At 65.1% G+C, this 41,059-nt stretch carries 38 protein-coding genes (1 of these 38 only partly in view); 16 read left to right on the top strand and 22 right to left on the bottom strand.

Translation table 11 applies throughout. From position 1 onward, the window contains the following. The 3 genes from A3840_RS00755 to A3840_RS00745 form a co-directional block, all read right to left on the bottom strand. On the bottom strand, positions 1 to 1,025 hold a 1,025-nt coding region (locus A3840_RS00755; RefSeq protein ID WP_067450344.1), incomplete at its 3' end, for an MFS transporter. Positions 1,026 to 1,052: 27 nt separating this feature from the next. After that, positions 1,053 to 2,441 (bottom strand): MFS transporter, encoded by a 1,389-nt coding sequence (locus tag A3840_RS00750; protein ID WP_082903537.1) that lies wholly within the window; start codon positions 2,439 to 2,441, stop codon positions 1,053 to 1,055. A gap of 108 nt (positions 2,442 to 2,549) precedes the next feature. Beyond that, the gene (locus A3840_RS00745) at positions 2,550 to 3,065 is read right to left on the bottom strand and encodes a hypothetical protein (protein WP_131798199.1); all 516 of its coding nucleotides are present in this window, start codon (positions 3,063 to 3,065) and stop codon (positions 2,550 to 2,552) included. Between the two features lie 167 nt (positions 3,066 to 3,232). Here A3840_RS00745 and guaB point away from each other — a divergent pair, with 167 nt between their 5' ends. From guaB to guaA, 4 genes are all read left to right on the top strand, one after another. After that, positions 3,233 to 4,735 carry an IMP dehydrogenase gene (gene guaB, locus A3840_RS00740; protein ID WP_067450339.1) on the top strand — a complete coding sequence of 501 codons (1,503 nt, stop codon included), beginning with the start codon at positions 3,233 to 3,235 and terminating at the stop codon, positions 4,733 to 4,735. 1,217 nt (positions 4,736 to 5,952) lie between these two features. Then, positions 5,953 to 7,242 (top strand): RsmB/NOP family class I SAM-dependent RNA methyltransferase, encoded by a 1,290-nt coding sequence (locus tag A3840_RS00735; protein ID WP_067450336.1) that lies wholly within the window; start codon positions 5,953 to 5,955, stop codon positions 7,240 to 7,242. Between the two features lie 78 nt (positions 7,243 to 7,320). Then, the gene (locus A3840_RS00730; protein ID WP_067450405.1) at positions 7,321 to 7,812 is read left to right on the top strand and encodes a TspO/MBR family protein; all 492 of its coding nucleotides are present in this window, start codon (positions 7,321 to 7,323) and stop codon (positions 7,810 to 7,812) included. A 58-nt stretch (positions 7,813 to 7,870) separates the two neighbouring features. Beyond that, on the top strand, positions 7,871 to 9,442 hold the full coding sequence (gene guaA / locus A3840_RS00725; protein WP_067450333.1) for a glutamine-hydrolyzing GMP synthase: 1,572 nt from the start codon (positions 7,871 to 7,873) through the stop codon (positions 9,440 to 9,442). Between the two features lie 57 nt (positions 9,443 to 9,499). Here guaA and A3840_RS00720 read toward each other — a convergent pair whose 3' ends face one another. After that, positions 9,500 to 9,994 carry a GNAT family N-acetyltransferase gene (locus A3840_RS00720; RefSeq protein ID WP_067450329.1) on the bottom strand — a complete coding sequence of 165 codons (495 nt, stop codon included), beginning with the start codon at positions 9,992 to 9,994 and terminating at the stop codon, positions 9,500 to 9,502. Positions 9,995 to 10,269: 275 nt separating this feature from the next. Here A3840_RS00720 and A3840_RS00715 point away from each other — a divergent pair, with 275 nt between their 5' ends. Next, positions 10,270 to 10,860, top strand: coding sequence for a 2'-5' RNA ligase family protein (locus A3840_RS00715; RefSeq protein ID WP_165603096.1), 591 nt, complete (start codon positions 10,270 to 10,272; stop codon positions 10,858 to 10,860). Here the strand turns inward: A3840_RS00715 and A3840_RS00710 are convergent, their stop codons facing one another. Then, positions 10,861 to 11,985: an acyltransferase family protein gene (locus tag A3840_RS00710; protein WP_067450324.1), complete on the bottom strand. Its 1,125-nt coding sequence runs from the start codon at positions 11,983 to 11,985 to the stop codon at positions 10,861 to 10,863. 165 nt (positions 11,986 to 12,150) lie between these two features. On the opposite strand from A3840_RS00710, the gene A3840_RS00705 reads away from it, so the two are divergent. From A3840_RS00705 to A3840_RS00695, 3 genes are all read left to right on the top strand, one after another. Beyond that, a complete protein-coding gene (locus A3840_RS00705) occupies positions 12,151 to 12,873 on the top strand; it encodes a tetratricopeptide repeat protein (protein WP_067450320.1) in 723 nt (240 codons plus the stop codon). Positions 12,874 to 12,900: 27 nt separating this feature from the next. Continuing rightward, positions 12,901 to 14,355, top strand: coding sequence for a ribosome biogenesis GTPase Der (gene der / locus A3840_RS00700; protein ID WP_067450317.1), 1,455 nt, complete (start codon positions 12,901 to 12,903; stop codon positions 14,353 to 14,355). A gap of 138 nt (positions 14,356 to 14,493) precedes the next feature. Then, entirely contained in the window at positions 14,494 to 15,765 is a 1,272-nt protein-coding gene (locus A3840_RS00695) for a hemolysin family protein (RefSeq protein WP_067450402.1), read from the top strand. Positions 15,766 to 16,003: 238 nt separating this feature from the next. Here A3840_RS00695 and A3840_RS00690 read toward each other — a convergent pair whose 3' ends face one another. From A3840_RS00690 to A3840_RS00635, 12 genes are all read right to left on the bottom strand, one after another. After that, entirely contained in the window at positions 16,004 to 16,594 is a 591-nt protein-coding gene (locus tag A3840_RS00690; RefSeq protein ID WP_067450314.1) for a GNAT family N-acetyltransferase, read from the bottom strand. Positions 16,595 to 16,596: 2 nt separating this feature from the next. After that, on the bottom strand, positions 16,597 to 17,331 hold the full coding sequence (locus A3840_RS00685; protein WP_067450311.1) for an SDR family NAD(P)-dependent oxidoreductase: 735 nt from the start codon (positions 17,329 to 17,331) through the stop codon (positions 16,597 to 16,599). After that, on the bottom strand, positions 17,331 to 18,833 hold the full coding sequence (gene purF / locus A3840_RS00680) for an amidophosphoribosyltransferase (RefSeq protein ID WP_067450309.1): 1,503 nt from the start codon (positions 18,831 to 18,833) through the stop codon (positions 17,331 to 17,333). Before purF ends, A3840_RS00685 begins: the two co-directional genes overlap by 1 nt. 108 nt (positions 18,834 to 18,941) lie before the next feature. Further along, positions 18,942 to 19,565: a CvpA family protein gene (locus A3840_RS00675; RefSeq protein WP_067450306.1), complete on the bottom strand. Its 624-nt coding sequence runs from the start codon at positions 19,563 to 19,565 to the stop codon at positions 18,942 to 18,944. Positions 19,566 to 19,684: 119 nt separating this feature from the next. Continuing rightward, entirely contained in the window at positions 19,685 to 21,091 is a 1,407-nt protein-coding gene (gene radA / locus A3840_RS00670) for a DNA repair protein RadA (RefSeq protein ID WP_067450301.1), read from the bottom strand. Between the two features lie 165 nt (positions 21,092 to 21,256). Beyond that, positions 21,257 to 21,811: a DUF1697 domain-containing protein gene (locus A3840_RS00665; protein ID WP_067450296.1), complete on the bottom strand. Its 555-nt coding sequence runs from the start codon at positions 21,809 to 21,811 to the stop codon at positions 21,257 to 21,259. 78 nt (positions 21,812 to 21,889) lie between these two features. Next, a complete protein-coding gene (gene alr, locus A3840_RS00660; protein WP_067450293.1) occupies positions 21,890 to 23,017 on the bottom strand; it encodes an alanine racemase in 1,128 nt (375 codons plus the stop codon). Between the two features lie 2 nt (positions 23,018 to 23,019). Next, positions 23,020 to 24,504 carry a replicative DNA helicase gene (locus tag A3840_RS00655; RefSeq protein ID WP_067450290.1) on the bottom strand — a complete coding sequence of 495 codons (1,485 nt, stop codon included), beginning with the start codon at positions 24,502 to 24,504 and terminating at the stop codon, positions 23,020 to 23,022. Positions 24,505 to 24,747: 243 nt separating this feature from the next. Next, a complete protein-coding gene (rplI, locus tag A3840_RS00650) occupies positions 24,748 to 25,314 on the bottom strand; it encodes a 50S ribosomal protein L9 (protein ID WP_067450288.1) in 567 nt (188 codons plus the stop codon). Positions 25,315 to 25,501: 187 nt separating this feature from the next. Beyond that, complete coding sequence (gene rpsR / locus A3840_RS00645; RefSeq protein WP_067450285.1) at positions 25,502 to 25,756, bottom strand: 30S ribosomal protein S18; 255 nt, start codon at positions 25,754 to 25,756, stop codon at positions 25,502 to 25,504. 17 nt (positions 25,757 to 25,773) lie between these two features. Next, complete coding sequence (rpsF, locus tag A3840_RS00640) at positions 25,774 to 26,172, bottom strand: 30S ribosomal protein S6 (RefSeq protein ID WP_067450283.1); 399 nt, start codon at positions 26,170 to 26,172, stop codon at positions 25,774 to 25,776. Between the two features lie 385 nt (positions 26,173 to 26,557). Then, a complete protein-coding gene (locus A3840_RS00635; protein WP_067450399.1) occupies positions 26,558 to 28,444 on the bottom strand; it encodes a glucose/sorbosone family PQQ-dependent dehydrogenase in 1,887 nt (628 codons plus the stop codon). A gap of 224 nt (positions 28,445 to 28,668) precedes the next feature. On the opposite strand from A3840_RS00635, the gene fabD reads away from it, so the two are divergent. The 8 genes from fabD to A3840_RS00595 all read left to right on the top strand — a co-directional run bounded on the left by fabD (position 28,669) and on the right by A3840_RS00595 (position 36,450). Continuing rightward, positions 28,669 to 29,619, top strand: a complete 951-nt coding sequence (fabD, locus tag A3840_RS00630; protein WP_067450280.1) for an ACP S-malonyltransferase — start codon at positions 28,669 to 28,671, stop codon at positions 29,617 to 29,619. A 47-nt stretch (positions 29,620 to 29,666) separates the two neighbouring features. Further along, the gene (fabG, locus tag A3840_RS00625) at positions 29,667 to 30,404 is read left to right on the top strand and encodes a 3-oxoacyl-[acyl-carrier-protein] reductase (protein ID WP_067450276.1); all 738 of its coding nucleotides are present in this window, start codon (positions 29,667 to 29,669) and stop codon (positions 30,402 to 30,404) included. Positions 30,405 to 30,805: 401 nt separating this feature from the next. Continuing rightward, a complete protein-coding gene (locus A3840_RS00620; RefSeq protein WP_046103861.1) occupies positions 30,806 to 31,042 on the top strand; it encodes an acyl carrier protein in 237 nt (78 codons plus the stop codon). 27 nt (positions 31,043 to 31,069) lie between these two features. After that, complete coding sequence (gene fabF / locus A3840_RS00615) at positions 31,070 to 32,332, top strand: beta-ketoacyl-ACP synthase II (protein ID WP_067450397.1); 1,263 nt, start codon at positions 31,070 to 31,072, stop codon at positions 32,330 to 32,332. 168 nt (positions 32,333 to 32,500) lie between these two features. Continuing rightward, positions 32,501 to 33,616 (top strand): endolytic transglycosylase MltG, encoded by a 1,116-nt coding sequence (mltG, locus tag A3840_RS00610; protein WP_067450273.1) that lies wholly within the window; start codon positions 32,501 to 32,503, stop codon positions 33,614 to 33,616. 17 nt (positions 33,617 to 33,633) lie between these two features. Continuing rightward, on the top strand, positions 33,634 to 34,452 hold the full coding sequence (locus A3840_RS00605) for a YicC/YloC family endoribonuclease (RefSeq protein ID WP_082903540.1): 819 nt from the start codon (positions 33,634 to 33,636) through the stop codon (positions 34,450 to 34,452). Between the two features lie 9 nt (positions 34,453 to 34,461). Next, positions 34,462 to 35,100: a guanylate kinase gene (gene gmk, locus A3840_RS00600; RefSeq protein WP_067450267.1), complete on the top strand. Its 639-nt coding sequence runs from the start codon at positions 34,462 to 34,464 to the stop codon at positions 35,098 to 35,100. A 123-nt stretch (positions 35,101 to 35,223) separates the two neighbouring features. Further along, complete coding sequence (locus A3840_RS00595; RefSeq protein ID WP_067450264.1) at positions 35,224 to 36,450, top strand: MFS transporter; 1,227 nt, start codon at positions 35,224 to 35,226, stop codon at positions 36,448 to 36,450. Between the two features lie 128 nt (positions 36,451 to 36,578). Here the strand turns inward: A3840_RS00595 and rsmA are convergent, their stop codons facing one another. The 5 genes from rsmA to A3840_RS00570 form a co-directional block, all read right to left on the bottom strand. After that, positions 36,579 to 37,421: a 16S rRNA (adenine(1518)-N(6)/adenine(1519)-N(6))-dimethyltransferase RsmA gene (gene rsmA / locus A3840_RS00590; RefSeq protein ID WP_067450260.1), complete on the bottom strand. Its 843-nt coding sequence runs from the start codon at positions 37,419 to 37,421 to the stop codon at positions 36,579 to 36,581. Next, positions 37,418 to 38,419 (bottom strand): 4-hydroxythreonine-4-phosphate dehydrogenase PdxA, encoded by a 1,002-nt coding sequence (gene pdxA, locus A3840_RS00585; protein ID WP_067450257.1) that lies wholly within the window; start codon positions 38,417 to 38,419, stop codon positions 37,418 to 37,420. Before pdxA ends, rsmA begins: the two co-directional genes overlap by 4 nt. Positions 38,420 to 38,503: 84 nt before the next feature. Next, positions 38,504 to 39,394 carry a peptidylprolyl isomerase gene (locus A3840_RS00580; protein ID WP_067450254.1) on the bottom strand — a complete coding sequence of 297 codons (891 nt, stop codon included), beginning with the start codon at positions 39,392 to 39,394 and terminating at the stop codon, positions 38,504 to 38,506. A 271-nt stretch (positions 39,395 to 39,665) separates the two neighbouring features. Then, the gene (locus A3840_RS00575; RefSeq protein ID WP_082903535.1) at positions 39,666 to 40,739 is read right to left on the bottom strand and encodes an LptF/LptG family permease; all 1,074 of its coding nucleotides are present in this window, start codon (positions 40,737 to 40,739) and stop codon (positions 39,666 to 39,668) included. Further along, positions 40,736 to 41,059 carry the 3' portion of an LptF/LptG family permease gene (locus A3840_RS00570; RefSeq protein ID WP_067450249.1) on the bottom strand. Its footprint extends 747 nt past the window's final position, so the window shows 324 of its 1,071 coding nt (coding positions 748-1,071); its start codon lies beyond the right edge, outside the window; the stop codon is at positions 40,736 to 40,738. The genes A3840_RS00575 and A3840_RS00570 overlap by 4 nt, the downstream gene beginning before the upstream one ends.

Here is a 41,059-nt window from a genome sequence, read left to right as displayed (position 1 = left end):
TAAAAGCCCATGACCAGGATGCCCGCCGATGAAATGGCGGTGGAGATCACCAGCGGATATTTGAAGCCCCAATGGGCGAAAATCCAGTTGGCGACGAATTTGGCAGCCAGCGCCCCGACGGCGCCGGCAAAGGTCACCATGCCGCTTTCGAAGGGGCTGAGGCCGAAGGCCAGCTGCAGCATCAGCGGAAACAGGAACGGCGTCGCGCCCTGGCCCAGCCGGAAGAAGGTGCCGGCGACGATGGCGATGCGGAAATTGCGCACCTTGAGCAGCCGCAGGTCCAGCAGCGGATATTCGGTGCTCAGCGCATGGCGCATATAGACATAGCCCAGCCCGATGCCCAGCGCGGCGGCGATGACGCCATAGATCGGGGGCAGGGCGGGCAGGCTCACCACCGAGCAGCCGAAGGCGAAGAGCGCGAAGGCCAGGCCCGCCAGCACGAAGCCCTTGCCGTCGATCTTGCGCGGGCGGTTGCGCGCCTCGTTGGGCAGCGCGAAGCCCACCAGCACGATCCCCAGCACGCCGATGGGAATGTTGATGATGAAAATCCAGTGCCAGGAGAAATAGGTGGTGAGAAAGCCGCCGAAGGGCGGACCGACGATCGGGCCGATCAGGCCCGGAATGGTCAGCCAGGCCATGGCGTCCACCAATTGATGCCGCGGCGTCATCCGCACCAGCACCAGCCGCGCCACCGGCCCCATCATCGCCCCGCCCATGCCCTGCACGAAGCGCGCGATGACGAACTCGGCCAAGGATCCGGAAAAGGCGCAGCCCACCGAGCCGATCATGAAGACCAGCATGGCGATGCGGAACACGCGGCGCGCCCCGAAGCGGTCGGCCATCCAGCTCGAAATGGGGATGAAGATGGCCAGGGCCACGAGATAGGCGGTCAGCGCCAGCTTGAGGGAAATGGGATCGGTGCCGATATCGGCCGCGATGGCCGCCAGCGAGGTGGCGATGACCGTGGAATCCATGTTCTCCATGAACACGGCGGTCGCCAGGATCAGCGGGGTCGTCCGGGACAAGTCTCCTCCGGGGCCGTTGCCGGCCGTCTATTCTCTGTGGGCCACGCGATGGCCGGAAACATTGCTGCCCGCATCGGCCGGCAAGCGGAAAAAGATGAGGCCGGCCAGGGCGCTGAGGCCGCCGACCGCGAAAAAGGCGATCTGGAAATCCAATAGGGTCAGCACGCCGCCATTGAGCGCGCTGGAAATTTCGAGGATCGCCCCGGCCACCGCCACCCCGAAGGCGATGGACAATTGCTGGCTCACCGCCACGATGGCCGTGGCCTGGCTGGCTTCCTCGTCCGAAATGTCGGCATAGCCCAGGGCGTTGGTGCCGGTGAAGAAGATGGAGCGCAGCACGCCGCCGACGATCAGGATCAGCATCATCATCGGCACCGGCGTATCGGCGGTGAACAGGCCCTGCGCGGCGATCAGCAATCCTCCGAACAGGGCCGCGAAGCCCAGCACGCGCGGGAACCCGAGCCGCGCGAAGATCCGCTCGGCGATGAACTTGCTCATGATGGCGCCGATGGCCGACACGAAGGTGATGGCGCCCGATTCGAACGGATTGAGCCCGAAGCCGAGCTGCAGCATCAGCGGCAGCAGGAACGGCACGGCGCCCACGCCGATGCGGAACATCGAGCCGCCGCTGATCGAGGAGCGGAACAGCTTGTGCCGGAGCAGTTTCGGATCGAGCAGCGGATATTTGGCCTTGCGGGCATGCAGCAGGTAGAGCGCGCCCGCCGTCACCCCCACGGCCAGCGTCAGATAGCCATAAATGATCGGCAGCGCCGGCAGGCTGACCACCGAGAGCCCGAACACCATGCCCGAAAAGGCCACGGCGGCGATGAAGAAGCCGACCAGGTCCACCGGCCGCGGCGTGCGTTCATCGGGCACGTTGAGATAGATGCCCGCCAGGATGATCCCGGCAATGCCGATGGGAATGTTGATCCAGAAAATCCAGTGCCAGGAGAGATAGGTGGTGAGGAAGCCGCCGATCAGCGGCCCGGTCACCGGCGCCACCAGCGCCGGCACAGTGAGCCACGCCATGGCCGAAACCAGCTCGTTCCGCGGCGTCGAGCGCACCAGCAACAGCCGCCCCACCGGCGTCATCATGGATGAGCCGATGCCCTGGAAGAACCGCGAGAGCACGAAGGTTTCCAGCGAAAAGGAGAAGGCGCAGGCCAGCGAGCCCAGCATGAACACGAAGATCGCCAGCCGGAAGATGTTCTTGGCCCCGAACCGGTCGGCCATCCAGCCGCTGATCGGGATGAAGATGGCGAGCGCCACGAAATAGGCGGTCAGCGCCAGCTTCAGCGCAATGGGCTCGGTGCCGATATCGGCCGCGATCGCCGGCAGCGACGTGGCGATGACGGTTGAGTCCATCTGTTCCATGAACAGGGCAACCGCCAATATGAGCGGGGTGACGCGGATCAAGGCAGGAAACCCGATGAATCGGAGAAGGCCGCGAATGCGACCCGAACCACTATGGGCCGCCCCGCCGCCCGCGCCTAGTCCCAAAATGCGCCCATGCCGTTCCGGGCGCTACCAGTCGGGCATCAGCCCCCGGCACAGCTTGGCATCGGCCGCATGCAGCAGGAATTGCCGGTCATCCTTGCCGGGCGTCAGCTCGAAGGTTTCCTCGCCCTCTTCGGCGCCGCATCCGCCCGTCAGCACGATATAGCCCACGGCCTCGAGATCGACGAGCACGTCGCCATTGCCCCGCCGGGACACATCCACCCCGCCGCCGTCGCAATCCACGCTGCACCGCAGCACCGCGCCATAGGGATGGCAGGTGCTCTGCGCCATGCCGCGCCAGCCGTCGCGCAGGCTCGCTTCGAGCCCATAGGCATAATAGGGCAGCCCGTCGCCCCGGTCCCGGTAGACGATGGCCAGGGCCATCGCTGTCACTTGCTGGTCGGGATGGGCGGCGAGATGGGCGGGGTCGTAGTCGCGCCGCCAGCAGCCGCTCTCCCCGTCCCGGGCCGCCACGGCCGGTTCCTGCGCCGGCACCGCTGTGCAGGCCAATGTCGCCAGGATCGATAGCATCAGCCTTTTCATCGCCGTGCTCCATCGCCGCTATGGCCGCAGCTTACTGCGAAACCGGGCACTAGGCAAAGCCGCCCGCCGGTGCTATTGACCCTCGCCAACCTGAACCCGCGAATCCTCTCCGCCGGTTCACATTCCAATAGATCTGGTTTTTATCAGAAGGCAGGAAAGGTCTGGCCTTGGCGAAGATTATTACTACCATCACCGGCGATGCGGCACTGACCTTCGACGACGTGCTGCTCCAGCCGGCGCGCTCCGATATCCTGCCCACCGAGACCGATATTTCCACCTATGTCACCAAGGACATAGCGCTCAATCTTCCCATCCTGTCTTCGGCCATGGACACCGTCACCGAGGCCAATATGGCCATCGCCATGGCCCAGGCCGGCGGCATGGGCGTCATTCACAAAAACCTCACCGCCGCCGAACAGGCCGAGCAGGTGCGGATGGTCAAGTCCTTCGAATCCGGCATGGTGGTGAACCCCATCACCATCGGCCCGGACGCCACCCTGGCCGATGCCCATGCGCTCATGCAGAAGAGCCGCATTTCCGGCATTCCCGTGGTCGAGAACGGCGGCACGGGCGGCCGGGCCATCGGCAAGCTGGTCGGTATCCTCACCAATCGCGACGTGCGTTTCGCTTCCAATCCCAATCAGCCCATTTCCGAGCTGATGACGCACCAGAACCTCATCACCGTGCGCGAAGGCGTTTCCAAGGAAGAAGCCAAGGTGCTGCTCCATCGCCACCGTATCGAAAAGCTGCTGGTGGTCGACGAGGATTATCGCTGCATCGGCCTCATCACCGTCAAGGACATCGAAAAGGCCCAGCTCCATCCCAATGCCGTCAAGGACGAGCAGGGGCGCCTGCGCGTCGCCGCCGCCTCCACCGTCGGCGATAACGGCTTCGAGCGCTCGCTGGCGCTGATCGATGCCGGCGTCGATCTTCTCGTCATCGATACCGCCCATGGCCATTCCGTCCGCGTCGCCGAAGCGGTCGAGCGCGTCAAGCGCGAGAGCAATTCCACCCGCATCGTCGCCGGCAATGTCGCCACCGCCGAGGCCACCAGGGCGTTGATCGATGCCGGGGCCGACGCCGTCAAGGTCGGCATCGGCCCCGGCTCCATCTGCACCACCCGCATCGTCGCCGGCGTCGGCGTGCCGCAATTGGCCGCCGTCATGGCCTGCGCCGAAGAAGGCGCCAGATCCGGCGTCCCGGTCATCGCCGATGGCGGAATCAAGTTCTCAGGAGACATGGCTAAGGCCTTGGCCGGCGGCGCGTCCTGCGTCATGGTCGGCTCGCTCCTGGCCGGCACCGACGAAAGCCCCGGCGAGGTCTATCTCTACCAGGGCCGCTCCTACAAATCCTATCGCGGCATGGGTTCGGTGGGCGCCATGGGTGCCGGCTCGGCCGATCGCTATTTCCAGCAGGATGTGCGCGACCAGATGAAGCTCGTCCCCGAGGGCATCGAGGGCCAGGTGCCCTACAAGGGCTCGGCCGGCGCCGTGCTCCACCAGCTCGCCGGCGGCCTGCGCGCCTCCATGGGCTATACCGGCGCGCACAACCTCAAGGACTTCCGCGAAAATTCGGTCTTCGTGAAGATTTCCAGCGCCGCCCTGGGCGAAAGCCACGTCCACGACGTCACCATCACCCGCGAAGCCCCCAATTACCGCAGCGGCCGGTAACGGCACCGGCGCCTGATTTCGGCACCTTGCCGCCCCTCAACGCCCTCGGGTCAAGCCCGAGGGTGACGATCCGTGGGTGAGGTAAACGCCGAACCCCTACCTCCCCCTTGATGGGCTTCGAGCCGCCCCGCAGGGCAAATCTCTCCGGTGGAGAGATTTGAGGCGAGAAGGCCATGAGCGCTACGCGCGAATGGCGGGGCGCCGTCCCAAGCACCGGCCCGCACCTCCCCCTTGACGGGGGAGGTAGCGCAGCTTGGCCGAAGGGCCTAGCGAAGCTAGGAGGGGGTGCCGGCAGGCGCTGGCGTGGAAAACAAACACCCTGCCGCCCACCCCCTCACCCGTCTCGGCCTTCGGCCGATCCACCCTCTCCCCGAGGGGGAGAGGAATAAGAGGCGCTGTCCCAAACACCGGCCCCCACCTCCCCCTTGACGGGGGAGGTAGCGCAGCTTGGCCGAAAGGCCTAGCGAAGCTAGGAGGGGGTGCCGGCGGGCAATGGCGTTAGAAAACAAACACCCTGCCGCCCGTCCCCCCACCCCAGCCAGCCATTCGAGCATAGCTCTCATGGCCTTCCCGCTTAAATTCGCTCCACTGGAGCGAATTTGCCTGCGGCCAGCGGGAAGCCCGCAAGGGGGAGGGTGCTGCATCGCGTCTTCCCGGAAAACTTATCCCCGCCCCCTCCACCCCATATTACTCTCCCCCCATCAGCCGGATGGAGATGGGGTTGCAACGATCAACCGCCCGGCGACAGTCGGGAGGCCTCTGCATCGTTAACGGAGGCTGGGTCCGGGGATGGGAAATTCCGGTGAGAGCCGGCCCTAGGAAACCCCCTGCCGGACTTCGATCCGTCCCGCAGGGCAAATCTCTCCAGTGGAGAGATTTGAGGGGAGAAGGCCATGAGCGCTATGCGCGAATGGCAGGCGCCCCGAGGCGGATTGCGTCTCGTTTTTATATTCTGAGGCGGAATCCGCCTCGGGGCTTCCATCGACGTTTCAAACCCGGAGGTTTTTGAACCGGCCGGCACTTCGGCACGCGCGAGCGCTGCCGAAAACCGATTCCATTTCAGCGCCTTGCCGGCGCCACCGGATTCTTCAGCGGAACCTCATCATGCTCTCCATTGCACATTGCCCTTCTCCCGATCGCCCCGCCGGTCTTGCCGTTCCCGCCCGGTTCTGGCTATGGCTGGGCTCCTGCATTTTTCTTGCCCCGAGTGACTGACCATGCGTCTTCCCGGCCGTCTCGCCGCCGCCATCGATGTCTTGACCGATGTGGAGCAGCGCAAGCGCCCCGTTTCGGAGGCGCTCAAGGCCTGGGGGCTCAATAATCGCTTCGCCGGGGCAGGGGATCGTGCCGCCATCGGCAATCTGGTCTATGACGCCCTGCGCCGCCGCGCCTCCCATGCCTTCGCCATGGGAAGCGACAGCCCGCGCGCTTTGGTCCTGGCCGTGGCCCTGCGCGATTGGGGCGAGACCCCTGACAGCCTCGCCGAGGCCTTTGCCGGCGACAATCACGCGCCCGATCCGTTGAGCCCGCAGGAACAGGCCGGCGCCACGGCCGATCTCGCCGCCGCGCCGCCGGCAATCCGCGCCGATATTCCCGAATGGCTCGCGCCATCGCTGGAGCGCGCCTTCGGTTCCGACTGGGTCGCCGAAGGCCAGGCCATGGCCGGCCGTCCCTCGCTCGATCTGCGCGTCAATGCGCTCAAGGCGGCGCCGGAAAAGGTGCTGAAGTCACTGGCCCGTTTCTCGCCGCAGCCGACAGCCATCGCCCCCTTCGGCGTCACCATGCCGGCCGGCCCCCGCGATGCGCGCACGCCCAATGTCACGACCGACGAAGGCTATCTCAAGGGTTGGTTCGAGGTGCAGGACCAGGGCAGCCAGGTCGTCTCCGCCCTGGCCAATGCCCGCGAGGGCGAGCAGGTGCTCGATCTTTGCGCCGGGGCAGGGGGCAAGACCCTCGCCCTGGCCGCCAATATGGGCAATTCCGGCCAGATCTTCGCCTATGACAGCGATCGCGCGCGCCTGGCGCCCATCTATGATCGCCTCAAGCGCAACGGCGTGCGCAATGCCCAGGTCCGCGCGCCCCATCCGGGCGCCCTCGACGATCTCGCCGGCAAGATGGATCGCGTCGTCGTCGATGCGCCCTGCACCGGCACCGGCACCTGGCGCCGCCGGCCCGATACCAAGTGGAAGCTGACGCCGGACCTCGTGGCGCAGCGCCAGGCCGAACAGGCTGCCCTGTTGGTCGAGGCCGCTCATTATCTCAAGCCCGGCGGGACGCTGGCCTATATCACCTGTTCCATCCTTCCCGAGGAAAACGACGATCAGGTCGCCGCCTTCCTGGCAGCTCATCCGGATTTTTCCAGCCTCGACATGGCCGGTGCCTGGCGCAGCGCCCTGATCACCGATCTGCCCGAAGGCCTCGGCACGCCAGGCGGCGGCCTCTGCCTCACCCCGCGCCGCACCAATACCGACGGCTTCTATATCCATCTGCTGCGCAAGGGCGGCTAGGCGGGGAAGGGCCTATCGAATGAACCACCGGCGCTCCGGACACGTTCTCCAGTCGAACCCATGAGTCCGGAGATCGCCATGCCCGCCACCGCCACCGAATATCGTACGCCGCAATCCTGGATCGTGCTTGCCGTCTTCCTGGCTTTGGTCGTCGGCATCGGCGGCCTGATCGGCAGCCAGACCGCTCCCGGCCCCTGGTACGATCAATTGCAGAAGCCGCCTCTCAATCCGCCTAATTGGGTTTTTGGGCCGGTCTGGTTCACCCTCTATGTGCTGATCGCCATAGCCGGCTGGCGCGTCTGGATGGATGATCCGAAATCCACGGCCATGAAATTCTGGGGCGCCCAGATGCTGCTCAACTGGGCCTGGTCGCCGGTCTGGTTCGGGGCCAATCAGCCCTGGCTGGCCTTTGCCATCATCGTGGCCATGTGGCTCTGCATTGTCGGCTTTATCCTCGCCACCAGGTATCGCGATAAACTGGCGGCATGGCTTTTCGTCCCCTATCTGGCCTGGGTGAGTTTTGCGACCTATCTCAATCTCTCCATCGCCCTGCTCAATCCCCAGGCCTAGCGCCGGCGGGCGCAACGCGGCGCTTGCGAAAATCCCATGGCGGGGCTAAAGCCTCGCCATGCTGCACCCAGACAATGCCTCCCTCAACGACACCATTCTCATCGTCGATTTCGGCTCGCAGGTCACCCAGTTGATCGCCCGCCGCATTCGCGAAACCGGCGTCTATTGCGAAATCCATCCCTTCCAGTCGGCCGGCGCCGCCATGGTCGCGCTGCGGCCCAAGGGCGTGGTGCTCTCGGGCAGCCCCGCCTCGACGCTAGACGACAACGCGCCCACCATCGACCCCGCCATCCTCGCCGCCAATGTGCCGATCCTGGGCATTTGCTACGGCCAGCAGGCCTTGTGCATGGCGTTGGGCGGCAAGGTCGAGGCCGGTCACCATCGCGAATTCGGCCGTGCCGAACTCACGCTGCAAAAGGCCAATTCGCTCTCCGAAGGAATCTGGGATATCGGCACCGGCCACCAGGTCTGGATGAGCCACGGCGACCGCGTCGTGGCCCTGCCGGAGGGCTTCGAGGTCGTCGGCACCTCGCCCAATGCCCCCTTCGCCATGATCGCCAACGAGGCCCGGCGCATCTGGGCGGTGCAGTTCCATCCCGAAGTGGTGCATACCCCCGACGGGGCGAAGCTCTACGCCAATTTCGTACACCGGATTTGCGGCATCCAGTCCAATTGGACCATGTCCGCCTATCGCCAGAAGATGATCGACAAGATCCGCGAGCAGGTCGGCAGCGGTCGGGTCATCTGCGGGCTCTCCGGCGGCGTCGATTCTTCGGTGGCGGCGGTGCTGATCCACGAGGCGATCGGCGATCAGCTTACCTGCATCTATGTCGATCACGGCCTGATGCGCCTGAACGAGAGCGAACAGGTCGTCACCATGTTCCGCGACCAGTTCAACATTCCCCTGGTCCATGTCGATGCATCCAGGAAATTCCTCGGCGAGCTGGAAGGCCAGTCCGACCCCGAGACCAAGCGCAAGATCATCGGCCGGCTCTTCATCGAGGTGTTCGAGGAAGAAGCCAGGAAGCTCGGCGGCGCCGATTTCCTCGCCCAGGGCACGCTCTACCCCGACGTGATTGAATCGGTTTCCTTCACCGGCGGCCCCTCGGTCACCATCAAGTCCCACCACAATGTCGGCGGTCTGCCCGAGCGCATGAACATGCAGCTCGTCGAGCCGCTGCGCGAATTGTTCAAGGACGAGGTCCGCGCCCTGGGCCGCGAGCTTGGCATTCCCGACAGCTTCATCGGCCGCCACCCCTTCCCGGGGCCGGGCCTGGCCATTCGCTGTCCCGGCGGCATCACGCCCGAAAAGCTCGACATTCTCCGCCAGGCCGACGCCATCTATCTCGACGAAATCCGCAAGTCCGGCCAATACGACAAGATCTGGCAGGCCTTTGCCGTCCTGCTGCCGGTGCAGACGGTCGGCGTCATGGGCGATGGCCGCACCTACGAATTCGTCTGCGCCCTGCGCGCCGTCACCTCCGTCGATGGCATGACCGCCGATTTCTACCAGTTCGACATGAACTTCCTGGGCAAGACGGCGACCCGCATCATCAACGAAGTCCGCGGCATCAACCGCGTCGTCTACGACGTGACCTCGAAGCCGCCCGGCACCATCGAGTGGGAGTGACCTCCGGCGGCTTCTAGCGGCGGTGGCAGGCGGCCCGCATCGGACCACCTTCGTTCGCTAGGCCCCGAATGCGGGGTGATAGGTGACGTCGCCCTTGGCCGGTGGGCCGACGAGGATCAAACGCTGAAAATAGGGCGACGGCGCGCCGCCATAAGTCAGGTTCGGATCGCTCTCGAAACCGAAACGGCCATAATAACCGGGATCGCCCAACAGGACGCAGCCCGCGGCCCCCAGCGTCCGGAGCTGGTCGAGCCCGGCCCGCATGAGCAATGTGCCGATCCCCCGGCCCTGCCTGTCCGGACTGATCGAGATCGGCCCAAGGCCATGCCAGTCGCCCTCGGCACCGGGGATGCCCACGGGCGAAAATGCCACGTGACCGACAATGTCGTCCTGGTCGATGGCAACGAGAGACAGGGTCAGCGCCTGCGCTGCCCTCAGATTTTCGATGATGCGCGCTTCGGTCCCGCTGCTGTAGGGCGCAGTCTTGAACGCCGCGGTGGTGATCGCGCTGATGGTGGCGACGTCAGCCGGTCGCTCTGCTCTGATTTCCAATGTGGTGAACCTCTGTGAAAGCCAAAATGCAAGCCAGCGCCGCATCGCGGATCACGCAATACGGGCAGGCTGCGATCACGCGTCTCAAGCGAGACGGCTAGAAGATTCCCACAATCATGGCCGGACAATTAGGCGAGCTGCAGGCCATTGGCAATCCCGTCCCGAAGCTCTCCCTGACTGTTCTCTGGTCACAAATCGACGCCGCGTGCTGGCTGTGATTGACTCTCGATCCGCTCCTGTGTTTGAGTGAACAAAACAGGAACATGGTGGTGATCATGGAAGAACCCGATCTGTTTGGCACGACGCCAAGGCGCGTCGAGCACCGGACCTATTTCGCTCTTTATCCGCCGCCAGACATCGCGGTGCGGCTCGAACGCTATGCGCAGGACCTGACTCGGGGTCGTTTTGCGCGGCGCATCGTCTCCGCCTCCCGGCTGCATATTTCCCTCAATGGCCTGCAGCGGGGTGAACAATTGGCGCCCGAGCAGACTGAGGACGCGCTGCTGATCGGGGAGGCCATCCGCCGTCCGCCTTTCGATCTGGTTTTCGATCGGGTCCAGACCTGGGATGGCGGCCGCGAGCAGGCGCGGCGTGGCCCCGCGCCAACGGTGCTGTGCTGTTCCGAGCCGCCCCGCGAGGCCAAGGCGCTCTATGAAGATTTGCGGCGGCGGATGCAGGAGGCCGGCATGCGCTCGGGCCGCAGCGCCTTCAATCCGCATATCACGCTCTTTTACGCGCCGGGCCGGTTGCCGACGCGGACGCTGCCACGCCCGCTTCGCCTGCATGTCGACCGGTTCTGCCTGGTGCATACCGCGACCGGCGCGATGCGGCCCGATTATCTCGCGTCCTGGCCGCTCAAGCTCTGATCAGGGGGCGGGCTTGGGCAGGACAGGGGCCATCAGCCGCCGCAGCCGGCCGAGCAAGGCCATGGCCGCCGCCTCCACCGGCTTGCGGAAGCGCCATTCGAAGAGATTGGCGAAGACCACGGCCATGATGAAGGTGGACGCGATGACGATCCAGAGCGCGACCTGTGCCGGCAGGTAGCGATCCAGCGTCGCCAGCATGCTGATGCCGATATTCTCGTGGATCAGGTACCATGAAAAGCTCAAGAGCCCGATCTGCGCCACGCTCCAGGTCACGCCCGGAATGGCGGAGATGGCGCCGCCCCGGATGAAGCGGACAAAGAGCAGCGCCAGCCCGAGATAGACCAGGGCGCAGATGGTGGCGGGTGCCCAGCCCTGCGGGCCGAAGGGGGATGCCTCCACCCAGACGATCACGGTCGACAGGACCAGGTTGGCCGCCAGCAGCCGTCCGGTGCCGGGGCGCCCCTGTTCATATTGCCAGCCCAGCAGGCCCACGGCGAAGAAGGACAGGTAGGGGGCGATGGTGAGGAATTTCAGCAGCGATTGCGGTGTGATCGAGCCGCTGCCGCTCAGAAGGGTGGACCCGATCCACACCAGGCCCGTGACGATCGCCATGATGCCGAACAGCCGGCCGAACCGGCCCCGGTCCGGGAAGAACCCCGCCAATAGCGCCACCAGCGCATAGAATTTGACCTCGACGGCGATCGACCAGAAGGCGCCGTCCACCCATTCTCCCAGCTCGCCCACGAAAAACAGGTTCAGCACCACATCGAGCGGTCCTGGCTCCACCTCGTGGAAATTCGCTTCCGGTACCGAGGGGACGTGGAACACCACTCCGAACAGGAACAGCAGCAGCACCGCGGCGACGAAGGCCGGATAGATGCGGGAGAAGCGGCGGGCCAGGAACTGGCTGACGCTGGCCGAGCGCTCCAGCGTCATGAAGATGCAATAGCCCGAGATGATGAAGAAGAAATAGACCCCGACCCAGCCGAAAAACACCGGCAGGGGCGCGTCCTCGCTGATATTGAGAGCCGAGCTGGGCAGGCGCGCGGTGAAGTGGAACAACACCACCAGCAATATCGCCACACCCCTGAAGAAGTCGATCGTCTGATCCCGCGTGCCGCTCATGGAAACCTGCCTGTTTGCGCCGCAATCTATACTTCGCCGGTCGGCGCGGCACCTGCGGGCTCAAACCACGGTTAATGGCGTCAAACAGGCCACTGCATGCGGTTTGCAATCCGGGGGGCGCATGATAAAGCTGCCGCCAATTCCTGAACCCATCCACGGCCGGCCATGTCCAACGAGAACATCTTCCGCGAAATCGACGAAGAGCTGCGCTCCGACCGCATGCGCGCGATGTGGCGGCGCTTCGCGCCCTTCGTGATTGGTGGCGCCATCGCCATCGTGGTGCTCGTCGCCGCCAATGAGGGCTGGTCCTGGTACACCAAGAGCCAGTCGTCCCAGGCGTCGCAGGAGCTTTATGCGGCGCTGGACACGGCCGGACGCGGCGATCTGGCCGCGGCGCAGACCCAGCTTGATCAGCTCGCGGCCGATGGCTCGGGCGGCTATCCGGTCCTGGCCGAGTTCCGCAAGGCGGCACTCCTGGCCGAGCAGGGCGATGTACAAGGCGCTGTTGCGGCCTATGACGCCCTGGCCAACAGCCAGTCCAATATGCGCCTGCGCGAGCTGGCCCTGCTGCTGGCCGGCAATCTCCTGGTCGATGGCGGCACGCTCGCCGAGGTCGAAGCCAGGCTCGGCACCCTGGCCACCGACGATAGCGCGATGCGTCGCGTCGCGCGCGAATTGCTCGGCCTGGCCCAATACAAGGCTGGCGATTTCGCCGCCGCCGAAGCGAGCTTCCAGGCCGTGCTCGATGATCCGCTGGCCACTTCCAGCCTCCGGAACCGCATGGCCTATTACATGGCCCAGATGCTGTCCGAAGGCACGGTGAGCGCCACCTCCGAGGCCGAAGCCGCTCCGGCCGAGGACCAGGCCGCCGAGCCGGTTGCCGAATAAACCGGCTCCGCCGAAGGGAATACCGTCATGACGGTCACGCTAGCCATTGTCGGTCGTCCCAATGTGGGTAAATCCACTTTGTTCAACCGCCTGGTCGGTCGCAAGATCGCCCTGGTCGACGACACGCCCGGCGTCACCCGCGACCGCCGCGAGGCCGAAGGGCATATTGCCGATCTCACCTTCCGCGTGCTGGACACGGCGGGCTATGAGGACGTCAAGGACGGCTCCCTTGAAGACCGCATGCGTCAACAGACCGAGCTGGCCATCCGCGAAGCCGATATCATCCTGTTCATGATCGACGCCCGGGCCGGCGTCGTGCCGCTCGATCAGCGCTTTGCCCAGGTCCTGCGCAAGGCCGGCAAGTCCGTGCATCTGGTCGGCAACAAGGCCGAGAGCAAATCCGCCGAAGCGGGGCTGGTCGAAGCCTTCAAACTCGGTTTCGGCGAGCCCATCGCGCTTTCCGCCGAACACGGCCTGGGCCTTTCCGAACTCTATTCCATCGTCTCGGCGGCCATCGACAAGGCGGAAGCGATTCAGGCCGATGCGGTTGCGGCCGCCGGCGATCTCGATGTCATGCCCGATGTCGATGTCGATATCACCCCGGACATGCTGGAAGGCGAGGGCGAGGAGGCCACGCTCCGCTGGAACCCGCGCCGCCATCTCAACGTCGCCATTGTCGGCCGGCCCAATGCCGGCAAGTCCACCCTGGTCAACCGCATGGTGGGCGAAGATCGCGTCCTGGTCGGGCCCGAGGCCGGCATTACCCGCGATTCCATTCTCGTGCCCTGGGAATGGGAAGGGCGCACCATCAACCTTGTGGACACGGCCGGCATTCGCCGCCGCTCCCGCGTTCAGGAAAAGCTCGAAAAGCTGGCCGTGGGCGATAGCCTGCGCTCCATCCAATATGCCGAAGTCGTCGTGCTCCTGCTCGATGCCACCATTCCCTTCGAAAAGCAGGATCTGGCCCTGGCCGATCTGGTGGAGCGCGAGGGCCGGGCCATGGTCATCGCGCTGAACAAATGGGACCTGATCGAGGACAAGAACAAGGCCCTGGCCGAATTGCGGGAGGCCTGCGAGCGCCTGTTGCCGCAGCTGCGCGGCGTGCCGCTGGTCACGCTGTCGGGTCTGACCGGCCGCAATATCGACAAGCTGATGGATGCCATCTTCACCATCGAGCGCAGCTGGAATGCCCATGTGTCCACCGCACGCCTCAATCGCTGGCTGGCCGGCATGATCGAGGGGCATCCGCCTCCGGCCGTGTCCGGGCGCCGGCTCAAGATGCGCTACATGACCCAGGCCAAGACGCGCCCGCCCAGCTTCATCATCTTTGCCTCCCGTCCCGATGCCGTGCCCGCGTCATATCAACGCTACCTGGTCAACGGCCTGCGCGAGGCCTTCGACATGCCCGGCACGCCCATTCGCCTGTGGATTCGGGGCGGCAAGAACCCCTATGACGACAAGACCAAGCGTCGCATCGGCTGATCGGCGGCATTGATAGCGCGGGACATTTCCCCAGGGGCGCTATTCAATCGTCACGGATTTGCCCTATAGTGCGCGCGTCGTAGCACCCCGCCATTGGTCGCGGCGTGTCAACATTGCACTTTGTTGCTTACAGAAATCATCATCGTCGTCGTTCTGACCCTGGTCAACGGCGCTCTGGCCATGTCCGAACTGGCCGTCGTTTCTTCCCGTCCCGCACGTCTCAAGGTCCTGGCCGATCAGGGTAATAAGGGCGCCGCAATGGCCATCAAGCTGGCCGAGGATCCGGGCAAGTTCCTGTCTTCCGTACAAATCGGCATTACCCTGGTGGGTATTCTGTCGGGTGCCTTTTCCGGCGCCACGCTTGGCCTGCGCCTGGCGGAATGGCTGCGCGAGGTCGGCGTGCCGGCCAATGTCGCCGATATCGGCGGCACCGGCCTGGTCGTCGTCGCCATCACCTATCTTACCCTGATCCTGGGCGAGCTGGTGCCCAAGCAGGTCGCCCTGCGCAATCCGGAGGCCGTCGCCTCCCGCGTTGCCCCGCCCATGACGCTTCTGGCGCGCATCGGCACGCCCATCGTCTGGTTCCTCGATATTTCGGGCAAGACCGTGCTGCGGCTCCTGGGGCAGGGCGGCCAGGCCGAGGAATCGGTCACCGAGGAGGAAGTCCGCACCATCATCGCCGAAGCCACCACGGCCGGCATTCTGGAGACCGAAGAACATTCGATGATCTCCGGCGTCATGCGTCTGGCCGACCGTTCGGCCCGGGGCATCATGACGCCGCGGCTCGACGTGATCGTGGTCGATGTCGAGGACACGTTTGAGGAAAACCTCAAGACCATCGTGGCCAGCAGCCATTCCAAGGTCCTCGTGCAGGAGGGCGACGCCGATTCCATCCTCGGCGTGCTTTCTCTCTCCGATCTGCTGCCGGCGCTTGCCGCCGGCCAGCAGCCCGACCTGCGCAAGCTGGTGCGTCCGGTCCCCGTGGTCATGGAACACGCCGATGCGCTCGACGTGATCGACGCCATCCGTCAATCCACCGCCCAGATGGCGCTGGTGGTGGACGAATACGGCCATTTCGAAGGCATCATCACCTTCGGCGATGTGCTGGAGGTCATCACCGGCGTCTATATCGAGGAGCCGGGCGACGAACCCGCCGTGGTGCAGCGCGCCGATGGCTCGTGGCTGGTGGCCGGCTGGATGCCCGTCGACGATTTCCGCGAGCGCTTCAAGGTGCCGGTCCCCAAGGACGCACGCTATGAGACACTGGCGGGCTTCGTGCTGGCCAGTATCAATCACCTGCCTGCGGTGGGCGAAACCTTCGAGCGCGATGGCTGGAAGTTCGAGGTCGTCGACCTCGACGGCCACCGGATCGACAAGGTGCTCATCGCCCCCCTGGTGGTGCCGAGCTAGAGCAGTCCACATTCGGCTGGGACCCACGGCACCATCGCTTCCCTCCCCCTTGAGGGGAGGGAATGAGGGTGGGGGTCCATCAGTGGACAACTGGACCACCCCCACCCACCGATCGTCACCCTCGGGTCAGGCCCGAGGGCGTTTGCGGTACACCCCAAAAACAAAGAACCCTCGGGTCAGGCCCGAGGGTGACGATCGGGGATTGGGTTGGATGGCCCGGCTCATTGCCGGGCCTTTTTCACAGGCTCATCCCGAACCAGACAGCGCCGCCATACGGCCCGAGCTCTTTGAACGATTTGCTCCAGAAGGCGATGCCGCCCGCATTGCCGGCGCTGGCGCCCAGATGGATGCCCTTCACGCCGGCGGCGCGGGCCTGCTCCACCCATAGATCGAGCAATTTCGTGCCGATCCGCTGCCCGCGCAGGCGCGGCAGCAGGTTCATGTGGATATGGGCAGGGTAGGGCCCCACCAGATGCGGCAGGGCCCGGTGCGGCGCCATAATCGTCGCGATCCGCTCCCGGTCGGCCGCGCTCATGCCCTCGGCATCGGCATAGATCGTGCGCAGCTTCGGCCACCATTCGGCGTCCAGCCGGTCCGAGAAGCGCTCGCTGTCATGCGTGCCGACCACATAGCCGGCCACGCCTTCGGCATCTTCGGCCACGAACACGTGCTCCGGCTCCAGCACGCCATAGGGCGCCGCATAGATATGCCCCACCAATTGCGGGTCGTTGTGGAGCGGGCTGGCATCCTTTCCGGCATCCCCGGTGCGCAGGCAGATGCTGTAGAGCGCGTCCAGGTCGTCCGGCCGATAGGCGCGCAGCGTCACCATGCTCAGATGTCTTCGAAACGGCCGCTGTCGATATTGAACAGCCGGCCCTGTTCGTTGAGCGCCGGGCTCAGCAGGTCGACCAGTGGCGGCGCAATCGTCTCGGGCGTCGGCAGGGTTTCCGGATTTTCGCCCGGCATGGCCTTGGCGCGCATCGCGGTGCGCACAGCGCCGGGATAGAACACATTGGCCCGCACCTTGGTCTCCGCCACTTCCCCGGCATAGGATTTGACCAGGGCATCCAGCGCCGCCTTGCTGGCGGCGTAGAGGCCCCAGAACGGCCGCGCCGAGCGCGCTGCCGAGGACGAGACGAAGACGGCGCGCCCCGCTTCCGATTGGCGCAGCAACAGGTCCAGCGAGCGCAGCAGCCGGTAATTGGCGGTGACGTTGACCGCGAGAACCTTGTCGAAATCGTCCGGCTTGATATGGGCCACGGGGCTCAGCACGCCGAGTTGGCCGGCATTGGCGATCAGCCCGTCCAGATGGCCCCAGCGCTCGAAAATGGCGGCGCCCAGCCGGTCGATGGCGTCGCCGTCGCGCAGGTCCAGCGGCACCAGCGTGGCCGAACCGCCCCCGGCCTGGATCGCATCGTCCAGGTCCTCGAGGCCGCCCACGGTGCGCGCCACCGCGATCACATGTGCGCCGCGCCGCGCCGCTTCCAGTCCGGCCGCATAGCCGATGCCCCGCGATGCCCCCGTGACCAGCACGACCTTGCCGGTCAGTTCCTTATTCTTGGTCATTAACCCGCTTCCTTGAGCAGCGAAATCTGCTTGGGGTCGCTCATGGTCCGCCCGTTGAGATCGGTCAAGTGCGTGGGATAGTCGCCGGTGAAATAATGGTCGGTGAATTGCGGGGCCTGCGCATTGCGCTTCTCCCCGCCCACGGCCTCGTACAGCCCGTCGATGGACAGGAAAGCCAGCGAATCCGCGCCGATATAGCGGCACATGGCGTCCAGGTCCGCATATTGATTGGCCAGCAGCTTGTCCGGATCGGGCGTGTCGATGCCGTAATAATCGGAATGGAAGATCATCGGGCTGGCCACGCGGATATGCACCTCGGTCGCGCCCGCGTCGCGGATCATCTGCACGATCTTCACCGAAGTGGTGCCCCGCACGATGGAATCGTCGATCAGCACCACGCGCTTGCCGGCGATTTCGGCCCTGTTGGCCGAATGCTTGAGGCGCACGCCGAAGGCGCGGATTTGCTGGGTCGGCTCGATGAAGGTGCGGCCCACATAATGGTTGCGGATAATGCCCAGCTCGAAGGGAATGCCGCTCTGCTGCGCATAGCCGATGGCCGCCGGAGTGCCGCCATCGGGCACCGGCACCACCACATCGGCCTCCACCGGCGCTTCCTTGGCCAGGTTGATGCCCATGTTCTTGCGCGCCTTGTAGACGCTGCGGCCCGAAACCACGGAATCGGGCCGGGCGAAATAGACATATTCGAACAGGCACGGCCGCTCGGGCGTCTTGCGCGCCGGCTTGCGCGCATCAATGGTGATCGAGCCGTCCGGCTGGATTTCGCAGATGATGACTTCGCCGTTCTCCACGTCGCGCACATATTTGGCGCCCACGATGTCCAGCGCGCAGGTTTCCGAACAGAAGATCGGCTTGCCGTCGAGCTCGCCCATCACCAGCGGGCGGATGCCCACCGGGTCTCGCGCCGCGATCAGCTTGGTGCGGGTCATGGCCAGCATGGCATAGCCGCCTTCCATCTGCCTTATGGCGTCGATGAAGCGGTCGGTGCTGGAGGAATGGCGCGAGCGGGCGATGAGATGCAGCACCACTTCGCTGTCGGAGGTCGACTGGCAGATGGCGCCGGTGGCGATGATCTGCCGACGCAGCGTCAGCCCATTGGTGAAATTGCCGTTATGGGCGATGGCGATGCCGCCCACTTCCAGTTCCGCGAACAGCGGCTGCACGTTGCGCAGCGCCACTTCCCCGGTGGTGGAATAGCGCGTGTGGCCGATGGAGATATTGCCCGGCAGCTTCGCCAGCACGGCGGGGTCGGTATAATGGTCGCCCACCAGGCCCATGCGCTTTTCCTGGTGGAATTGCTGCCCGTCGAAACTGACGATGCCCGCCGCCTCCTGTCCGCGATGCTGCAGGGCATGCAGGCCCAGGGCGGTCAGGGTCGAGGCATCGTCATGCCCCAAAATGCCGAACACGCCGCACTCTTCATGCAGCGTGTCGCCGTCGAGATTGAAATCGTCATCGCTGGGATGGGTCACCGGGGGCTCCATGCGAAATATGGCTACGGCTGTCTGCCAATAGCGCATTTTCCTGCCGGCCACCAATGAACTGTGCGGTCGGCAGGCTTGCGGCGGGCGCTGCCCGCCATCAGCCTGGCGTCAGGCCTGCGGTTCGACTGTGCCGTCGACGACGGGGTCGGTCGGATCCACCGTGCCGTCGACGCTGGGATCCAGCGGGGCGGGCGGGGCCGGCGGATCTTCCGTCAGATTGGCGCCGCCACCCTGCAGGATATCGGTCACCTGCTGCTCGAGGCCTTCAGGCAGCATGGAGATGAGCGTGTCGCCCATGTTTTTCAAGTGCGGCAGCGTCTGCGCATTGGCCGCCCAGTCGGGCAGGTTGTTGGGCAGCAGCCACAGGCCGAAAATGGTGATGACGATGGCGATGAGCACGCCGCGCAGCACCCCGAAGACGAAGCCCAGCGTCCGGTCGATCGGTCCGATGCGGCTGTCCACCACGAAATCGGCGATGCGCATGGTCAAAAGGTGCAGCACGATCAGCGCCACGATGAAGGTCACCACCACGGTGGCGATATCGGCCACGACCGGCTCGGCGATATATTGCCGGGCGATGTCGGGATGATATTGCCACATATAGACGGCGATGGCGGCGGAACCGGCCCAGGTCGCCAGCGAGAGCACTTCGCGGGTCAGGCCCCGCGCGGTGGCCAGGATCGCCGAGATCAGCACCAGCACACCAACACCAACGTCGAACGCTGTCAGCATATGTCTTTTCGCCTGTTTTCGAGCCGCCCCGGCTAATTCCGGCGACCAATAAACACTTTAGCGCGCCCTGCCAAGACTAACCGCCAATGCGGACCCCAATCTTGTCGGAAACAATCTGTTTACCATGCATCGGGCTCCGGTTCCGGCATGGGATGCTTTGCCTGTGCCGCGATCCGACTGACCATGTCGGTCAATTGCGCATATTCGGTGACCTCGAGATCACTATTGCGGTCCGCATTGCCGAGCTTGCCGGTCACCACCGAGCCGAACCCCAGCTTTTGCGCCTCGCGCAGCCGCAAGGCGGCATGCACCACCGGGCGGACGCCGCCCGCCAGCGAGATTTCCCCGAAATAGACCGCATCGGCCGGCAATGGCGCCCCGGTGAGCGAGGAGATCAGCGCCGCCGCCACCGCCAGGTCCGCTGCCGGCTCGTTGATTTTGAGCCCGCCGGCCACATTGAGATAGATGTCGTTGGCGCCGATCCGCACCCCGCAACGCGTTTCCAGCACCGCCAGCACCATGGAGAGGCGCGAGGAATCCCAGCCCACCACGGCCCGGCGCGGCGTGCCGAGCGGGGAGGGGGCCACCAGCGCTTGGATTTCGATCAGCAGCGGCCGCGTGCCCTCCATGCCGGCAAAGACCGCTGAGCCCGCCGCATCCTTGTCGCGCTGGTCCAGGAACAGAGCGGAGGGATTGGCGACCTGTTCGAGCCCGCGCTCGGTCATGGCGAAGACGCCGATCTCGTCGGTGGCGCCATAGCGATTCTTCACTCCGCGCAGGATGCGAAACGTGTGGCTGCTGTCGCCTTCGAAATAGAGCACGGCATCCACCATGTGCTCGACCACGCGGGGCCCGGCGATCTGCCCGTCCTTGGTGACATGGCCCACCAGCACCACGGCCGCACCGCTTTTCTTGGCCAGCCGCGTCAGCGCCTGCGCCGAGGTGCGCACCTGGGTCACCGTGCCCGGCGCCGAATCGACGCGGTCGGTCCACAGCGTCTGGATGGAATCGATGATGACGAGGTCCGGCGGCGGCCCGTTTTCCAGCGTCGCCAGGATGATCTCGACATTGGTTTCGGCCGCCAGCAGCACGCCGGCTTCGCCCAGGCCCAGCCGCTGTGCCCGCAGCCGCACCTGCGCCACCGCCTCCTCGCCCGAGACATAGACGACGCGCTTGCCCTTATTGGCCAGCGCCGCCGCCGATTGCAGCAGCAGCGTCGATTTGCCGATCCCCGGATCGCCACCCACCAGCAACGCCGATCCCTTGACGAAACCGCCCCCGGTCACCCGATCCAGCTCGGCCAGGCCGGTCACCACCCGCGCCGCGCTTTCCGTCTCGCCGGACAGCGGCACCAGATTGGCCGGCCGGCCATTGGCCTTGGCCGCCTTGGGACCCGCGCCGACGCCCGAATCCACCATTTCCTCGACGATCGTGTTCCATTCTCCACACGCATCGCACCGCCCCTGCCAACGGCTCGACACCGCCCCGCAGGATTGGCAGACAAAACTGGTCCGGGATTTTGCCATCTAGCTCTTCTTCTTATCCGCGCGTCGAGAAGCGCCCGTCCCACGCGATGTCATCCCCGCGAAAGCGGGGACCTCCGTTTGCGATGCAGCGCCGTGCACAGAGGTTCCCGCTTTCGCGGGAATGACGTCCAGTTTCTCTCTGAAACCGTGCCGGGCTGGATCCATCTATACCTTCCCCCGGTCCCCGCACCGCTCCGCCAGCTTGCGGACCGTGTTCCAGTTGCGCGCCGTATTGAGCCCGCAATGCTTGTCGATCAGCCGGATCAGCCGACCCGATTGCGCCACGTCGCGACTGAAGTCCACCACGAGATGGTTCTGCACCACATGGATGGCCTCGGGGCCTTCATAATGGTCGAGCCAGCCGAAATCGGGTCGGGGCGTGGCGAAAAAATAGACCCCGGTCTGCGCCGGCCGGCTCTCCGCCGCGTCCCGCACCGGATCGGCTTCGACCAGCTTCCGCAATGCGGCTGGGCTGCGCAGCACTGGCACGACATTCTCGCCCAGCCCGAACCCGCGCAGCACCGCGATCATCGCCTCGCGCGCCTTGGCCTCCGTGCCCCTGTATCCGGCGATCATGTTGCCCGTATTGCCCAGCGTTTCCGCCGCCACGAACCCGGCCTGTTCGGCGGCCTCCTGCCATTGCGCCATGCGCATCAGTCGATGCGTCGCCGGGCCGATGGCGCGCAGCAGGATGACATAGGTGGTCAGCGTGTCGGGCATGCCGGTCCGGATCTATTGGTGTGCCGGACCCTAGCAGCGCGCCTGCCGGCGATCAAGAACAAATAAGGAACGAAGTGCCTAGTCCGGCAACCGCCCGTCGCCCACATAAATCCGGTTATACCGCCCCTTGAGGCTGGTCAGGATTTCATAGCCGATCGTGCCGCCCGCATCGGCCTGCTCGTCGATGCCGATATTGGCGCCCAGCACTTCCGCGCCCTCGCCGGGATTGGGCAGGTCGGGGCCCAGCTCGGTAACGTCCACCACGGTCAGGTCCATGGAAATCTTGCCGATCACCGGACAGAGCTTGCCGCGGATGAACACCTTGCCGCCCGGGCGCTGATTGGTGCCCGACAGCGAGCGGAAAAAGCCGTCCGCATAGCCATAGCCCAGCACGGCCAGCTTCGAATTGCGGTTGAGCGAATAGGTCGCCCCATAGCCCACGCTTTCCCCCGTGCGGCCTTCGGCCACCTGCAGGATCGGCACATGCAGCGTCACCACCGGCTGCATCGGGTTCTTGCGGCCATTGACGGCCCGCCCGCCATAAAGCGCGATGCCCGGCCGCACCATCTGGAAATGGTAGTCGCGCCCCGTCATCAGCCCCGCCGAATTGGCGAGCGAGGCCGGAATGCCGGGAAATTGCGACATGACCGAGCCGAACAAAGCCAGTTGCGTGCGGTTCTTCTCGTGGCTCGGCTGGTCGGCGCAGGCGAGATGGCTCATCACCATCTGCGGCGCATAGCCGAGTTTCTCGATGCGTTCGCGCACCTGCGCGGCCTCGTTGAGCCGGAAGCCGAGCCGGTTGATGCCGGTGTCGAAATGGAAGGCTGCGGGATAGGCCTCGTTGCGCTCGATGCACTTGTCGAGCCATTCCTCCAGCATCGACATGGACGAGAGCACCGGCATCAAATTCTGCCGGATATAGAGATTGGCCGCGCCCGGATAGAGCCCGTAGAGCACGAAGATATGGGCGTCCGGCACGGCGGCGCGCACCGCCATGCCCTCGTCGGGCGTCGCCACGAAGAAGAAACGGGCGCCGGCGGCATGCAGCGCCTTGCTGGCCATTTCGATGCCCGTGCCATAGGCGTCGGCCTTGACCACGGCGGCCGTCAGCGCTCCGGCGCTCACCTTGTCCAGGGCGCGCCAGTTGCGGGCGAGGGCCCCCAGGTCGATGCTCAATTGGCCGCCAAGGCCGGATGTCAGCGTCATGCCTATTCCATGCGTTCGGGCAGGTAGTCTGCCCGAGCAAGGTTACCAAAGCGGGTAAATTGTGCCTCGAAACTGAGCTGAACGGTACCGGTGGGGCCGTGGCGCTGCTTGGCGATGATCACTTCCGCCTTGCCATGCACCTTTTCCATTTCCCCCTGCCAGGCCAGATGCTCGGGCGTGCCCTCTTTGGGTTCCTTGTTCTTGAGATAATATTCCTCGCGGTACACGAACAGCACCACGTCGGCGTCCTGCTCGATAGAGCCCGATTCGCGCAAGTCTGCCAGTTGCGGATGCTTGTCGTCGCGCGCTTCCACCTGGCGGGAAAGCTGGCTGAGCGCAATGATGGGCACTTCCAGTTCCTTGGCCAGCGCCTTGAGCGTGGTGGTGATTTCGGTCAGCTCCTGCACGCGGTTCTGGCTCGACGCCTTCGATGAGCCCGAGAGCAGCTGCAAATAGTCGACGATCAGCAGGTCGAGCCCCTTCTGCCGCTTCAGGCGTCGGGCGCGCGCGGCGAGCTGGGCCACCGAGATGCCACCGGTATCGTCGATATAGAGCGGCACCTTGCTCATCATGTTGGAGACGTCCACCAGCTTGGCGAACTGGTCGTCATGGATGCGCCCGCGGCGAATGTCGGACGAGGAGATTTCCGCCTGCTCGGCCAGGATACGGGTGGCGAGCTGTTCGGAGCTCATTTCCAGGCTGAAAAAGCCCACCTGGCCGCCATTGGCGGTCTTCATGTGCCCGTCCGGCGTCACCTCGCCGCGCCAAGCCTTGGCGACATTATAGGCGATATTGGTCACGAGCGAGGTCTTGCCCATGGCGGGGCGGCCCGCGAGGATGATCAGGTCGCTCCGCTGCAATCCGCCCATCTGCCGGTCGAGATCGTGCAGGTCGGTGGCGATGCCGCTGAGGCCCCCGTCGCGCTGGAACGCTTCGCCCGCCATCTGGATCGAGGCGCTGAGCGCGGTGCCGAAATTCTGGAAGCCGCCGTCATAGCGGCCCTTTTCGGCCAGCTGGAACAGCTCGCCCTCAACCTTTTCGATCTGCTTGACCGGGGTCATCTCGACATCGCTGTCATAGGCGACCGAGACCATTTCCTCGCCCACCTGGATCAGGTTGCGCCGGATGGCCAGGTCATAGATGGCCTGGCCGTAATCGGCCGCGTTGAGCACCGTGGTCGCCTCCGCCGCCAGCCGCGACAGATATTGCATCATGGTGACGTCGGGCAGGAGCTGGTCGGGCAGGTGGGTCTTGAGGGTCGCCGGTTCCGCCGCCTTGCCGGCGCGGATGATCTTGCCGGCCAGTTCGTAGATTTCCCGGTGGATCGGTTCGTAGAAATGCTCAGGCATCAGGAAGTCGGCGACGCGATAGAAGGCGTCGTTATTGATCAGGATCGCACCCAGCAGCGCCTGCTCCACCTCCACATTGTGGGGGGCGACGCGAAAGGACTTGTCTTCGGCTGGGTGAAGGCGTGCGATCTCGGCCATGGGAACTCGGTGCGTGTTAACCTTTCTTAACCACCCGACTCGGGGCGTGTCTTTGCCTATGGACCTCAGGGTTAACGGAGCCCTGACATTCCCTGTGAACTCTGTGGACAACGGGGAATGCCGCCGGGCCCGCTTGCCTTGGCTGGACTCACATGGATGCGGCCTGAGTCTCCTCCTTCTGGAGGCAAAAAGCAAAAGGCCGGGCACTGGGCCCGGCCTTTCAGGAGCATTTGTGATCGAAGACTATTCTTCGAAGCGGTCTTCGGCGGCCGCGTCGGCTTGGCCGGCGGCGAAATCGCCGGCTTCGTCGGCTTCGAACGTGTGCACGGTAACGTCTTCACCGGCAGCCTGGCGCTCGGCTTCGTCGGCCGAACGGGCGACGTTGACGGTGATCGTGACTTCCACTTCCGGATGCAGCGACAGGGCGACGGTGTGAACGCCGACCGACTTGATCGGTTCGGGCAGCTCGACCTGGTTGCGCTGCACGGTGAAGCCGTCGGCGGCCAGGGCCTCGACCACGTCGCGGGCAGCGACCGAGCCGTAGAGCTGGCCGGTTTCGCCGGCCTGGCGGATCATCACCACACTGGCGCCGTTGAGGCCTTCGGCGATGCCGGCGGCAGCGTTGCGGCGCTCTTCGTTGCGCTGTTCGATATGGGCGCGTTCGTTTTCGAAGCGCTTGCGATTGGCTTCCGTGGCGCGCAGGGCCTTGCCCTGGGGCAGCAGGAAGTTACGGGCGAAGCCGTCCTTGACGTTGACTTCGTCGCCGATGGTGCCGGTGCGGCCGACGCGCTCGAGCAGAATGACTTTCATGTCTTATTCCTTTGGCTGTCCCGCCTCTGGGGCGGTTAGGAGAAGCGAACCATTCGTTTCCCCAACTTTGGCGGTGGAGTGCGATACCCCGCCACCGTCACCACCGGGCTTGTCCCGGTGGTCCATGTCTCCGCAAGCTGCATTGCCCGGACGAACCGGGCAATGACGAAAGCGGAAAGGTCAGTTCTTACTGAACTGCGTAGGGCATCAGGCCGATGAAGCGGGCGCGCTTGATGGCGCGGGCCAGTTCACGCTGCTTCTTGGCCGAAACGGCGGTGATGCGGCTCGGCACGATCTTGCCGCGCTCGGAGACGTAGCGGCTCAGCAGGCGCACGTCCTTGTAGTCGATCTTGGGCGCGCCCTCGCCCGAGAACGGGCAGGTCTTGCGACGACGCTGGAACGGGCGGCGGGCCTGGGAAGTGGTAAGGTCTTTGATAGCCATAATACTCGTTCCTTATCTTAGAAGCGGCGCGGGCGGCGTTCGCCGGAGAAACCGCCACGGTCACCGCCGCGCGGGCCGTCACGGTCGTCGCGATCGCGCTTCTGCATCATTGCCGACGGGCCTTCTTCCAACTCGTCCACGCGCACGGTCATGAAGCGCAGGATGTCTTCATTGATGCGCATCTGGCGCTCCATCTCGGCAATGGCGGCAGCCGGTGCGTCGAGGTTCAGCAGGGTGTAATGCGCCTTGCGGTTCTTGCGGATGCGGTAGGAGAGACCCTTGAGGCCCCAATATTCATTCTTGGTCACCTTGCCGCCACCCTGAGCCAGGATGTCGGTGAGGGCAGTGGTCAGCTCTTCGACCTGCTGCTGCGAAACGTCCTGGCGCGCCAGGAAGATGTGTTCGTAAAGGGCCATTGATGCGCCTTCCTTTCGAGTTGTCCTCAGCAATGTCTGGCGCGGAGCCCCTTCGAAGCCGGAAAGGCGTCAAAGCAGTCTTGCAAAGAGCGGGAACACGGGAGGCCGGGTCCGCCGGACCCTGTTCTTGCCAAAGCAAGAACCCTCCGTTCAGCCCCCGGCCAAACGAATTGCTGGCGGCGCTATAGAGCAAATCCGGGACGGGCGCAAGCAGAGGGGGAGGGAGGGGGCTTCTTGTGTGCTTCGCCCATCACCCAACCACGGAGTCATTCCCGCGAAAGCGGGAACCTCTGTTTCTTCCAGCTTGCGTCCTTCGGAGGGGGGCTGCGACGGAGCCCCCAACAAGAAAAAGGGAGGCGGAAATCCCGCCTCCCTGAAATGCTCCCTATTGCGGGAAGCTGATCGTTTCGGTCGACTCGCGGCTGATGGGCGTGTCGCCGGGCTCGAGACCGTTGACCGACAGGATATAGGCCGCCATGGCGGCATAGACGTCCTCGGACAGGGAATCGGGCGCGCTGGGCGGCATGGTATGGACCTTTTCCACCAGGTCGCCGGCGGTCTGGCCCGCCCAGTTCTCGTGGAAGAATTCACCGGCCAGCGGCGGGCCATAGGTGTTGTTGGTCAGCGTATCGCCGTGGCAGACCGAGCAATTGGCATTATAGGCCGTCTTGCCGCTCGCCACCTGTTCGGCGGTGAAGCTGGGGCCGTCGCCCTCTGCGGCGGTGGCCGCATCGCCGGCGGCCGGAGCCGCATCGCCGCTTTCCGCCAGGTTCTGCCCGCGCAGCGATTGCTCGTTGGGGGGCGGCACCGCATCGGGATCGCCTTCGCCTTCATAGGTGAAGACCAGGATCTGACCGGGATTGTCGAGTTCGCTGGTCGTACCGCCATCCACATTCTCAGCCAGGCCCGTGGCGTCGGTGGCGACATAGATCGATTTGCCGTCGGCGCTGACGGCCACGTCGCGATAGCGGTTGTTGGACTGGAAGTAGCGCTCCACCGTGCCCTCGACCGCCTGTCCACTCTCATCGAGCGGCAGCACGTAGATCGAGCCGCGCTTGAGCGTCGGCGCCAGCAGCACCTTGTCCCAGCCCGGAATGCGGTCGTCCCCGCCTTCATAATATTGAATGGAGGTCACGCCGACCGTCGGCCAGCAGATGAAGTCGACGCCGCGGCAATCCGGCACCACGAAGTTCCAGCCGGTATCGACCGTGAACATGGTCGCGATCGGCTCCACCATGTCTTCGGTAAAGGCCGATTCCGGCTCGTGCGGCACGTTTTCGGGAATCTCGTATTCGCTGAACGTGGTCTCTTCGCAGGGCGGGTTGGCCGCGAGTTCCCAATTGGCGTGCTCATAGGCCTTGTCGTCGAGGAAGCCCGCTACATTGGGCCAGCCGTAATTGCCGCCGCTCTGGAGGATATTGACCTCGTCATCGGTCTTGGGGCCGTGCTCGGAGGCGTAGAGCGTGCCGTCGGGCCCGAAGTCGATGCCTTGCATGTTGCGATGGCCATAGGTGAAGACGTGGCTCTGCACGCCGTCCAGCTCGGGATTGTCCTCGGGGATCGAGCCGTCCAGGTTGAGCCGCAGCGATTTGCCGACATAGGCGACATAATCGGCATTGCCCACTTCCTCGGCCGTCGGCAGGCGTTGCGCCTCGATGGCCAGGCAAACATTGGCGCCCTGATTGTTCCCCTGGTCGCCCAGCGTGTAATAGAGCTTGCTGTCCGGCCCGAATTTCAGCCGGCCCGAATTGTGGTCATTGCTCGCCGGCAAGCCGGTGATCAGGTCCACCGGGTCGCTCAGCGTGCCGTCCGCCTCGTTATAGGTGAACTGCACGATCTTGGTATAAAGCTCGTAATAGGGGCTGGCCGGGTCCTCGACCTGCGGATCGGGGCCCTTGTCCGCGTCCACATAGGTATAGGCGGCATAGACATAGTCATTGCCCGTGCCGGTCCCCAGTTCGGGATGCAGCGCCAGGCCCATCAGTCCGTCCTGCCCGCCGGGAGCGGAAATCTCGTCGATGGTCACCGCGATATGCTGTTCGCCGCTCGCCGGATCGATTCGACTGATGCGCTTGCCCGTCCGCTCCGTGGTCCAGATCATTCCATCCGGCCCGAGGGTGATTTCCCACGGATTGGCCAGGCCCTCGATCAGCACCGACTGCGTGAATTGCTTGCTGCCGGTGACGTAGGAATCCGGACTCTGGGCAAGGCTGGTGGAAGAGGCAATGGCAGTGCACGCCATGAGCGCGCAGGAAAAACTGAGAAGTTTCATTTCATCGTCCTCGATATGGTCAAACGGAAACGCGCCGCTCCCCTCTTTGTTCAATGGCGCACCAATATGACGGCACCAATACGCTACGCCTCTTGTTTGCATCCCGCCAGCGCGGAGTTTTCCCGGCCCCGGCCTTGACTCCGCCACACACTCCCGGCAAAGCCCGCCGCAACTGGACAGCCCCGCAACGGGTTGTCACACTGGGTTGCGAGAGGGGTTCACACATGTCCAGCACCGCATTCACTTTCCCCGGCCAGGGGAGCCAGGCCGTCGGCATGGGCAAGGATCTCGCCGCCGCCTATCCCGAGGCGCGCGCCGTCTTCCAGGAGGTCGACGAAGCCCTGGGCGAGCGCCTGTCCGCCGTCATGTTCGAGGGGCCGGAAGACATTCTGCGCCTCACCGAAAATGCCCAGCCCGCCCTGATGGCGGTGAGCCTGGCCGTCATCCGCGTCCTCGAGGCCCGCGGCATTTACCTCCGGGACCATGCCAAATTCGTCGCCGGCCATTCGCTGGGCGAATATTCCGCGCTCTGCGCCGCCGGCACCTTCTCGCTGGCCGACGCCGCCCGCCTGCTGCGCATTCGCGGCCAGGCCATGCAGAAGGCCGTGCCGGTCGGTCATGGCGCCATGGCCGCCTTGCTGGGCCTCGATCTCGACACCGCCAAGGCCGTCGCGGCCGAAGCGGGGCAGGGCGAGGTCTGCGATGTCGCCAATGACAATGCGCCGGGCCAGGTAGTGGTGTCCGGCGCCATCGCCGCCGTCGAGCGCGCCGTTGAGATCGCCAAGGGCAAGGGCGCCAAGCGCGCGCTGCTGCTGCCCGTCAGCGCGCCCTTCCATTGCACGTTGATGCAGCCCGCCGCCGATGCCATGGCCGCCGCGCTCGCCGAAGTGGACATGCAGGCGCCGGTTGTGCCGGTCGTCTCCAACGTGCTGGCCGCCCCGATTTCCGACCCGGACGAAATTCGCCGGCGCCTGGTCGAGCAGGTCACCGGCATGGTCCGCTGGACCGAAAGCGTCACTTGGCTGACCAAGGAGGGCGGCGTCGCCAATCTGGTCGAACTGGGCACCGGCAAGGTTCTCACTGGCCTCGCCAAGCGCATCGCCCCCGACGCTTCGGCCCAATCCGTCGGCTCGCCGGCCGATACCGATGCCTTCGCCGCCCAGCTCGGCGCTTGAATCGATCTCTCAAGCGCTTGATTCCAATTTCTCGCAAGAGGCCCTAAATGTTTGATCTTACTGGTAAACGCGCCCTCGTCACCGGCGCCAGCGGCGGTATAGGCCGGGAAATCGCCAAGGCGCTCGCCGCAGCCGGCGCCAATGTCGCCCTTTCGGGCACGCGCGTCGGCGCCCTGGAAGATACGGCGAAGGAAATCGGCAAGGATTGCCCGATTCTGCCCGCCAATCTCAGCAAGCTCGACGAAGTCGACAAGCTCGTCCCCGCCGCCGAGGCCGCCATGGGCGGCGTCGATATCCTGATCAACAATGCCGGCATGACGCGCGACAATCTGTTCATGCGCATGAAGGACGAGGAATGGGATGACGTCATCGCCGTCAACCTCACCGCCGCCTTCCATCTCAATCGGGCCGTGCTGCGCGGCATGATGAAGGCGCGCTGGGGCCGCATCATCGGCATTTCCTCGGTCGTCGGCGTCATGGGCAATCCGGGGCAGGGCAATTACGCCGCCTCCAAGGCCGGCCTCATCGGCATGAACAAGGCCCTGGCCTATGAAGTGGCCAGCCGCAACATCACCGTCAATTCCATCGCCCCCGGCTTCATCGCCTCGGCCATGACCGACGAGCTCAACGACAAGCAGCGGGAATCCATCCTGTCCACGGTGCCGGCCGGCCGCCTGGGCACCGCCCAGGAAATCGCCGCCTGCGCCGTCTTCCTCGCCAGCGATGCCGCCGCCTACATCACCGGCCACACGCTGAACGTGAATGGCGGCATGGCGATGATTTGATTGATTGGTGAGGCGTCAACCCTCGGGATGAGCAGGAACGCCCACCCATCTCTATTCGTCACCCTCGGGCTTGCCCCGAGGGTTCCTGTCTGAATCGCCATAAACAAAGACCCTTCGGGTCAAGCCCGAGGGGGACGAGCCGGTGAGTGGACGATTTTGTCCATTTTTCCCTCGGCTCAATGAGCCTATGGCCCATAAAGCCCTTGGAAACCGGGCAAAACGCCTTGGCTATTTGCGGTGAAACGTGTTACCTCGCGCCGCGTTTACCCTTGCCGGTCTGCCTTGCAGGCGCCCTTCGGGCCGCTTACACTGGCCCCCGGCAAGCCAACACCGCTTGAAGAATTGGCTCATCGCCAATAAGAAGCGAAACGAAACTTCGATTTCTAAAAGGGAAGTCAAATATGAGCGATGTCGCTGATCGGGTCCGCAAGATCGTTGTGGAACACCTCAATGTGGATGCCGAGAAGGTCACCGAAAAGGCCAGCTTCATCGACGATCTGGGTGCTGACTCCCTGGATCAGGTCGAACTGGTTATGGCTTTCGAGGAAGAATTCTCGGTCGAGATCCCCGATGACGCTGCCGAGTCGATCCAGACTTTCGGCGATGCCGTCGCTTTCCTGACCAAGGCGACCAGCTAAAAGCTGGGATAGGCCGCTGACATGGAATTGCGCCGAGTCGTCGTCACCGGGCTGGGGCTTGTCACGCCTCTGGGCTGTGGTGTTGAACCCACCTGGGCCAACATTCTAGCCGGCAAGAGTGGTGCCAAGCGTATCGACGACTTCGAAGTCGACGATATTGCCTGCCAGATCGCCCACCGCATTCCGCTCGGGGACTATGCCGATGGCAAGTACAACCCCGACGAATGGATGGAGGTGAAGGAGCAGCGCAAGGTTGACCCATTCATCGTCTATGCCATGGCAGCCGCCACGCAGGCCATCCAGGATGCTGGCGTCGAGCCCAAGACCCAGGAAGAGCAGGAACGCACTGGCGTCCTGATCGGCTCGGGCATCGGTGGCGTCGGCGGCATCTATGATGCCTCCGTGACCCTGCATGAAAAGGGTCCGCGCCGCATCAGCCCCTTCTTCATTCCGGGACGTCTGATCAACCTCGCCTCCGGCCAGGTCTCGATTCGGTTCGGCCTGAAGGGCCCGAACCATTCGGTGGTCACCGCCTGCTCCACCGGGGCGCATGCCATTGGCGATGCGGCCCGCCTCATCGCCCTGGGCGATGCGGACGTGATGGTGGCCGGCGGCACGGAAAGCTGCGTCAACCGGCTCTCGCTGGCCGGGTTCTCGGCCGCCCGCGCCCTCTCCACCGGCTTCAACGACAATCCCGTCGCCGCTTCCCGTCCCTATGACAAGGACCGTGATGGTTTCGTCATGGGCGAGGGCGCCGGTATCGTCGTGCTCGAGGATTACGAGCGGGCCAAGGCCCGCGGCGCCAAGATTTATGGCGAAGTGATCGGTTATGGCCTCAGCGGCGATGCCTATCACATCACCGCCCCGTCGCCCGATGGCGATGGCGGCTTCCGCGCCATGAGCGCGGCCATCAAGCGCGCCGGCATTTCCGCCTCCGATATCGATTATATCAACGCCCACGGCACCTCGACGCCGCTCGGCGACGAAATCGAGCTGGGCGCGGTCACCCGCGTGCTGGGCGATGCCGCCCCGAAGACGGTGATGAGCTCCACCAAGTCCGCCGTCGGCCATCTCCTGGGCGCCGCCGGTTCGGTGGAAGCGATCTTCTGCCTGCTCGCCATGCGCGACGGCGTCGCTCCGCCCACGCTGAACCTGGACAATCCTTCGGTCGAGACCGAGATCAATCTCGTGCCTCACAAGGCGCTCAAGAAGGAAATCAACGTAGCCTTGTCCAACAGCTTCGGCTTCGGCGGCACCAACGCCACCCTAGTCATGCGCAAGGCCGACTGAGCCGCGCGCCGCCATTCTGGGCCGCATAACGAATTTGATGGGGGCACATGCGCTTAACCGCCATGTGCCCCTTGTCTTTGTCGGCGCTTCGCCACAGTTTGGCGCAAAATATCATCAAAAACGGCCGTCTCTATCCGAAAGCGGCCTATTGCGAGTGAAGCTGAACCGATGAACGACCGCAGAAAACGTCGCCGCCGCCGTTCCGGCAATGCCCTTGTCGATATTCTCAATGGCCTTCTTACCCTGCTGGTGATTGGCCTTGTCGTGGTGGCGGGCGGCTTCATCTTTGTCGCATCGCAATATTACGGCGAAGGCCCGCTCGGCGAAGAGCGCGTCTTCCGGGTCGAATCGGGGTCTTCGCTCTCCAGCACCGCCACGCGCCTGGAAGAGCAGGGGCTGATTTCCAATGCGCTGATTTTCAGCCAGTTCGGCACCCGCGTCGAACAGAACACCGTCATCAAGGCCGGCGATTTCCGCATTCCCGCCGGCGCCAGCATGGCCGAGATTTACAAGGAACTGACCGAGGGCAATCCGCTGCGCTATGCCGTGGTCATTCCCGAGGGCTGGACCGTCTGGCAGGCCATTCAGCGCATCAATGCCGACGACCGGTTGACCGGCGCGATCGGCCAATTGCCGCCCGAAGGGTCCATCCTGCCCGGCAGCTATGACTACACCCCTGGCGATACCCGCCAATCGGTGCTGGACAAGATGCAGCTCGCCATGACCCAGGCGCTCGCCGAAGTCTGGGAAACCCGCCAGCCTGATCTGCCGCTGGCCTCGCCCGCCGAATTGCTGATCCTGGCCTCGGTGGTTGAAAAGGAAACCGGCGTGGCCTCCGAGCGCCCGCAGGTGGCCGCCGTCTTCGTCAATCGCCTGCGCACCGGCATGCGCCTGCAATCGGACCCCACCATCATCTACGGCATCACCCTGGGCCAATCGACGCTTGATCGCGGCATCCGCCGCTCCGAGATCGAGGAGCGCACGGCGTACAACACCTATCAGATCGATGGCCTGCCCCCGACGCCCATCGCCAATCCGGGGATCGACGCCCTGCGCGCCGTCGCCCATCCGGATGAGCACAATTATCTCTATTTCGTCGCCAAGGGCGCCACGCCCAGGGAGGGCCACGTCTTTGCCGAGACCTATGCCGAACATCAGCGCAACGTGGCCGCCTATCGGGCCATAGCGGCGGAAGCGGCGGCACAGGCCGAGGCGGAGGCGGAAGCGGCCCGCCAGGCTCTGGAAGCGGAGGAGGCCGAAGAGGCCGGCGAAGTCCAGCAGTGACGGCCGCGCTCTCCAGCATGACCGGCTTTGCCCGCGCCGAGCGGCAAAGCGGTGCCATGCGCCTGCGCCTCGCGCCCGGTCTCGACGCGGCCGAGATCGCGTTGCGGCAATTGCTGGGCAAGACCTTGAGCCGGGGCTCCGTCAATCTCACGGCCAGCATCGACCGCCAGGCCGGCACTGGCGCCGTCCGCGTCAACAAGCAGGCCCTCGAAACGGTGCTTGCCGTCATCGAGGACCTCGACAGCCGCATCGTGGCCGGGCCCGCCCGGCTCGATGGCATCCTGGCTCTGCCCGGCGTGCTGGAACTCGATGATGGGGCAGGGGACGCGGACGAGGACGAACTCTCCCGCCTGTTGCTGGATTGCGCGGCCGAGGCGGTGGAGAAATTGGCCGCGGCGCGCCGGGAGGAAGGCGCCGAAATCGCCACCGTGCTGAGCGGCCATCTCGATATCATTGCCGAACTGGTCGGCCGCGCCGAGGCCCATCCCGCCCGCTCCCGCGAGCATGTCGAGGCCCGGCTGCGCGAGCAATTGGCCCTGTTGGCCGCCGACATCACCCTCCCGCAGGACCGCATCGCCCAGGAAGCGCTCATCCTGGCCACCAAGGCCGATATCCAGGAAGAGCTCGACCGCCTGCGCGCCCATGTCGCCGCTGCCCGCAAGCTGATCGGGGAGGGCGGCCCGGTAGGGCGGCGCCTCGATTTCCTCGCCCAGGAATTCAACCGCGAGGCCAATACGCTCTGTTCCAAGGCAAACGCGGTGGAGCTGACCGCCATCGGTCTTGACCTCAAGGCGGCGATCGATCAACTACGCGAGCAGGTTCAGAACATCGAATAGAGTTGCGAAATGGAATTTCAGCGCCGCGGCGTCATGCTGGTGATTGCCTCTCCGTCGGGTGCCGGCAAATCCTCCATATCGCGCTCGCTGTTCGGGGCTGATCCCAATATCAGGCTCTCCGTCTCGGTCACCACCCGGGCCCGCCGCACCGACGAGGTCGACGGCAAGCATTATCACTTCATCGACGTGCCCACCTTCGAGCGCATGCGCCGCGATGGGGAATTGCTGGAATCGGCGGAGGTGCACGGCAATTTCTACGGCACGCCCCGCGCCCAGGTCGAAGAACAGCTCGCCGCCGGCAACGACATCCTCTTCGACATCGACTACCAGGGCACTTTGCAGCTCTATGAAAAGGCCCGTGCCGACATGGTCACGGTCTTCATCCTGCCGCCCTCGATCAAGGAATTGCGCGCCCGTCTCGAACGCCGCGCCCAGGACTCGGTTGGCACCATCGAAAAGCGCCTCAAGAATGCCCGCGTCGAGATGGAGCACTTCGCCGAATACGACTACGTCCTCGTCAATGAGGATTTGGAAAATTCGGTGGGGCGGGTCCGTTCCATCCTCGCCTCGGCCCGCCTCAAACGCGAGCGCCAGGTGAATTTGCCAAGCTTCGTCAAAGACTTGCAGAGCCAGATCGATTCTCTTTGAAAAGATGAGGATGGACCACCCGCTTCCCACCCACAGGGTCATCCCCGCGAAAGCGGGAACCTCTGTTTGGGGCCGGCGGGAAACGGAGGGTCCCGCTTTCGCGGGAATGACGCGGTGGTAGAAATGGTCCCCGCCATCCGCCGCGGCACCCCCGATTTCATCCGGGCCAATATCGCCTTCTTCCTCGCCGCCTTTTCCGTCTTCGCCTCGCTCTATTCGGTGCAGCCCCTGCTGCCCATGTTCGCCGAATATTGGGTGCGCGATGCCGGCACCGCCTCTCTGGCCCTCTCGGCCACCACCGCCACCATGGCCATGGCGCTCATTCCCGCCAGCATGCTCGCCGATCGCCTCGGCCGCCGCCGCCTCATCGTCGGCGCCCTGCTGATCAGTGCCGCGCTCGGTATCTTGCTGCCGTTTACCCAGGTTTGGTGGCAATTGATCACCCTGCGCACGCTCATGGGCGTCACCCTGGCCGGCATTCCCGCCGTCGCCATGGTCTATCTGTCCGAGGAAATGGACCCCGAGGCCCTCGGCTTTTCCATGGGCCTCTATATCGGCGGCACCGCCCTTGGCGGCATGGCCGGCCGCGTCATTTCCGGCGTCCTCTCCGATCTCCTGGGCTGGCGCATCGGCACCGGCATTCTCGCCGGGCTCATCCTGCTCGCGGCCCTGGCCGTCGCGCTGCTGCTGCCGCAGCCGCGCCATTCCCTGCGCGATCCCATCCGCCTGCCCGAACTCTGGCGCCGCTGCCGCGCCAGTTTCGACGATGCCGCCTTGCCCTGGCTCTTCGCCAGCGCCTTCCTGCTGATGGGGGGCTTCGTCACGCTCTACAATTATGCCGGCTTCCGCCTGGCCCTGCCGCCCTTCGCGCTCAGCCATTCGGCCATCGCCGCCATCTTTCTCGTCTATATGCTGGGCAGCGCCAGCTCCACCTGGGCCGGCGGCCTGTCCCAGCGCCTCGGCCGCCGCAAGGTGTTCTGGGCGCTGGTGGCAGTGCAATGCGCCGGCATCGCCGTCACCGCGATCCCCTCGACCCCCTTCATCATCATGGGCCTGGCCATCGCCACCATGGGCTTCTTCGCCGCCCACGGCATTGCCAGCGCCTGGGTCACCCGCCGCGCCACCATCGGCAAGGCCCAGGCCTCCGCCATCTATCTCGTGGCCTATTATCTGGGCGCCTCCATACTGGGGACTATGGGCGGCTATGCCTGGGCCGCCTGGGCCTGGCCCGGCGTCCTGCTGGTCAGCGGCGGGGCAGGGCTCCTGGCGCTACTGGTGGCGATCAGGCTGGTATTCGTGCCGCCATTGTCGGTGCCCGACAAAGCGCCGCCGCCTTCCCTTCTCCCCTGAGGGGAGAAGGTGGCGCGCAGCGCCGGATGAGGGGTCCAGGTCTGCGGCCTACCCGCTAGGCTTTCACCCCTCACCCCAGCCCTCTCCCCTGAGGGAAGAGGGGGCGATGGCGCCGCACTTTCCAGCCTTTACCTTAACCCCGGCAATGCCCGCGCCATGGCCAGGAACGCTTCTATCGGCAGGTCCTCCGCCCGCTCGTCGCCCTTCAGTCCCGCCGCCGCCAGCAAGCCTTCCATGGGCACGCCCAGCGATTTCAGCGATTGGCGCACCATCTTGCGCCGCTGCCCGAAGGCGGCCTTGGTCACCTGCTCCACCAGTTTCACCGGCAGGCCCTCTTCCACCGGCTTGGGCACGATATGCACCACGGCCGAGGTGACATTGGGCGGCGGCACGAAAGCCTGCCTGCCGACATTGAACGCGATCCGCGCCGTGCTGCGCCAGCCCGCCAGCACGCCCAGCCGCCCATAGGCATCGTCCCCCGGCCGCGCCACGATCCGCTCGGCCACTTCCCGCTGGAACATCAGCGTCAGGCTTTCGAAGAACGGCGGCCAGGGCTCCATGGTCAGCCAGCCGGTCAGCAATTGCGTGCCGATATTATAGGGCAGGTTGGCGACGATCCGCGTCGGCCCGTCGGCCAGCATGCGGTAATCCATCTCCATGGCGTCGCCGCCGATCACCGTCAGCCGCCCCGGATAGGCATCGGCGATCTCCGCCAGCGCCGGCAGCGCCCGCGCATCGCGCTCGATGGCGATCACCTCTTTCGCGCCTTCGGCCAGCAGCGCCCGCGTCAGCCCGCCCGGGCCGGGGCCCACCTCGATGATGCGCACGCCTTCCAGCGATCCGCCCACCCGGGCGATCCGCGCCGTCAGGTTGAGATCGAGCAGGAAATTCTGCCCCAATTCCTTCTTGGCGCGCAGGCCATGCTGGGCGATGACCTCGCGCAGCGGTGGCAGCTTGTCGATCTGGCTCATGCCCCAGCCCTCGTCATGCGGTCGGCCATGGCGATGGCGGCGGCGAAGCTGGCGGCCGAGGCCTTGCCCGTGCCCGCCAGGCCCAGGGCCGTGCCATGGTCCGGCGATGTCCGCACGATGGGCAGGCCCAGTGTCACGTTCACCCCCGCATCGAAGGCCACGGTCTTGATCGGGACCAGCGCCTGGTCGTGATACATGGCCAGCACCGCATCATATTGCCGCCAATGCGGCGGATAGAACAGCGTGTCGCCGGGCAGGGGGCCCACCGCGTCGATGCCCTCGGCCCGCGCCGCGGCCAGCGCCGGCCCGATCACCTCGATTTCCTCCCGTCCGATGGCCCCGTCCTCTCCCGCATGCGGGTTGAGCCCGGCCACTGCGATGCGGGGCGCCGCGATCCCGAACCGCGTCCGCAGGTCATGCGCCATCACACCCAGCGTCTCCACGATCAGCGCCTGTGTCACCAGCGCCGGCACATCTTTCAGCGGCACATGGATGGTCAGCGGCACGGTGCGCAGATCCTCATGCGCCAGCATCATCACCGGCAATGCCGCCTTGCCGTCCACGGAGCAGAGTTCGGCCAGGAATTCGGTATGCCCTGGATGCCGGAACCCGGCATGATAAAGCGCGCTTTTGTGGATCGGCGCGGTCACGACACCCCGGCATTGCCCTTCCAGGGTGGCGGCGACGGCCTGAACGATCGCCTCGATCACCACCGGCGCGGCCTCGGCCTGCAATTCGCCCGGCCGGTCGGCGACCGTCCCGGCAAGGGGCACGACCGGCAGGGCCGCGTCGAAGAGTTCCGTGGCCGCCGCCGCGCCGGCCTCGGCCACCGTGATGTCGAGGCCCAGCCGCCGGGCGCGGTCTCGCAGGAGGCCGGCATGTCCGAACACGACGAATGCGGGCAGGTTGCGCTCCCGCCGCTGCGCATAGAGCGCCAGCAGCAGGTCGGGTCCGATCCCGGCCGGTTCCCCCATCGTCACCGCCAGCGGCGTGGTCATGCTGCCCCCAAAAAGCAGCAGCCGCAGGATATGCGGCTGCGATTTTTCTTATGATGAAGCGGAAGCTCTTCCTTCCGCGCCGCCTCAGTTCCGGATGATCTTGGCGTTGGCGCGCAGCCGGTCGAGATAGGCCTTGGCTTCGCGCTCATAGGCACCGGCCCCGGCTTCCTCGCGCAGCCCACCTTTCACGAAGGTCAGGTCCTGCGCCTGCACCTTCTCGCAGACGGCGAGCATGGAAAGCCCGCTTTCCACCGCGCGCGGCTTGGTGATGCCGCCCACATTGAGCCCGGCCAGTTCGCGGGCAATCGCATCGGGCAATTGCGTGGCGTGCCGGCGGCCGACATCCACCACCGCGACATCGGTGAAGGTCAGCGACAGGGGCACGGCGCTGTCGCAGCCGGCGAAATTGGCGCGATAGCTATTGGCCTGGCCCGAGCGGCCACCGCCGCCGATAAAGGTCACTTCCTTGAGGATATAGTCGAAATTCTGGTAATCGGCGACCTGCTGGGCCGCCTGCTGGTCCAGCTCGAGCTCCGAGATTTGCACCTGCGGCATCACCGCCTGCTCGGCCACCGCGTTCCAGGCGATGGCGGCGCGCAGCCGCGCCTGCAGGGTTTCGGCGCCAACGCCGCCCTGCTGCAAGATCTCCTGCAGCCGGTCCCGGCTGACATTGAGGTTGCGGGCGATCTGCAGGAAGGCCGAATCCACCTGCGCATTGGACACGGTAATGCCCAGCCGCTTGGCTTCCTGAAGCTGGATGGCTTCGGTGATCAATTGTTCCAGCGCGCCGTTGCGGCCGGAATTATTGCCTTCCATCTGGAACAGCCGCACGCGCTGGGCGACCTGCATGTCGCTGATCGGCTCGCCATTGACCGTCACCACGGTCGCCGCCTGTGCCGGCAGCGCCGCACCCAGGGCCACAGTCAGGGCAATGAACAGGGCGGCAGTCGCACGCCGGAAATCTGCAAATGTCATGGTCGGGTCCGCTCGTTTCGCAACGCCTTCAATGCGGCGTCCGGTCCTTGCTGTCAATTGGGCGACGAATACGGCCAAAATCCGAATAGAGGGGGCGTCACCCCAAGATTGCGTGAAGCTCGCTGGCTGAAGAAATCCAGTAGACCTCATCCTGAGCCTGTCGAAGGGCGAGGTCGTGGCACTGAAGGTCCGGCGTGCTCGACCTCGTGGTTCGACAGGCTCACCATGAGGTCTTCGGGAGGGTGGGTATTAAATCAGAATGTCACGCCCCCTAAGCCCACCCATCCTCCTTGTACAGCAGCACGGTCAGCCCGATCACGATTGCGACAATGGCCGGGCCGATGGCGGCGAAGACCGGGTCCAGCACCCCGGTCGATCCCCCCCGATCTGCCATTTCGGTGATCACGAAGACGATGAAGCCGAGCACCATGCCGTAAAGCACCGCCGGGCCGTATTGCGTATTGCGGCTATAGCCGGCGGTGAAGGCGAAGGCGATGAGCAGCGAGCCCGCCAGCACCAGCGGCAGCGCCAGCAATTTGACCAGCCGCATGCTGGTGGCCGCCCTTATGCTGGGGTCGGCCACGCCGCGCTCCAGCAGCGCCGCCAGTTCGAAAAAGGTCAGGTCCTCCGTCGAGGCCGTTTGCAGGCTGATTTCCGCCGCCGAGGACATGGTGGGCACCCGCACGTCATAGACCCGGTAGGGCGGGGCATCGGCGGTGCGCGCCAGCGCCACCTTCATGTGCCAGAAGCCGTTGTCGAGCCTGGCCTCTTCCGCCTCCATCCTGGGCACGTCGCTGGCGCCGAGATGGAACAGCGTCACATTGGTCAGCGTCGATCCGCCTGGCGTCATGCCGCGGGCCATCAGCACGTAATGGGTGTCGCCGCTGCGCTGCTCCAGCCAGATTTCGCCCGTCGGCGTCAATTGAGCGGCCTGTCCGGGCGGGGTGGGGCTGAGTTCGCGGTTGATCTGGGTGCTGATGGTTTCCGCGCCCAGCGCGATGACGAAGCTCACCAGCACCAGCGCCGCCACGGGCGCCCGCAGCACCCGCCAGATCGAGATGCCGCTGGCCTTGATCACGGTCAGCTCGTGCCGCGCCTTGAGGTCGATCAGGCCCAGGATGCCCCCCAGCAGCACCGTCACCGGCAGGGTCTTGATCGTCCAGCGCACCGCGCTCATCGCCACCATCAGGATGGCCATGGGCACGCCCTTCTGCTCGCTCACATGGTTGAAGCGCCAGGTATCCAGCGATTCCACCAGCGCGATCAGGCCGTAGAAGATGAGAACGGTCACCAGGATGCGGCTGCCCAGCCGCGCCAGCACCAGCCGGTCGATGCGGTTCATCATGCCGGGGCCTCCATCCGCGTCCGGCGCGGCCAGAGGCGAACGGCCAGGATCGCCGTCGAGATCGCGATCAGCAGCACGGCGCCCGTGCCGGTGCCCAGCGGACTATAGGAGCCGATGCCGCGCTCGATGAACGCCACCAGCATCACCACCGCTTCGAGCGGGATGCGGATGCGGGCCCGCCGCCCGCTCGGGAACCCGGCAATAGCCAGCACGAACAGGCAGAGCCCGATCACCCGCAGCGCCTCCACCGACCGGTTGAGCAGGTGGCCCACTATGGCCGGCGGCCATTCCCCGGTTGCCAGGGCCTCGGCGACCATCTG

The sequence above is a fragment of the Devosia elaeis genome (assembly GCF_001650025.1).
GTDB classification, from domain to species: Bacteria; Pseudomonadota; Alphaproteobacteria; order Rhizobiales; family Devosiaceae; genus Devosia; species Devosia elaeis.
Note: the sequence above shows the minus strand (reverse complement) of the source record. Positions and strands in the feature narration are given on the sequence as shown.

What these genes read in the sequence shown, in the direction of transcription:
- alr (WP_067450293.1), bottom strand. Translation starts at nt 23,017, where the DNA reads ATGACGCTGACATCCGGCCTTGGCGGCCAATTGAGCATCGACCTGGGG.
- A3840_RS00675 (WP_067450306.1), bottom strand. Translation starts at nt 19,565, where the DNA reads ATGCTGACAGCGTTCGACGTTGGTGTTGGTGTGCTGGTGCTGATCTCG.
- A3840_RS00605 (WP_082903540.1), top strand. Translation starts at nt 33,634, where the DNA reads ATGACCGGCTTTGCCCGCGCCGAGCGGCAAAGCGGTGCCATGCGCCTG.
- A3840_RS00665 (WP_067450296.1), bottom strand. Translation starts at nt 21,811, where the DNA reads ATGCCCGACACGCTGACCACCTATGTCATCCTGCTGCGCGCCATCGGC.
- A3840_RS00595 (WP_067450264.1), top strand. Translation starts at nt 35,224, where the DNA reads ATGGTCCCCGCCATCCGCCGCGGCACCCCCGATTTCATCCGGGCCAAT.
- rplI (WP_067450288.1), bottom strand. Translation starts at nt 25,314, where the DNA reads ATGAAAGTCATTCTGCTCGAGCGCGTCGGCCGCACCGGCACCATCGGC.
- fabG (WP_067450276.1), top strand. Translation starts at nt 29,667, where the DNA reads ATGTTTGATCTTACTGGTAAACGCGCCCTCGTCACCGGCGCCAGCGGC.
- A3840_RS00620 (WP_046103861.1), top strand. Translation starts at nt 30,806, where the DNA reads ATGAGCGATGTCGCTGATCGGGTCCGCAAGATCGTTGTGGAACACCTC.
- rsmA (WP_067450260.1), bottom strand. Translation starts at nt 37,421, where the DNA reads ATGAGCCAGATCGACAAGCTGCCACCGCTGCGCGAGGTCATCGCCCAG.
- A3840_RS00575 (WP_082903535.1), bottom strand. Translation starts at nt 40,739, where the DNA reads ATGATGAACCGCATCGACCGGCTGGTGCTGGCGCGGCTGGGCAGCCGC.
- purF (WP_067450309.1), bottom strand. Translation starts at nt 18,833, where the DNA reads ATGGAGCCCCCGGTGACCCATCCCAGCGATGACGATTTCAATCTCGAC.
- rpsF (WP_067450283.1), bottom strand. Translation starts at nt 26,172, where the DNA reads ATGGCCCTTTACGAACACATCTTCCTGGCGCGCCAGGACGTTTCGCAG.
- pdxA (WP_067450257.1), bottom strand. Translation starts at nt 38,419, where the DNA reads ATGACCACGCCGCTGGCGGTGACGATGGGGGAACCGGCCGGGATCGGA.
- A3840_RS00745 (WP_131798199.1), bottom strand. Translation starts at nt 3,065, where the DNA reads ATGAAAAGGCTGATGCTATCGATCCTGGCGACATTGGCCTGCACAGCG.
- mltG (WP_067450273.1), top strand. Translation starts at nt 32,501, where the DNA reads ATGAACGACCGCAGAAAACGTCGCCGCCGCCGTTCCGGCAATGCCCTT.
- A3840_RS00655 (WP_067450290.1), bottom strand. Translation starts at nt 24,504, where the DNA reads ATGGCCGAGATCGCACGCCTTCACCCAGCCGAAGACAAGTCCTTTCGC.
- A3840_RS00715 (WP_165603096.1), top strand. Translation starts at nt 10,270, where the DNA reads ATGGAAGAACCCGATCTGTTTGGCACGACGCCAAGGCGCGTCGAGCAC.
- A3840_RS00690 (WP_067450314.1), bottom strand. Translation starts at nt 16,594, where the DNA reads ATGGTGACGCTGCGCGCCTATCGGCCGGACGACCTGGACGCGCTCTAC.
- rpsR (WP_067450285.1), bottom strand. Translation starts at nt 25,756, where the DNA reads ATGGCTATCAAAGACCTTACCACTTCCCAGGCCCGCCGCCCGTTCCAG.
- radA (WP_067450301.1), bottom strand. Translation starts at nt 21,091, where the DNA reads ATGGCAAAATCCCGGACCAGTTTTGTCTGCCAATCCTGCGGGGCGGTG.
- A3840_RS00635 (WP_067450399.1), bottom strand. Translation starts at nt 28,444, where the DNA reads ATGAAACTTCTCAGTTTTTCCTGCGCGCTCATGGCGTGCACTGCCATT.
- A3840_RS00735 (WP_067450336.1), top strand. Translation starts at nt 5,953, where the DNA reads ATGCGTCTTCCCGGCCGTCTCGCCGCCGCCATCGATGTCTTGACCGAT.
- gmk (WP_067450267.1), top strand. Translation starts at nt 34,462, where the DNA reads ATGGAATTTCAGCGCCGCGGCGTCATGCTGGTGATTGCCTCTCCGTCG.
- der (WP_067450317.1), top strand. Translation starts at nt 12,901, where the DNA reads ATGACGGTCACGCTAGCCATTGTCGGTCGTCCCAATGTGGGTAAATCC.
- A3840_RS00710 (WP_067450324.1), bottom strand. Translation starts at nt 11,985, where the DNA reads ATGAGCGGCACGCGGGATCAGACGATCGACTTCTTCAGGGGTGTGGCG.
- A3840_RS00705 (WP_067450320.1), top strand. Translation starts at nt 12,151, where the DNA reads ATGTCCAACGAGAACATCTTCCGCGAAATCGACGAAGAGCTGCGCTCC.
- A3840_RS00580 (WP_067450254.1), bottom strand. Translation starts at nt 39,394, where the DNA reads ATGACATTTGCAGATTTCCGGCGTGCGACTGCCGCCCTGTTCATTGCC.
- guaA (WP_067450333.1), top strand. Translation starts at nt 7,871, where the DNA reads ATGCTGCACCCAGACAATGCCTCCCTCAACGACACCATTCTCATCGTC.
- fabD (WP_067450280.1), top strand. Translation starts at nt 28,669, where the DNA reads ATGTCCAGCACCGCATTCACTTTCCCCGGCCAGGGGAGCCAGGCCGTC.
- A3840_RS00685 (WP_067450311.1), bottom strand. Translation starts at nt 17,331, where the DNA reads ATGACCAAGAATAAGGAACTGACCGGCAAGGTCGTGCTGGTCACGGGG.
- A3840_RS00730 (WP_067450405.1), top strand. Translation starts at nt 7,321, where the DNA reads ATGCCCGCCACCGCCACCGAATATCGTACGCCGCAATCCTGGATCGTG.